This window comes from Amycolatopsis sp. DSM 110486 (genome assembly GCF_019468465.1).
Classification (GTDB): Bacteria; Actinomycetota; Actinomycetes; order Mycobacteriales; family Pseudonocardiaceae; genus Amycolatopsis.
In genome coordinates, this window is sequence record NZ_CP080519.1 from 7,014,061 (window position 1) to 7,071,731 (window position 57,671).

Consider the following 57,671-nt stretch of genomic DNA (forward strand, 5'->3'; position numbering starts at 1 on the left):
CGTAGTTGCCCTGTCCCGCGCCGCCCTGGACCCCGGAAAGGGACGAGAACAGCACGAACGCCGTGAGGTCGAGGTCGCGGGTCAGCTCGTGCAGCACCAGGGCTCCACCGGCCTTCGGCCGCAGCACCCGGGAGATCTGCTCCTCGGTGAGCGTCTCCACAAGCCCGTCGTCGAGCACCCCGGCCGTGTGGACCACCGCGGACAGCGGGTGCGCCGCGGGGATCGTCGCCAGTGCGGCAGCGACCCCGTCGCGGTCGGCGACGTCGGCCGCCGCGAACGTGACCGAACAGCCGAGCCCGGCCAGTTCCGCGGCCAGCTCGGCCGCGCCCGGCGCGTCGGCTCCGCGCCGGCTGAGCAGCAGCAGGTGCCGCACCCCGTGCCGGTCGGCGAGGTGCCGGGCGACCCGGGACCCGAGCATGCCGCTCGCGCCGGTGATCAGCACGGTCCCGCCGGCCGGCAGTGGCCGCGGCATCGTCAGCACCACCTTGCCGACCAACCGGGCCTGGCTCAGCGCGCGGAACGCCTCCCGCCCGCGGCGCACGTCCCACGTGGTGATCGGCGGCGGGGTCAGTACGCCTTGCTCGAAGAGCGCGAGGATCTCCCGCAGCATCTCCTGTGTGCGTTCCGGCCCCGCCTCCAGCACGTCGTAGGCCTGGTACCGCACGCCGGGATGCCGCTCGGCGACCTCGGCCGGGTCCCGCCGGTCGGTTTTGCCCATCTCCAGGAACCGTCCGCCCCGGGGCAGCAGGCGTAGCCCGGCGTCGACGAACTCGTCGGCCAGGCAGTCGAGCACCAGGTCGATCCCCTCGCCGCCGGTCACGGCGAGGAACTCGGGCTCGAAATCCAGGGTCCGGGAGTTGGCTATGTGCGTGTCGGCGAAGCCGTTGGCGCGCAGGGTGTCCCACTTGCCCGTGCTGGCGGTGCCGAACACCTCGGCCCCCAGGTGCCGGGCGAGCTGCGTCGCGGCGACACCGACGCCGCCGGCGGCCGCGTGCACCAGCACCGACTCGCCCGCGCGCAGTCCGCCGAGATCGACCAGGCCGTAGTAGGCCGTGAGGTAGATGACCGGCACGGCGGCGGCGAGCTCGAAACTCCATTCCTCGGGCATGCGGACCAGCCAGCGCTGGTCGGACGTGGCGATCGGGCCGAACGCACGGGCGCACAACCCCATCACGCGGTCTCCGGGGACGAGGTCGGTCACCTCGGAGCCGACGTCGAGGACCACGCCCGAGACCTCACCGCCCAGGTTCGCCATCCCGGGGACGAGGTCGAGGGCGACGACCACGTCGCGGAAATTCAGCCCGGCGGCGCGCACGGAGATCCGGACCTCGCCGGGTCCGAGCGGCTCGGTCGCTTCGGGGGTGGGGACCAGCTGCAGGTTCTCGAGGGTGCCGTGGCCGGTGCTGTCGAGGCGCCAGGCGGGTGCGTCCACGGGCGGGAGCAGGGCGCCGTGCCCGGACAGCGGTGCGAGCCGAGGAGTCAGCAGCTCGCCGGCGCGGATCGCGAGGGTCGGCTCGGCCGTGGCAACCGCGGCCGGGACGAGCGCGGCCGATCGTTCGTCGGCGTCGAGGTCCACCAGCACGAACCGGTCCGGGTTCTCGTTCTGGGCCGACCGCAGCAGGCCCAGCGCTGCCGCGGCGCCCAGGTCGGTGACGTCCTCGGAGTCCGAACAGGACAGTGCGCCGCGCGTGACGACGACCAGCCGGCGGCCCGCGGCCTCCGGGGCGATGAGCCACGCGCGCACCAGTTCCGCGGCTCGAGCCAACGCGCCGGCGAGATCCGGGTCATCGTCGGTGGTGAAGCAGCGCACCACCGCGGCGCCGTCGTCCGGCAGCGCCGCGAGGTCGGGGACAGCCGGCAGCCCGAGACCGAACGGGTCGGTGCCCCAGAGCGCACACCCGGCCCCGCCGGTGACCGGGACGGGCCGCCAGTCGAGGTGGAGGAGGTCATTGTCCGAAGTGGACGGTGGCGGCGGGACGGCAGCACCGCCGGCGGGCAGTGGCCGCAGCGTCAGCTCGGCGACGGACGCCACCGGTGCGCCGGCGTCGTCGAACACGTCGAGAGCCACGGCCTCTTCGCCGGTGCGCGTCAGCCGGACCCGGACGGAAGTCGCGCCGCTCGCGTGCAGCGTCGCCCCGGCCCAGCTGAAGGGCAGCCGGACCACGCGCTGCCCGCCCGCGGGTGCGCCGAGGGCCATGACGTGCAGGCCGGCGTCGAGCAGGGCCGGGTGGATGCCGAACCCGTCGGGCCGGGCGGGCTCGGGGAGGCGCACTTCGGCGAACAAGTCGGTCCCGAGCCGCCACGCGCGGTGCAGGCCCTGGAAAGCCGGCCCGTACCGCAGCCCGGATCCGGCGAGATCCGCGTACACGTCGGTTGTGCCGATCTCCTCGGCGCCCGGCGGCGGCCACGTGCCGAGGGCGGCGACGTGCTGCGCGGGCCGCTCGGCCAGCGTGCCGGTGGCGTGCAGGTCCCACGTGTGCCCGTCCCGCGACGAGTGCACGCCGAGGGGGCTGCGGCCGTCGGCACCAGCAGTGCCGACGCGGATCTGCACCTGCACCGGTGAGTCGTCGGCGGGCAGGACCAGCGGCCGGCGCAGCGTGAGCTCCTCGACGCAGGACCGGCCGACCTGGTCGCCCGCTCGCACTGCCAGCTCCACGAAAGCCGTGCCCGGCAGCAAAGTCGATCCGGCGACCTCGTGGTCGGCAAGCCAGGGCTGGTCTTTGCGCGAGAGCCGTCCGGTGAGCAAGAGGCCGTCTCCGTCGGCGAGCGTCACGCTCGCGCCGAGCAGCGGGTGCCCGGCCGGCAGAAGACCGGCCGAGGCCGGGTCGCCGGTCGTCGGCAGCTGCTCCAGCCAGTAGCGCGTGCGTTGGAACGCGTACGTCGGCAGCTGCACCATGGTGGTGCCGGAACCGGCGAACAGCGCGGGCCAGTCCACCGTCGCGCCGCGGACCCACATCTCGGCCACGGAACGGAGGAACCGTGCCGGACCGCCTTCGCCGCGGCGGAGCGTGCCGGTCACCGCGGCGTCCGCGTCGGCGGCGTCGAGGATCTGCTGCACCACCGGCACGAGCACGGGGTGGGGGCTGACCTCCACGAACACTCCGAGTCCCTGGTCGAGCGCGGCGGTCGTCGCCCGCGTGAACTCGACCGGCTCGTGCAGGTTGCGGTACCAATACTCGGCGTCGAGCCCGCTGGTGTCGAACACCGCTCCGGTGACCGCCGAGACGAACGGCAGCTCCGAGCGGCGGGGCGTGATTTCCGCCAGCTCCGCCAGAAGCCGTTCGCGGACCACGGAAACCTGCGGGCAGTGCGACGCGTAGCCGATGGCGAGGCGGCGAGCGCGCACCCCGGCCGCCTCGCAGGTCGCGACGATCGCGTCCAGCGCGTCGAGGTCACCCGACACCGCGGTGGACGACGGTCCGTTCACCACCGCGACCGCGAGCTTGTCCGGGTACTCCGCCACGAGCTCCCGCACCTGCTCCACCGGCAAGGGGATCGACACCATGTCACCGCGGCCGGCCATCAGCTCGCCGATGGCCTTGCTCCGCAGCGCGACGACCTTCGCCGCGTCGGCGAGGCTGAGCGCTCCGCACACGTACGCCGCGGCGATCTCGCCCTGCGAGTGTCCCACCACCATCGCCGGGTGCACGCCGGCCGCCTGCCACTGCGCCGCCAGCGCGACGATCACCGCGAACAGGAGCGGCTGCACCACGTCCACCCGGGTGAGTTCCGGGGCGCCCGGTTCCTCGCGCAGAACGGCGGTCGGCGACCAGTCGACGTACGGCGCCAAGGCCGCTTCGCAGTCGCGGAAAGCGGCGCGGAAGACCGGTGCCGAGTCGAGCAGCTCCACGGCCATCCCGGCCCACTGCGAGCCCTGGCCGGGGAAGACGAACACCACCCGGGGGTCGGGAACGACGCTCCCGGCGACCGTGCTCGCGGGGAGCCCGTCCGCGCCGCTCTCGGCGAGCGCGGCCAACGCGGGGTCGGCCGCGGCGGGATCGAGGACGACGGCCCGGTGGTCGAGGTGGGCGCGTCCGGTCGCGAGGGTGCGGGCGACGTCGCCGGGCGGGAGATCGGGGTGTCCGGCCAGGTGGTCGCGCAGCCTGGCGGCCTGGGCGCGCAGGGCGGTGCCGGTGTGGGCGGACAGGACCCACGGCAGGGTCGCCGCGCCGAGCGGCCGTTCGCGGTCGTCTGCGGCGGGTTCGGGCGTGGGTGGTTGTTCGAGGACGAGGTGGGCGTTGGTGCCGCTGACGCCGAAGCTGCTGATGGCGGCGCGTCTGGTCGTGGTGGTGGGCCACGGCCGGGGTTCGGTGAGCAGGGCGAGGTGGTGGTGGGGCCAGTTCTCGGTGGTGCTGGGTGTGGTGTGGAGGGTCGGCGGGAGAGTGTCCTGGTGGAGGGCGGCCGTCATCTTGATGAGGGCCGCGGCGCCGGCGGCGGCTTGGGTGTGCCCGATGTTGGATTTGAGCGTGCCGAGGTAGAGGGGAGTGGTGCGGTCGGGTCCGTAGGTGTTGTGCAGGGCTTGGGCTTCGATGGGGTCGCCGAGGGTGGTGCCAGTGCCGTGCGCTTCGACGACGTGGATGTCGTGGGGGGTGAGGTGGGCGTTGGCGAGGGCTTGGGTGATGACGCGTTGTTGGGAGGGGCCGTTGGGTGCGGTGAGTCCGTTGCTGGCGCCGTCTTGGTTGGTGGCGGTGGCTCGGATGAGGGAGTGGGTGGTGTGGTTGTGGTGGGTGGCGGTGGTGGTGCGGGTGAGGAGGATGAGTGCGGTGCCTTCGGCCCAGCCGGTGCCGTCGGCGTTGTCGGAGAAGGCTTTGCACCGCCCGTCGGGTGCCAGACCCCGTTGGCGTCCCTGTTCGACGAACGTCGTGGGCGTCGCCATCACGGTCGCGCCGCCTGCGATGGCGTAGTCGCATTCTCCGTTGCGCAGCGCCTGGATCGCCAGGTGGATCGCGACCAAGGAGGACGAGCAGGCGGTGTCGAGCGTGATCGCGGGGCCTTCCAACCCGAGCGTGTAGGCGATCCGTCCGGACGCGACACTGCCGGCCATGCCGGTGGCCAGGAACCCCTCGACCTCGTCCGGCAGCCGGGACCGCTCACCACCCGCGTAGTCGTGGTACATGACGCCGGTGAAGACGCCGGTGCGGGTGCCGCGGAGTGTGTTCGGGTCGATGTTGGCGTGTTCGAGGGTTTCCCAGGCGGTTTCGAGCAGAAGTCGTTGCTGGGGGTCCATGGCGAGGGCTTCGCGGGGGGAGATCCCGAAGAAGTCGTTGTCGAAGTAGGCGGCGTTGTGGAGGAAACCGCCGTGGCGGACGTAGGTCGTACGGGGGTTGTCGGGGTCGGGGTCATACAGCGCGTCGAGGTCCCAGCCGCGGTCGGTGGGGAAGGGGGTGATGGCGTCGACGCCTTGGGATACGAGGGTCCACAGTTCGTCCGGGTTGGACACTCCGCCGGGCAGGCGGCAGCCCATGCCGATGACCGCGATCGGCTCGACGGCGTCGTCCTCGAGCTTCTTGATCCTGCGGTTCGCCTGCCGCAAGTCCGAAGTCATCCGCCGGAGATAGTCGACGAGCTGCGATTCCTCGGTCAACTGCGTGCCCTTCACTGGCTGGGGTAACAGGGGAAGCGCTGCGCACAGGGCACGGCGCGTTCGGCTCACCGGGCCTTGACCGCCGGCGGGGCATCGGGCGCGTCAGCGCGCTCTGCCGCGGCCTTCAGTCAAGCGAGTCCGATCAGGCAGCTGGAACCCCTAACCGGTCCGGCGGGCCTTGCGCTCGCGGCGCGGGTGGTGGCCCGTGCACCGCGCCGGCCGGGGCCCGTCGGCGGGGTGCGTTAGGGGTGATCGCGGACGCGACGCACCGTCGTCGCTGTCGGGTCAGCGACCGGCGAACAGCAGGTACACGCTGGCGCCGCGGAACGCGGGTGCCTGGGACACGCGAACCTCGTAGCCCAGTGTTGCCAACCGGGCCACCACGACGCCGAGGCGCCCGTCGAGGTCGTGCACCTCGACGACGACCTGGCGCACGCGCGGCCACAGGTCCGCTCGCATGCCGTCCAGCACCGTGAGTTCGGCCCGTTCGACGTCGATCTTGAGCAGGCCGATGTCGGTGACACCCTGCTCCTCGATGACCGTCGTCAGCGTGCTTGTGCCGACGGTGTCGGACAGGGCGGCGCGCTTCTCGGTGACTGCCCGCACTTCCGCCGGCTTGATCTCGGGCACTCCCAGGTTCGTCAGGTAGGTGCCGAGGTTGTGCGCGTCGTCGTCGTGGTCTACGTACAACGTGGACATCGACGGGTTGTCCGGGTAATAGTGGAACTCCTGGTTGCCCGTGCGGTCGCTCAGCGCGGTGGCCGAGGCGATCCCGTTGGGCACGTGCGCGGCGAAGTTGCGCAGCAGGCAGGCGTGCGTCCGTGACGCGGGCTCGAAGGCCAGGATGCGGGTGTCGGGAAGCCGGTCGGCCAGGAACATCGACACCAGACCGATGTGCGCCCCGACGTCGATGATCGTGTCGCCGGGCCGGATGGCGTCGAGCGCGGCCGGGAACGGCGAGTTGCGGACGATCTCGTCCCACAGCGCCGGCACCTCTTCGGCGTGGTCGCAGGCCACCTCGCGGCCGTCGGGCAGGCGTACCTGCGTGGTGTGCTGCTGGTCCGTGGTCAAGGTGATCTCCTGGGCGCAATCGGGGACGAGTGGTTCGGTCGGTTCAGAGGACGGGATCGGCGACCACGTCGCGCGACTGGAACGCGCCCCGTTCCCCGACCATGCAGCTCAGCAGGCAGCGCGCGGCGACGTTGACGTGGTTGCCGTACCGGACGAATCCCGTGAGCTGCTCGGGGGTCGTCCAGCAGTAGTCGGGCGGCGCGTCGAGGTCGAACTCCTCGCCGACGTCGATGACCAGGTAGCGGTTCTCCGCGTGGTAGAACCGGCCACCCTCCTCGGAGTGCACCGCGTCGACCAGGATCCGATCGGGCGCCGCGCTCTGCACCAGGTCCAGGTAACGCGGACGGCGTTCGGGCGGCTCGTCGTGGAAGCTGTCCGGGATGCAGGAGACGGTCGGGGCCATCTCGACCAGGTCACTGGTTCCCGCCTCCGTCCGCGCGCACACGAGGACGTGGAAGACGCCGTCGATGAACCGGCCGAGGAAGGCGATGATGCCGCGGTTGACCGGTTTGATCATGGGCTGGGACCATTCCGCGACCTCGCGGCTGCTGGCCCTGACGTGCACCCCGAGCACGGTGAAGTGCTTGCCGTCCGGGCGGTTGATGATGCCGTCGCGCAGCTGCCAGCCGGGGATCTGCGCGAGGGGCAGCAACCGGCGGTCCAGGTGCGCGTTGGTCTTCACCTCGGTGAACCAGCTCAGCACTTCCTCGTCGGAGTACCGGCTGCCGCGCGCGCCGTCGCGACCGTTGCGGGTGGCGACGCCGATGAACGGCATGCCGGAAAGCACCGTCCGCGCGTCCATGTTCACCAGGTTCGGCTCGGCCAGGAGGTCCGCGATCTGGGGCAGGCTCAACCAGCAGAATTCCTCGCCGGGCGTGATGGGGCTTTCGATCTGCACGATCACGTTGCGATTGCGCTTGGCCAGGAACCAGGACCCCTGTTCCGACTGGAGCGCGTCGAACACCGTCCGGTCGGCGCGGGGGCGCATGAAGTAGTCGAGGTAAGGCACCCGGCTGCCACCGTGCACCTGCGTGTAGTTGCTGCGGGTCGCCTGGACGGTGGGGGAGAGCTGGAGCAGGTTGATGTTCCCCGGCTCCATCTTGGCCTGCATGAGGCAATGCACCTCACCGTCCACAACGGTCACCATGATCCCGAGCAGGCCGATTTCCGGCTGCAGGATGATCGGTTGCGACCAGCTGCCGATCGCTCGCCGGTTGGTTTCGACGTGGATACCGCGAACGGCGAAGAACTTCCCGGAACGGTGGGTGATGTCGCCGGTTTCGCCGTCGGCCGACCACCCGTCGAGCTGGTCGAGTGGCCGCGGTGTCACCTGGTACTCGTGTGCTCGCCTGCGTTCGAGAAACCAGTCGTGGAATTCCGTCAGATCCGCAAACATGCTCAGACCGCCTCGGGTTTGTCGCGCGGTGGCTGGACGCTCAGATGATCGCGCCAGCGACTGTCAATTCAGGATTCCCGGCGCCGGTGGGGCCCTCTACCCCTAATGGACCCTGCACCGACGGCGCCGAGGAGCTGCTGAGCGGGGTGCGGGCGCGCGCCCGTCCCGCCAGGGGTTGTCAAGACATCTGCGGCGTCGAAACCCCCGCGGCCCAGTCCTCGACGACCTGCGCGGCCAGCTCCACACCCGGATCCTGACCGGCAGCCTTTGCGAGTCGCTGCGCCCGCGCGGTGATCGACGGATCGGTCACCGCGGTTCGCACGGCCGCGGTGAGGAGGTCTCCGGTCAGCTTCGCGAACGGGACCGGACGCGGGGCGACGCCGAGAGCAGCCAGCTGCCGGGCCCACATCGGCTGGTCGGCGTAGCAGGGCACGACGACCTGTGGTCGTCCTGCCTTGGCCACTTCGGCCGTGGTGCCCTGGCCGCCGTGGTGCATCACGGCGGCCGCGGCCGGCAGCAGCCAGCCGTACTCGGCGGTCTCGACCCGGATCGCGTCGAGATCGCCGGGGAGTTCGCGGTCGGGTCCGCCGACGAACACCAGCCGCTTGCCCAGCCGGCGGCCCATGTCCACCGACGCTTCCCATAGTTCGTCTTTCCCGACCGACCAGGCGCTGCCGAACGCGGCGACCACCGGGCTGTCTCCGTCGGCGAGGAACCGGGCCAGGGCCGGTGGCCGGTTGCCGGCATCGTTGGTTCCCCAGTTGCCGGTGACGTAGCAGCGCTGCGGCCAGTCCGGAGGAGGCGGGAAGAGGCTCGGGCTGAACTGGTAGAGCAGCGGGCGCAGCACCCCGGATTCGCGCAGCCGCGACCGGAGACCGAGCCGCGTGAGGCCTCCGGCCCGGCGCCGGTTGTTGATGCTGACGCGGTAGATCAGCCATTCGAGGTAGTCGCGGTTGGCGTGCGTGACCCGGTTGTAGCGGCCGGCCAGCCGCCCGGGCCAGGGGAATTCGGGCGCGCCGAGCGCGGGCCACGCGGCAGTCGGTGTCGTGGGCCAGCCGTCCACCGAACACCAGGGCGTGTCTTCACGCACCAGCGCGCCGATGCGGGTCAACGTCGTGTTCACGATCACGTCCGCGCCGTCGGCGGCGGCGACCATCTCCTCGACGAACGCGTCCATGTCCGCGGCGCTGCGCCGGGGCGCGGCGAGGGACATCCGGAAGAGCGACGGTCCTTTGCGCAGCGCGGCCCTGACCTTCGGGCTGGCCAGCATGTCGGCGGTGGTGTCGGTGCCGAGGCTGGTGAACGGGACGAAGCCCAGCCCGGCCCCGATGACCATGGGCTCGAACTCGGCGCCGGTCGCCACCACGACGTCGTGGCCCCTGGCCAGCAGCGCCTTGCCGAGCACGACGAAGGGCTGGACGTCACCGCGGGTACCGATGCTCAGCAGTGCCACGCGCATCGGGGTCGCCTTCCTCTTCCTGGGGTGTGGTCGGCAACCCGGCCCGCACTCGCGTGCCTCGCGTTCATCCGGGCACCTCGGTCGCGACGGCACGCACCCGGTCGACGAGTGCCGCCTGCCTCAGTAGGTCCTCTGGGCCGAAGGGCGGGGCGACCCCGTCCAGGACGACCGCGGCGAACGCGCGCAGCGCGGCGGCGAAGTGGTCCTCGGCGGGACGGGTCAGCTCACGGACCTCGTCCTGCCGTTCGATGCGGTGCACCGGCTGCCAGGTGGCCGGCGGGGTGTAGGCGCGGTCGACGACGATGCGGCCCGCACTGCCCCACAGCGAGTACGTGCACCGGTAGGACAGCCCGAACCCGAAGGTCAGCTCGGCGCTGCGGCCCGAGGGTGAGCGCAGCAGCACGTGGCCTCGCACGTCGATCTCCCGGACCGGGTCGACGTGCAGGATCGAGGCGACGGGGACCAGTTCGGGCCCCAGGAACAGCTGGGCGGCCCGGAGCGGGTAGACGCCGACGTCGAGCAGCGCGCCTCCGCCGAGGTCCTTGCGGTAGCGCACGTCGGAATCGGGCAGCGAGGGGATGCCGAACGCGCTGGAGAACGTGTGCAGCTCGCCGATTTCGCCGTCGGCCACCAGCCTGCGCACGGATTCGTGCTGGCCGTGGTAGAGGAACATGAAGTTCTCCATGACCCGCAAGCCCCGTGCGCTCGCCAGGTCGAGGATGGCCGCGACCTCGGCTCGGCTGGTCGCGAACGGCTTTTCCACCAGCACGTGCTTGCCGGCGTCAAGGGCGCGCAGCACCCAGTGCGCGTGCAGCGCGGCCGGCAGCGGCACGTACACGGCGTCCACGTCGGAGCGGTCGAGCAGCCGCTGGTAGCCCTGCACCGGTTCACCGCCGAACCGCGCGGCGAACTCCGCGGCCCGCGCCGCGTCACGGCTTGCCACGGCGACGAGTGCCAGCCTCGGCTCCTCCGCCACCGCGGGCAAGGTGCGGCGCCAGGCGATACCGGAACAGCCGAGAACACCGAGCCGCAGGCGCCCTCCGCCGGGGTTCGCCATCACCGCGGCGGGCACACGCGGCCGGCGAACCGGTCAGGCTGCGTGGCGAGGTGACTGTCCGGCAACGTGGTGACCGAGTCGACGCCCATTCATTACCTCACGCTCATCTCGCGTCCTGTGTTCCCGGCGACGAACGGCCGGCGGTTCACCGCGCGGCTTCGACCGCCAGCGGCAGCCGCTTGACCGAGACCAGGCTCTTGGGGTTGTAGAACTCGATCCGGTCGGCCGGGTCGACGCGGATGGTGCTGTAGCGGTCCATCAGGGTGTTCAGCGCGACCTTGGCCTCGAGGCGGCTCAGTGGTGCGCCGAGGCAGAAGTGGATGCCGTAGCCGAACCCGAGGTGGCGGTTGGGTGTGCGGCCCAGCACGAACTCCGACGGGTCGGCGAACTCGCCGGGATCACGGTTGGCCGCCAGCACCCAGGCCGCGACGATACTGCCGGCGGGCACGACGACCCCGCCCAGTTCGACTTCGCGCTTGGCGATCCGCGGCAGCCGGACCACCGGAGGCCGCATCCGCATGGTCTCCTCGATGAACGACGGAACCAGTGCGCGGTCGGCCCTGATCGCGTCGGCCGCGGCGGGGTTCTCCTGCATGGCCAGCACGGCGTTGCCCAGCAGCGCGGTGGTGGTGATGTGCCCGGCGATGAGCAGCAGCGCGGCGAACCCGACGATCTCCTCGTCGGCCAGCCGGTCGCCTTCCTCCTCGACCAGGACCAGCTGGCTGATGAGGTCTTCGCGGGACTTCGCCCGGCGTTCGGCGATGTGGTCCAGCATGAACTGGTTCATCTGCTTGGCCATCGGCTTGAAGTCTTCGAGCTGTTCCTCGGTCGGCAGCGCGCCGTCCTGACCACCGGTCTGGATCAGCTTGTCCGCCCAGTCGCGGAACATGCCGCGCTTCTCCGGCGGGATGCCCAGCAGTTCGGCGATCACGGTGACGGGCAACGGATAGCTGAGGTTCCCGACCAGTTCGATGGTGTCGTGGTCGCGCACGGAATCCATCAGCTCCGCCGTCATCTCCTCGATCCGGGGCAGCAGCGAATGGGCCAGGCGCGGGGAGAACGCCTTGCCCGCCAACGTGCGCAGCCGCTTGTGCTCGGGGGGATCGACGCCGACGAAGTTGCCTTTGGTGAACAGCATCAGCTCGGGGTCCGACGACAGCAGCCCGGTGAAGTCGCTGGAGAACGTGGCCGGGTCCGACAGCACCCGCGTGGCTTCCGCGAACCCGAAGACGTTCCACTGGCCCGGCACGAGATCGGGGTTGACCGTGCCCGATGCCCGCTGCTGCGTGCACCAGTCCAACAGTTCGGCGAACTCCGGCGAATACGTGCTCGACGTGGGCGACTCGGTATTCATACGGGCCAGTGAAAATCACCGTCGCGGGGCCGGAGAACCCCTAACCGTGGCGCCCTCGGCACGCCGCCGGCGGCCTGCCCGCGTGCGCCGGACGCAGGGGTGCACCAGGGGTACGCGCCGGCCCGGCGCGGGAGCACGCTGACGGTTCGACGACCACGTGTTGATCAGCCTTGTCCTCCAGTGCAACCGCGATCCAGGAGAGTCGATGCGCGTCCTATTCGCAACCCACGCCGAGAGATCGCACTTCTACAGCATGGTTCCGCTGGCCTGGGCGCTGCGCGCGGCCGGACACGAGGTGCGTGTCGTGTCGCAGCCGGCGTTGTCCGGCGACATCACCGCGGCGGGCCTGACCGCCGTGCCGGTCGGGACCGACCACCGGATGGCGGAGATCCTCAAGGAGCTCAACACGGCCGACTGGTCCTCCGGGCTCACCGACAGCTCGTCGGCCCTCACCCACGACGGCCGGATCGAACCGGACGCGACCTGGGCGGGCCAGGGCGTGTTGTACCGGGCGTTCGTCGAGTACTACATGAGGGGCGTCAACAACGACTCCTACGTCGACGGGTTGGTCGACTTCGCCCGGTACTACCGGCCGGACCTGGTGATCTGGGAACCGTTCACCTTCGCCGGGCCGGTCGCGGCCAAGGCGGTCGGCGCCGCGCACGCGCGCCTGGTCTGGGGCCCCGATCTCCTGCTCCAGATGCGGCAGGTGTTCCTGCGCACCCGCGCGGACCAGCCGAGCGAGCTGGCCGCCGATCCGCTCGAGACCTGGCTGAAGCCGTTCCTCGAGCGCAGCGGCGCCGAGTTCGGCCCGGACGTGGCGACCGGCCAGTGGACGATCGACCCGTGCCCGGCCGGTGTGCGCGTCCCGCTCGGGCTCGACCTCCTGCCCATGCGCTACGTGCCCTACAACGGGCCCGCGGTCGTGCCGTCGTGGCTCAACGCCGACCCGGTCAAGCCGAGGGTCTGCCTGACGAGCGGGATGTCCTTGCGCGAGCAGACCGGCCGGGACGCGCTGGGGATCGCCGACCTGGCCGCGTTCGCCGAACTGGACATCGAACTCGTCGCGACGATCAAGCTCGGTGCCGACGTCGACCGGGCGTCCATTCCGGACAACGTCCGGGTCGTCGACTTCGTCCCCATGCACGCGCTTCTGCCCAGTTGCTCGGCCATCGTGCACTTCGGCAACGGCGGGACGTGGAGCACGGCGCTGCAAGCCGGCGTGCCCCAGCTCGTGATCGCGAGCAACTGGGAGGTGCTGCACAAGGCGAAGCACCTGGCCGCGACGGGCGCCGGCGCCTGTGTCTCCGACCTGTCAGAACTGCCTGCGGCCCTCGCCGGGATGCTCGCCGACCCGTCGGTCGCCGCGGCGGCGGCGCGCCTGCGCGACGAAGAGGTGTTGTCCCAGCCGAGCCCGGGTGAGGTCGTCGCGGAACTGGAGAAGCGCTGCGCGGCCCAGGCCGCCTAGCGCCGGTACCCGGCCGGCGCCGCCGAGCAACCCGGCACCGCCTCGGCGATGCCGGGGTCGGAGGCTGGTCTGAGGGGTGCGCTAGGGGTAGGTGCCGCCAGTGCGGTCGACCAACCTGAGCGTAGGAGTGGAAAGGACGTAACGCTCATGCAGTACGCCTACCTCGGGCGAAGTGGGCAGAAGGTCAGCAGGCTCAACCTCGGCACGCTCAACTTCGGCCACCGGACTCCGCAAGACGAGAGTTTCGCGATCATGGACGCCGCCCTGGAGCGCGGGATCAACTTCTTCGACACCGCGAACGATTACGGCTGGCAGGTTCACCGCGGGTTCACCGAGGAGCTGCTCGGCGAGTGGTTTTCACTGGGGAGCGGGCGTCGCGACAAGGTTGTGCTGGGCACGAAGGTGTTCAACCCGATGACGGACTGGCCCAATGACCAGGGACTGTCCGCTCGCAACATCATCGCCTCCTGCGAGCAGTCCCTGCGGCGCATGCGCACTGATTGGATCGACCTGTACCAGATGCACCACGTCGACGAGCACGCCACGTGGGACGAGATCTGGCAGGCGATGGAAACGTTGACCACGCAAGGAAAGATCCGCTACGCCGGCTCGTCCAACTTCGCCGGGTGGAACATCGCGGCGGCCCAGGAACGGGCCGATCGCCGGGGTTACTTCGGCCTGATCTCCGAGCAGTGCGTGTACAACCTCGTCTCGCGCGAGGCCGAGGCCGAGGTGCTGCCCGCCGCCAACGCCTACGGGGTTGCGGTACTCGCGTGGTCGCCACTGCACGGCGGGTTGCTCGGTGGCGCGCTGCGCAAGCTGGCCGAGGGCACCGCGGTCAAATCGGCACAGGGCCGGGCACAGGTCGCGCTGCCCCGGTTGCGCGCGCGGCTCACCGAATTCGAGTCCTACTGCGACGAGCTCGACGTCCCGCCCGCCGGGGTCGCGCTCGCCTGGGTGCTGTCCCGAGGCGTCACCGCGGCGGTGATCGGACCGCGCACCATGGCGCATCTGGATGACGCGGTGCGGGCCCTGGATCTCCACGTGTCCGACGAACTGTCGCAACGACTGGACAAGATCTTCGACGCCTCCGTCCGGGTCGCGGGCTGACGGGGCCGGCGATGGAGATCATCGGACGAGGATTCCTGGCCCAGAGCCACCTTCCGCTCGCGGCGAAGCACCCGGACGTGATCCTGGTCGCGGCCGGCCCCTCGAGTACGCAGAGTTGCGAACCCGCGGAGTTCGAGCGCGAGTTCGAGCTGATGGACGGAGTGCTGGCCCGGGCCAAACGTGATGACCGGCAGGTCGTCTTCTTCTCCACGGCCTCGCACGCGATGTACGGACACACCGACGCGCCCGCGACCGAGTCCGGCCCCTCGACACCGGCGAGCGTGTTCGGTGTGCACAAGAAGAAGCTGGAAGACACCGTCGCTGCCAGCGGGGTTCGTTGGCTGGGCATCCGGCTCAGCCACGCGGTCGGCGGCAACCAGCGTGCGCACCAGCTGTTCCCGTACCTGGTGCGGGCGGTGCGCTCAGGCAGCGTCCGCGTGTTCCGCGACAGCCACCGCGACCTGCTCGACATCGACGACGTGGTCGCGGCGGTGGACGCGCTGCTGGCCGCGCACTGCACCGACGAGGTGGTCAACGTGGCGTCCGGCTCCCCTTACCCGGTCGAGCGGCTCGCGGCGGCGATCGAGGCGGAGCTCGGCGTGCGCGCGCACCGCGAAACGGTCGACACGAAACCGATGAAAACGCTGGTGTCGAACGAAAAGCTCCGACGCCTCGCACCGGACTTGTCCTGGGTACGGGCCGACGAGGACTATCTGCGCCGGCTGGTCGCCAAGTACGTCAGCCACTACTGACCGGCCCTCAACCGCGTGGCCTCAGGGCTGGTCGGCGGGCGCTGAGCGCTCTCGGCAGCCCACTGTGACCGACATCACCTTCGCCTCGACCCGCGCCGGTCAGGGCGGGATTCCTGGCTCTCGGATTTCTAGGCTCGACTAGAAATTCCAGGATCCCCTGCGTAAAGTGACCTGCGTCTCAGCTGCTGTCCGTTCGCGGTGGAAGGAGGCGCGGATGTCGACGGTGACGCCGCGCGAAGAGCGCGCACGCGTCGGCAGGGTGCTGCGCGCCGTGCGGGCGCTCGGTCCCGTCGACATCGCGTTCGCGGCTTCCGTAGACCGCGCCACGGGCACGTTCGTGCTCGACCGGTTCGACGGCGCGCGCACCGACCTGCTGCGGGACCTGGTCATCCCCATGGGCGAGGGGGTCGGCGGCCGCTGCATCGCGCTGGAACGGCCGGTGTTCGTCCGCGACTACGTGGCGGCCAAGGGCATCACGCACCGCTTCGACGGCGCCGTGGCGGGCGAAGGCCTGAGCGCGATGTTCGCCGTGCCGGTGAAGACCGACGGCGTGGTGCGCGACGTCGTCTACGGCGCGGCGCGCACGTCGGTGGAGTTCGGTGAGGGCCTGATCGACCAGGCCGTGGACCTCGTGAACCGCCCGCCCGTGCCGGAGCCGCCGAGCCCGCCGCCGCGCTCGGCCGGCGACATCGCCGCGGAGCTGGCCGAGATCGCGGCCGCGGTGCCCGATCCCGCGGTGCGCCACCGGCTCACCGAACTGAGCGCGAGCCTGTCGAGCCTGACCGGGAAACCGGCGGAAGACGACCTGCCGATCCGGCTCTCGCCGCGTGAGCTGGACGTTCTCACGGCCGTCGCGATGGGCCACTCGAACGTGGACGTCGCCCGGCGGCTCGGCCTCACCGTGCAGACCGTGAAGTCGTACCTGAAGAGCGCGATGGCCAAATTGGACAGTCACACCCGCGGCGAAGCCGTGTACCGCGCCCGGAGGGCCGGCTTGCTACCGTGACCGCGGTGGGGAGCCTGACGGCCGGCGGGTCCGACGAGGCACCGGTGACTGCCGCACCGGTGACCCGGGCCCAGCGCAAGCGGGCCGAGCGGGTGGCGCGCATCGAACGCGCCGCGGCGCGCGTGTTCGCCGACCACGGCTACGAGGGCGCGAACTTCGACCTCATCGCGGCCGAGCTCGACCTGCGCGGCGCCAGCCTCTACTACTACGTCTCCTCGAAGGAAGAGCTGTTCCTGCGCTGCCTGCGCCAGTCGGCGGCCGACGTGTCCGCCCGGCTGCGGGCGATCGCCGAGGCCGAACCCGAGCCACGCGAACGGCTACGGCGACTCTTCCGCGAACAGGTGCTGATCGAGGTCCGCGACTACCCCGAGTACGTGCCGCTGTTCTTCAAGGCCCGGGTGAGCGTGCCCGCGCTGCAGGAAGCCGTGCTGGGGCTGCGACGCGAGCACGCGACCGTGTTCGAGGAGACTGCGCGCGAGCTCGGCACGGACCCACGCAAAGCCCGGCTGTGCCTGGAGATCGCCTACGGCACCCTGGCCTACCTGCCCGACTGGTACGACCCGGCCGGTGACGTGAGCCCTGACGAGCTGGCCGACGAGCTCGCCGAACTGCTCGTCGCGCCGTTCCTTCGCCAGGACGACTGACCACCCCCACTCGTGGGTATCTGCGCGACCCCGCCGCGCCTACCGTTGGTCCGGATGGCCCAGTCTCCGGCCGGGCCCGACGATCCCTTGCTCCCGCCGCCCCGAGGCGGGGAACCCCGAGAACAGGTGATGCACCATGACCGCGACCACCACGAACTCCGTGCGGGGTGGCCAGCACGCCGACCACGGGTACGAGCTGCCCTGGGCCTTCACCCCCGAGCACCTGCAGTGGCGCGACACCGTGCGGGAGTTCACCGCCGAGGTGGTGGCGCCCGAGGCCGGCCGGCGCAGCATCGAGTCGAGGTTCGACGCGGACCTGGTCCGCGCGGCGGGCCGGCTCGGGGTCTTCGGCCTGATGGTGCCGGCCGAGTTCGGCGGCGCCGGCGCGGACCTGCGCACGCTGTGCCTCACGATCGAGGAACTGGCCACAGTGGACTCTTCGCTGGCGGTCACGGTGCACGTCCAGGCGATCTGCGCCGCCCTGCTGGCCCACTTGGCCCAGGACCGGCCCGAGCTGTGCCACGAGATCCTGCCCTCGGCCGCCACCGGCGAGACGTTCATCTCCATCGGCCTCACCGAGCCGTCGGGCGGGTCGGACGCCGGCAACATCACCACCGTCGCGCGCCAGGACGGCGACGGCTGGATCATCAATGGCGCCAAGCAGTTCATCACCAACTCCGGCACCCCGTTCTCGCGCTACGTCATCCTGCTCGCCGCGGTCGGCGACGACGAGCGCGGCCGGCCGCCGGTCTCGGCGTTCCTCGTGCCGCTCGACGCGCCGGGCGTCACCGTCGGCAAGGGGTACCCGAAGCTGGGCTGGCGCTCCTCCGACACGCATCCGCTGTTCTTCGACGACGTCCGCGTGCCGGGCGACGCGTTGCTGTCCGAACCGGGCCGCGGCTACCGCGACGCGCTCGAGTTCCTCACGTGGGCGCGGCTGCCGATCGCCGCGATGAGCGCCGGGCTCGCCCGCGGCTGCCTGACCGACACGCTGCGCTTCGTCACCGAACGCTCGTCCTTCGGCAAGCCGCTGGGCCACCACCAGGCGGTGGCGTTCCAGACCGCGGACATCGCCGCGCTCGCCGCCACCGCCCGCACGCTGACGTACGACGGCGCGTGGAAGTACGATCACGGCTTGTCGATCAGGGAGGCCGCCGCCACGGCGAAGCTGGTCGCGTCGGAAGCCGCGAACAAGGCCGCCTACCTGGCGACCCAGCTGCAGGGAGGCTACGGCTTCATCGAAGAGACGGCCGCGACCCGCCACCACCAGGACGCCCGCATCCTCACCATCGGCGAGGGCACGTCCGAAGTGCAGCGGATGCTGATCGCGCGTTCACTGGGGCTGGCCGTCTGAGCAGGTGCCGATCGATCGAACACACAAGGGAGTGTGCCCGTGGCAGACAGTGTGGAACAGCTGATCTCCGTCCCGTTGCAGGAACTTCCGGAACGGTGGCGCTCGGCGAGCCGGGCCGAGGAGATCGCGGGCGCGCGGGCACTGCACGATCGCGACCCGGACGAGTACTGGGCGTGGGCCGCGGGCAAGCAGCGCTGGATGCGGCCGTGGGACGAGGTGCGCAGCGGTGACCTGCCCGAGTTCCGCTACTTCACGGGCGGCCTGCTCAACGTCGCCGACAACTGCGTCGACCGCTGGGCCGAGGACCCCGCGACGGCCGACCGCGCCGCCGTGGTGTGGGAGGGCGAGCCGGGGGACACCCGCACGGTGACCTACGCCGAGCTCGCCCGGGAGACCTCGGCGCTGGCGGCGGGGCTGCTGGAGCTGGGCGTCGGCAAGGGCGACGTGGTCGCGATCTACCTGCCGAACCTCGTCGAGGCGTTCACGGCCATCCACGCGTGCAACCGGATCGGCGCGATCTACACGGTGCTGTTCTCCGGCTTCGGCAAGGACGCCGTGGCCGCGCGGCTCAAGGTCTCCGGCGCGAAGGCCGTGGTGGTCGCCGACGCGTCCTACCGGCGCGGGAAGCTGGTGCCGCTGCTGGAGACCCTGCGCACCGCCCGGCCGGGCCTGCCCGACCTCGGCCACGTCGTGGTGCTCGACCGCACCGGCCGCGACCTGCCGCTCGAAGCGGGCGAGGTCTCCTACGCCGACCTCGTCGCCCGCCACCCCGAAGGCACGCCGGCCGTGCCGCTGGAGGCCAACGACCCGGCGTTTCTGATCTTCACCAGCGGCACGGAGTCGACGCCGAAGGGTGTGGTGCACTCGGTCGCCGGGTTCCTGGTCGGCACGTGGGCCAACGCCTACTGGCAGGCCGGCCTCGAGCAGGGCGACGTCTACTGGGTGGCCGCCGACGTCGGCTGGCTGACCTTCCCGATCCAGGCCGTGATCGGCGGGCTGGCGTGCGGGACCACGATCGCGTGTTACGAGGGCGCGCTCGACACCCCGACGAAGGAACGCTTCTACGAGTTCTGCGAACGCCACGAGGTCACGCAGGTGCTGGCCGCGCCGACCGTGCTGCGGATGCTGCGCTCGTTCGGCGAGGACCTGTGTGCCGCGCACCCGCTGCCGCACCTCAAGCTGATCACCGTGCAGGGCGAGCCGCTCGACGCCGAGACGTTCACGTGGGGCGGCGCGCACCTCGACGTCCCGATCGTGAACGCCTACGGCCAGACCGAGACCGGCTCGACCTGGACCTACCCGGTCACCGGCGTCGACGCGCTGAAGGCGGGCTCCGCCGGCCGCCCCCTGCCCGGCCACCACTGCGAGGTCGTGGACGACGACGGCGTGCCGGTTCCCGCCGGTACCAAGGGAAATCTGGTGATCACCCGCCCGTTTCCCACCCTGGCCCGCACGGTGTGGGGTGATCACGAGCGGTACCTGTCGGCGTACTTCAGCCAGTACCCCGGCAAATACAACACCAAGGACGAGGCCGTCCTCGACGCCGACGGCCACCTGTGGGTGCTCGGCCGCGCGGACGACGTCATCAACGTCGCCGCTCACCGCATCTCCACGATGGAGATCGAAGGCGTCGTGACCGCCCACGAGCGCGTCGCGGAGGCCGCCGTGGTCGGCGTGCCCGACCCGACGAAGGGCACGGTCCCGATCGCCTTCGTCACGCTCCTGGCCGGAGCCGACGCCGACTCGGTGTCGGCCGAGCTGATCCGCCGCGTGGGCGAGGAACTCGGCGGCTACGCGCGGCTGGCCAAGGTCTATCCCGTCACGGCGCTGCCCAAGACCCGCACGGGCAAGACCATGCGGCGCCTGCTGCGCGACGTCCTCGTCGAGGGCGCTCCGCGCGGCGACACCAGCGCCATGGAGGACCCCGGTGCCCTGGACGCGGTGCTGACGGCGGTGTCCGCGGCCCGCTGACCTTCCCCGCCTTTCGGAGCCGTCGGCCCGTACCGGTGGCGCGTCCGGTTCGCCGGCAGCGTGCGCCGGGCGGGGTGGCGTCGCTGCCCGATAAGCTGGCGCCGTGGCCGAGGGGCGAGAGGTGTCGACCGTGACGATCTGGAACGACGTGATCAGTTTCGTGCGCCTGCGTTACGAGGTGCTCGAGGACCACGACGGCTGGCTGCGCTTCCGCCTGCCCACCGAGGACGGCCGCAGCCAGCAGGCGACCGTCCACCTGCTGCCCGACCACGGTGGGGTGGCCTGGGCCGAGCTGTCCTCGCCCGTCGGCTGGGCCGACCGCGTCGATCTGCGCCGGCTGCTGGAGCTCGTCGGCGAGTCCGGCGTCGGCGGTGCGGCCGTGGTCGACGGCGTGGCGCTGATCAAGCACGCCGTGCCGCTCGCGTCGCTGGACATCGAGGACGAGCTGGACCGGCCGTTGCGCGCCCTGGTGGACCGCGCCGACCAGCTCGAACACGACCTCGGGCAGGGCGACGAGTTCTGATCGCAGGCCGGCAGCGCGCACTGAGCTTCAGCTCGAAACGCGGGCCCGTTTCTTCGCGCCCACCGGCGCCGCCAGCACTGCCAACGCGACCAGCTCCGTGAGCGCCATCCCGCGTTCGACGAGGCCGAGCGGGATGAGCAGCCACCAGCGTTCGTCGTTCACCGCGGCGACCGCCACGGCGCCGACGATGATCGCCAGCCAGCCCAGCGACAGCACGGCGAGCAGCCGCGCGGCGAACCGGCGGCGCGGCGAGTGCGGGAACGTCGTACGCGCGGCGACCAGGATCGCCAGCGGCAGGCAGACGAACGCGACCACGCTCGCGACCCGGTGCAGCGTGCCGCCCGCGGCACCACCGGTGGCGGTGGCCCAGTTGGTCTTCGGGAACGCCACGATCACGAGCAAGCCGATCGTCCACAGTGCACCGAACAAGGCGGAAACCACAGGCAGCCGCCGTTGCAGCCGCAGCACGGCGAGCGTCACGGCGGAGCCCACGGCCACGAGGACCACCGCGAGGTCGAACACCCACTTGTTGTCCGAGAGGCCGTACTCGCTGATGGTCCGGCTGGTCACGCTGATCTCGTCGGTGGGCGGCACCAGTTGGAGGAGCAGGACCAGTGCGGCGCCGATCGCGAACGCGGCGATGCCGGCGATCGACAGCAGAGCGGGGCGGCGGTCCACGGCGAGGGCGGTCATCCTTCGAGATTAGCCAGGACGGGTATGTGCCCGCTGTGAGCGGATGATCCCGTACTTCCGAAGGTTACCCGGGGCGTTTTGCATCGATATGGTCGTTCGCTGCCGAAGCGTCCCAGCTTCGGCTCGGCTCTGGGAGGTCCGGGAACGTGGGGAATTCACCTCTTTCACAACGACTGTCACTCAGAAGATCCAGACCATGGGTTCTGCTGGCCACGGCCGGCGTCCTGGCGGGGACGTTCGTCGCCCTGCCGACGTCGGCCACGGCCGCGCAGAACGTGGTGCACGCCGACCGCGCCGTGGTGCGGTCGTGTTTCGCCGCGCTCCAGCCGGCCGGTGCGCCCGGCACCGACCGTCGCGAGGTCGCCTCGACGGTCGATGGCCTGGTCCAGGCCCGCCTGACGCCGGGTGCCGGCGCCGAGGGCGACTGGGACCTCGCCGTTTTCGACAAGGCCACTGGGGCGCTCGTCGCGGCCTCGGCGGCCTTGCGCAGCCATGAGCTCGCCGAGAGCTTCGTGAAGAAGGGCCAGCAGCTCGTGATCCAGGGCTGCCGGTACGCGGGCAACGCGAAGGAGGCGAAGCTGGGTGTCGACTTCCTCGCGCTGACTCCGCAGGGCACCCCGACCGGATCCGCCGCGCCGGCCCAGCGTGCCGAGCTGGTGCGCGTGCACACGCCTTCGCGCGCGGACAAGAACAAGCTCCTCGGACTCGGCCTCGACGTCACCGAAAAGGGTGATGCGACCGGCGTCGAGGTCGTGCTCGCCGGCGACGCCGACCGCCGCACGCTCGCGGCGAGCGGGCTGAAATCCACCGTCGTCGAGCCGGATCTGTCGGCGAAGTCGATCCGCGACGCGAAAACCGACCGCGAGTACGCGGCGAAAACGACCTCCTCGGTGCTGCCGTCCGGCCGTACCAGCTACCGCCATCTGTACGACTACGAGTACGAGATGAAGGAGCTCGCGCGCAAGAACCCCAAGCTGGTCAAGGCGTTCACGCTGCCGGAGCCGACGTGGGAGGGTCGCGACGTCGTCGGGCTCGAGATCGCCACGGACGTCGCGAACACCGCCGACGGCAAGCCCGTCGACTTCACCATGGGCGTGCACCACGCGCGCGAATGGCCGGCCGGTGAGACCACGATGGAGTGGGCGTACCAGCTGATCAACGGCTACGCCCACGACACCACGATCCGGGGGCTGGTCGGCAAGACGCGCAACATCATCGTGCCGATCGTGAACCCCGACGGCTTCTCGATCTCCCGCGAAGCCGAACCCCGTGGGGATTTCACGAGGTTCGACTACGAGATGAAACGCAAGAACTGCAACTCCGCCGACTCGCCGCCGCAGTTCGCCACCGGCGTCTGCAAGGCGAACCCGGGCGGCGCGCAGCGCGGCACCGACCCGAACCGCAACTACGCCGGCTTCTGGGGCGGCGGGGGAGCGGGCCTGTCGTGGAGCAGTGAGACGTTCCGCGGTTCGGCGCCGTTCAGCGAGCCGGAGTCGCGCAACATCCGTTCGGTCGTGTCGTCGCGGCAGGTGACGAACCTGATCACCTTCCACACCAACGCGGCGCTCGTGCTGCGTCCGCCGGGCGTCGCCGACGTGCGCCCGCCGCTCGAGGACCCCGTGTACCGGGCGCTGGGCGACAAACTGGCCTCCCACAACGGTTACACGAACGAACCGAGCTGGGCGCTCTACGACACCACCGGCACCACGGAGGACTGGTCGTACTGGGCCACCGGCGGCTGGGGCTTCACGATCGAGATCGGCGGCGCCGGTTTCCACACTCCGTACGAAGTCGGGGTGGTCGCCGAGTACGCGGGCCTGGCCCCGTCGACCGGCGCGGGCAAGGGCGGCAACAGCGGCGCGCTGCTGGAGATGCTGCGCAACACCGCCGACCCGGCCGCGCACTCGACGCTCATCGGCACCGCGCCGAAGGGCTACCAGCTCAAGCTGCACAAGACGTTCCAGACCCCGACGTCCCCCGTGCTGCAGCCGGACGGCTCCACCAAGCCGCCCGTGTACGTGACCGACAACCTCAACTCCACCTACACCTCGACCGGTGGCCGGTTCGCGTGGTCGGTGAACCCGTCGACGCGGCCGTACGTCGCGGGCCGCTACGGGCGTGACCCGCAGGGGCCGGCGCAGGCCGGGTACGCCGTGACGAACCCGGCGGGCGTGCCGCCGGTGAACGAGTCGTACCCGGACAACCCGGCGTCGGAGAGCTTCACGTTCCACGTCGACGGGTTGCCGAAGGTGGACAACGGGAGGTTCAGCGTCGACGTCAACTGGGCCAACCCGGACACCGACTGGGACCTGTACGTGTACGACGCCGCGGGCAACGCCGTGACGTCGTCGGCCAACGGCGGCACCACCTCGGAGCACGCCGTGCTGTTCGACCCGCCCGCCGGTGACTACCGCGCGGTGCTGGTGAACTACGCCCAGGCCGACCCGGCGCAGGTGGACGACTGGACCGGTGGTGTGTCGTTCGCGTCGCCGGTGCCCCCGACGTACGGACCGAAGGAGGCCTACCAGCTGACCTGCACCAATGCGAAGGGCAAGCTGGCGGGCATCGCGGACGTGTACCTCGACCGCGGCCAGACCATCGACGTCGGCGAGATCTGCACCAACTCGGCGCGCGCGGCGAAGAACCGCTCGCACGGCTGAGGTTTCGGTCCGTGAAGGGCTCCGCCTCGGGGCCCTTCACGGACCTGCTCAGCCGGTCACGGCCAACGCGACGCCGAGCACGACAAGCACCGCCCCGACGACCCGGTTGAGCACCGGCCGCGCCCGGTCGTACCAGCGTTGCGTGGCGGGGGAGGAGAACAGCAGCGCCACGGACAGGTGCCACGTCGCCGACGCCAGGACGATGAGCGCGATCGCCGCCACCTTCGTCGCCGTGGGCTCCGTCGGCGGCAGCGTGGCCGTCAGCACGCTCCCGAAGAACACGGCGGCCTTGGGGTTGGTGACGTTGCTCAGCATCCCCTGCCCGAACGCACTCCTGCGCTCCGGCAGCGGCTCTTGGTCGGGTGCTCGTGCTTTCGACCAGAGCCTGATCCCCAGCCACGCCAGGTAGAGCCCGCAGACGATCCGCAACGCGGTCGCCAGCCACGGCGTCGCCGCGAGCAACGCCCCCAGCCCGAACACGGCGACCGCCGCCAGCAGCCCACCCGCTACCACCACCCCGGCCGCCACGGCCACCGCCGCCCTGCGCGACCCGGCCGCCGCGGTGTGCGCGATGAGCACGAAGTTCGGCCCTGGCGTCACCGCCGCGGGCGCGTAGACGAGCAGCACCGTGCCGAGAGTCGCTGCGGTATTCACACCGCCATCCTCTCGCGGACTGCCCTGGCTGCCGGAGGGCGGGGGACTGCCGTGCCGAGTTCGGCCGGGGCACTGGCCGGGGCTGAAGGCGGAGCGGGTCCGGGGCCGTCAGGTCGAGCTTTGCTGCTTCGCGCGTGCGTGCCGGGTGGCAGGGGCGCCCCGGTGGCGAATTTCGGCGGTGCCCGTGCCCGGGCACCGCCGCGCGACCCTGCGAGGAGCGGGCATGATCCCGCGTCACCCGCAACCGACGGCGCGGTCAGGCGGCCCGACCACTCCCCACGACCTGCCCCCGCAGCGTCCGCAGCGCGTTGTGGTCCACAGTAGACGGTTCGGCCGACAGCCAGCCGCCGATTTCGTGCAGGAACTGTTCCGGCGTCATGGGCGGGGCGCCGTCGGCGTAGTCGGCGTCGTCGGCGGTGGTGATGGCGCCCGCGTGGCTCGGGTAGACGATCATGGCGCCGCGCAGGGCGATGCCGGGCAGCAGGTCGCGGTAGGAGTCGAGGCTTTCGGCCAGGCGGGAGCCGCCGCCGCGGAAGGGGCGGCCGTTGCGGAGCAGGCGGCCGTCGTCGGCGGTTTCGTAGTGGCCGGGGAGCCATTGTTTCGACTCGATGAGCACGAGGCGTTTGCCGCACAGCACGGCGTGGTCGACGTCGGCGAAGACGGAGCCCGGCCAGGCGAGGCCGTGGAAGATGCGGGCGGCGGGCAGCTGCGTCAGGTAGCGCTCGAGGAGGTCGGCCGTGAGGCGTTCGGCGAGCTCGTCGGCCTCGACGCCGGGGCTGCCGAACACCGCGCCGCCGCCGAACTCCGCGGCGAACTCGCTGCGGGCGCGCCGCGCGGCAAGGTAGCCGCGGGCCAGGCGCTGCACCAGCAGTGCCGTGCCGGCCGTGAGCACCAGCCACACGATGAGCACCGGCGGCGTGAAGTCCACGCCCAGGACCAGCGGCGCCAGCACCAGCACCATCCCGGCGACGGCCGCGACCACGGGCGTGTGCCCGGGGCCGCGGCGCCGCCCGTGGCGTACGCGCGGGTCCTGCGCCGCGAACTCCCACCACTCGAGCTCGTCCGGCTCCAGGTCCAGCGGCTCGGGCACGAACCCGGGCTCCTCGCTGAACCGGCGGCGCTTCGGCTTCGCCGGCGGGCGCGCGTGCACGGTCGGGACGCCGGCGTCGTACGCAGCGCGAGCGCGGGGATCACTCAGCGTGTCGTAGGCCTCGCGCAGCAGCTGGAACGTGCCGACAGTGCCGCCCGCGTCGGGGTGCAGCGTCTTCGCCAGCCTGCGGTAGGCAGCCTTGATCTCCGTGGGCGACGCCGTCTTCCCCACGCCGAGCACCGCGTAGTAGTCGACTTCGGGCACGTTCGCGTTCCACCTCCGAATGGCTGCCGCGCAACGATATGGGGTCGGTGATCGCCCTCGGCAACCGCCTCCGCGGCACGCCGGGGTGAACCCCGTTCATCGCCGGGCGCCAGTGACCACAGTGGACAGTGCGGACCACGGCCTGGCTGCGCGGTGTCGCTCGATCGGGTTCCGCTGCGTGATCGATCGGGTGGCCCCGGTGTGATCTACGCCGTAGACTCGCGGGTCTACGGTGCAGACTCCGCGGGGTGCGCAGACTCAAGACCGCCCGGCGGTCCGAGATCGTGGGCGCGGCCTGGGAGCTGGCGGCCGAACGCGGTCTGCCCGCCCTGTCCATGCGCGGCGTCGCCGCCCGGCTCGGCCTCACGCCCATGGCGCTGTACGGCTACTTCCGCAGCAAGAACGACCTTCTCGACGGCATCGCCGCCCAGCTGCTCACCCTGCTGCCCGCGCCCGCCGCGGACCTCGACCCCTTCACCCGGTTGCGTGAACTGGCCGGGGGACTGCGGGCGGTCGCGCGCGAGCATCCCGCCGTGGCCGGTCTCCTGTTCACCCGTCCGGCGGCGAGCGAGCAGTCCCTCCTCCCGGCCGAACGCGTTTACCAAGCCCTGCTGGACGCGGGCGTGCCCGAGGCCGAAGTCCCGCGCCTGGAACGCCTGCTGTCCACGTTCGTCCTCGGCTACGTCCTCTCGGAGGTCGAAGGCCGCTTCGCCGCGAGCACCCGCCTCGCCCGCTCGCGCCGCGTCGGGCTCGGCCCCGCCGACCTGCCCGCCCACCACCGCCTCGACCCGCTGCCGCACCACGTCGACTGCGACGCCGAGTTCGCGAAAGACCTCGAAGACCTGCTGACGATCGTCGAGGCCGCCGCGAAGTGACGCTCAGGCTTGCGCGGCCGTCCGCCGCGGTTCGCGGCGCTCGAACACCAGCTCCCGCGCCGTGCCCAGGGCCGTCGTCACGGCGCCCGCCAGCACGGCGTCGGACCCCAGCTGCCCGGCGACGATCTCCGGGGCGAACGGTGTCGTCGCGGCCAGCGCGCGTCGCATCGGCCCGGCGAGCAGCGCCGCGTTGCTCCCGATGCCGCCGCCGAGAACGATGAGCCGGGGGTCGAGCACCGCCGTCACCGCGGCCACCACGTGCGCCAGGTGCGCGGCCTCCTCCTCGACCACGCGCAGCGCCCGCGGATCCCCGTCCGCGGCCGACAGGAAGACCTCCCGAGCGCTTCGAGCGGTCAAGCCCAGTGCCCGGGCGCGCGCGACGATCGCGTGCGCCGAAGCGACGTCCTCCATCGGCACGGGCCGGTGAGCACGCGCCCCGGAAACACGGGCGCCCGCGGGCAGGTCCGCGATCTCACCCGCCGCGCCGTGGGCGCCCCGGAACAGCCTCCCGCCGACCAGTACGCCCATCCCGATGCCGGTGCCCACCGTGAGGCACACCAGCACGTCCACGCCCAGCGCCGCCCCCAGCGCGTGCTCGCCGACCGCGCACAGGTTCGCGTCGTTCTCCACCACGAGGTCCGAACCGTGCGCGCACAGCCGTTCGGCCAGCGTGTGCAGCTGCCCCTTGCGCTCCCACCCCGGCAGGTTCGGCGCCCGGTGCACGGTTCCGGTGCGCGCGTCCGGAATGCCCTGCGTGCCGACCACGGTGGCCACGACGTCGGCCGGCTCGAGTCCGGCCGACGCGACCGCGCGGCCCACCGCGTCGCCGACCGTCTCGACGAGCGCACTGCCCGAACGGCACCGGTTCGGCTCGTCGAACCGCGCGACGACGCTCCCGTCCAGATCGGCGACGGCTACGCGGATCGAACGCCGGCCGATGTCCACGCCCACCACGTGTCCGGCCTCGGGCGCCACGCGGTAGACGACGGCGGCGCGCCCCGGCCCCTCCGGGCTGTGGCCGGTGGCCCGGACCAATCCGCACTGCTCCAGGTCGAGCAGTGCCTGGCCTACGGTCGGCTTCGAAAGCCCTGTGTCCGCGGCGATCCTGGGCCGGGTGGCCTCACCGCCGGTGCGCAACCGGTCCAGCACCAGCCGCTGGTTCAGCTCGCGCATGTTCGCCGGTGTGCCCACCCGCGGCCCTGCCATGCTCCCCGCCACCCCTCGCCGTTTCCACAACTTTACGAACGCGGCTCTTCCGACCCCGCAAATCTTATGTTAAGAAGCTTTACTAACTATTGGATGGAGGCACGACGTGAGCTCACCCACCCGTTCGGGGGGTTCCGGAACGGCGGATCTTCCACGGACCGGTCTCGAACGCAAGATCGGGCCGCTGCAGGCGACCGCGATCAACATGACGCAGATGTGCGGGATCGGCCCGTTCGTGACCATCCCGGCGATGGTCGCCACGATGGGTGGCCCGCAGGCGATGTTCGGCTGGATCATCGGCGCCATCATCGCGTTGGCCGACGGCCTAGTGTGGGCCGAGCTCGGCGCGGCGCTGCCCGGCGCCGGCGGCACCTACATCTACCTCCGCGAAGCTTTCCAGTACCGCACCGGGCGGCTGATGCCGTTCCTGTTCGCCTGGAGCGCCGTGCTGTTCATCCCGCTGATCATGTCCACGGGCATCATCGGCCTGGTCCAGTACCTCGGGTACCTCATCCCGGGCGTGGTCGACGACGGCGGCGTGACACCGCTCGGCAAGATCATCGGCATCGTGATCATCGCCGTGATCGTGCTGGCGCTGTTCCGGCGCATCGGCCAGATCAGCAAGCTCACCACCGTGCTGTTCGTGATCATGCTGTTCGCCGTGCTGACCGTGATCGTCGCGGCCTTCTCACACTTCAGCGGCGGCCAGGCGTTCGCCTTCACGCCCGGCGCGTTCGGCTCGGGCGGCGCGTTCTGGGGCGGCCTCGGCGCGGGCCTCGTGATCGCCATCTACGACTACCTCGGCTACAACACCAGCGCCTACCTCGGCGGTGAGGTCCGCAACCCGGGCCGCACGATCCCGCGGTCGATCATCTTCTCGATCCTCGGCATCATGGCGCTCTACTTCCTGCTGCAGGTCGGCGTGCTCGGCTCGATCCCGCTCGACGAGCTGAAGAACGCCACGTCGGTCGCCTCCACCGTGCTGGAGCAGGCGTGGGGCACGGTCACCGCGAAGGTGATCACCGTCTTCATCATCATCGCGGCCATCGGGTCGGTCTTCGCGGGCCTGCTCGGCGGCTCGCGCGTGCCGTTCGAAGCCGCGCGCGACAAGGTGTTCCTGCCGGTGTTCGCCAAGCTGCACCCGAAGCTGAACCTGCCCACCGCCGGCGTGCTGACGATGGGCGTGATCACCGCGATCGGTTCGCTGTTCACGCTGACCGACGTGATCAACGCTGCCGTGACCGTGCTCGTGATCATCCAGTCGCTGGCGCAGGTCGCCGCGATCTGGGTGCTGCGCCGGCGCCAGCCCGCGCTGAAGCGGCCGTACCGCCAGTTCCTCTACCCGATCCCGACGATCATCGCGCTCGCCGGCTGGGTGTACATCTACATCTCCGCCACGACGCTCTCGATCATCCTCTCGGTGGCGTGGATCGTGCTCGGCGTCGTCGCGTTCTTGATCTACGCGGCGGCGGAGAAGACGTGGCCGTTCGGCCCGAAGGAGATCCGCGAGGAGTTCGTCCTCGCGCAGCAGCAGCAGCCGACCGAAGAGGGGCTTGAGGCATGAGGAAACCGCTCGTCGCCGGGATCGCGGCGGCCGCCGCGCTGATCCTGGTCCCCGGGGTGGTGAGCGCGACGGCGTCGGCCCAGGCGCCCGCCGCGTCGCCCCAGCACCACGCTCCGCGTGAGCAGGGGCTGTCCACGATCGGCACCTCCGGCTGGCAGGTGCTCACCACCGCGAGCGTGAAGGACGGCGGTGACCGCGTCTCGCAGCCCGGGTACGCCACGAAGGGCTGGTTGCCGGTCAAGTCCGACGACGCGGGCGCGCCGGGCACCGAGATCAACGCGTTGGTGCAGAACGGCAAGTGCCCCGACGTCTTCTACTCCGACAACATGCGCAAGTGCTTCGGGTACGTCGACAAGCTCGGCCCCGTGACCACGAAGCCGTTCGCCGACCCGTGGTGGTACCGCACGGACTTCGACCCCGGTTTCGCCAAGGGCAAGAACGGCGAGCTCACGATCCCGGGCATCGTCGGCGAGGGCGACGTGTGGGTCAACGGCACGCTGGTGGCGGGCAAGGACGTGGTGAGTGGCGCGTTCGCCGGCCACACCTTCGACGTGACCAAGCTGCTGAAGCCGGGCAAGAACACGCTGGCGATCAAGGTCTATCCGAACAACCCGCTCACGATGTACACGCTCGACCAGGTCGACTGGGGCCAGATCCCGCCGGACAACAACACCGGCATCCAGTACCCGCCCACGCTGCAGCTGTCCGACGCGCTCACCGGCGACAACGCCCACGTGGTGCAGGACAACGCCGCCGACCTGTCCACCTCCTCGCTGACGGTGAAGGTCGACGTCACCAACAACGCCGACTCGGCGCAGACCGGTGACGTCACGGCCACGGTGAACCCGCCGTCGGGCGCGCCGATCGTGGTCAAGCAGAGCGTGAAGGTCCCGGCACACGCCAAGCAGACGGTGACGTTCACGCCGGCGAAGTTCGCCGCGCTGAAGATCCGCAAGCCGCAGGTGTGGTGGCCGTACTCGATGGGCGCGCAGCCGCTGTACACCTTGGACACCTCGGTGGCCCAGGGCGGCGTCGTGTCCACGTCCTCTTCGGACACTTTCGGCATCCGCACGGTGACCTCGAAGCTCGTCGGCAAATCGGCGCCGCTGCCGCAGGGCTCGCGGCTGTTCGCCGTGAACGGCAAGGACTTCGTGTTCCGCGGCGGCGGTTTCGCCCCGGACCTGTTCCTGCGCTACGACAAGGCCGACACCGCGCACCAGATCGCGCTGATCAAGAACATGGGTCTGTCCGGCGTGCGGCTCGAGGGCCACGACATGCCGCAGGACTTCTACGACCAGGCCGACCGCGCGGGCCTGCTGGTGATCGGCGGCTTCCTGTGCTGCGACGCGTGGCAGCCCGAGGACGCCTCGAAGCTCACCGACCGCGACTACCGGATCATGCACGACTCCGCGTACTCGATCGCGCAGCGCGAGCGCAACCACCCCAGCGTGTTCAACTACGGCTGGAGCGACAACGAACCCGTCGCACGTCAGGAGTCCGAGACGCTGAATGCGTTCAAGGAAGCCGATTTCCAGGTGCCGGTGATCGCCTCGGCGGAGTACAAGAGCACCCCGACGCTCGGTGTCTCCGGTGAGAAGGAAGGCCCGTACGACTGGGTCCCGCCGGCCTACTGGTACGACACGTCGCACTTCGACTCCGGTGACTCCAGCCGCACCAACGCCGGTGGCTCGTGGGGCTTCGCGAGCGAGCAGAGCGCCGGGCACACCGTGCCCACTTTGGACTCCATCAAGCGGTTCCTCTCGCCCGAGGAGCAGGCGAAGCTGTGGCAGGACCCGGCGTACAACCAGTACCACGCGAACTTCGAGCCCGACCACGGCGGTTACGCCTTCGGCACGCTGTACACGTTGGACAACTCCATCACCCAGCGCTACGGCAAGTGGGACTCGCTGGAGTCCTATGTGGAGTCCGCGCAGGTCGCGAACTACGAGAACACCCGTTCGCAGTTCGAGTCCTTCATCGCGCACTCGACCGACAAGGACAACCCGTCGACCGGTGTCGTGTACTGGCAGCTGAACAAGGGCTGGCCGACGCTGCTGTGGTCGCTCTACAACGACGACGGTGACCAGCCGGGCGCGTTCTTCGGGGCCAAGAAGGCCAACGAACCGCTGCACGCGATCTACGGGTACGACAACGGTTCCGTGACCGTGGCCAACCTCGGCGGCGGCACGCAGGCGGACGTTTCGGTGCAGGCCAAGGTCTACGACACGGCGGGCAAGGTGCTCGACGACCAGACGGCGAAGAACGTGTCGCTGAACTCGCAGGGCGTCGTCACCGGTCTGCTCAAGCCGAAGGTGCCGGCCGAGACGAAGGCGCCGGCCAAGGCGCAGGTGTACTTCGTGGAGCTGCAGGTGACCCAGGGCGGGAAGGTCGTGGACCGCAACGTCTACTGGCTCTCCACGCAGAAGGACGTCGTCGACTGGAACAAGACCCTGGGCGAGCCGCAGGCCACGCTCAGCCAGTACAGCGACATGTCCGCGCTGCGCGACCTGCCGAAGGCGCAGATCGGCGTCGAGAGCTCGACGAAGCACATGGCGGGTCCGGACGGGGCCGACACGGCGACCACGGTGACGGTGACCAACACGTCGAAGACGCCGTCCGTCGGGTTCTTCCTGCGCGCCGACGTCCGCCGCGGCAGCGTTTCCGGTGGCGTGGCGTCCGGTGACAGCCAGCTCGCCGCGGCGACGTGGGACGACAACGACATCACGCTGTGGCCCGGCGAGTCGCAGACGCTGACGGTGACCTACCGCTCCGCCGACCTGCACGGCGCTCCCGCCGTGATCAGCGTCGACGGGTTCAACACCGGCAGCGTGGTCGTGCCCGCCGCCCGCGGTTACGGCCACCACGGTGGCCACGCGGTCCGCCCGCCGGCGATCGAGGGGACTCGCGAGTGATCCTGGGTATCGACTTCGGCGGCACGAAAGTGGCGCTGGGGCTCGCCGACGACGCCGGAACCCTGCTGGCCACGCGTCGGCTGGACACCGACGCCGAGGCGGGGGCCGAGCAGGTGGTGACGCGCGCCCTCGCCGGGGCCAAGGCCCTGGTGGCGGACGAGGGCGCGCGCGTCGACTCGGTCGGTGTCGTCAGCCCCGGGATCGTCCTCGAGGACCGGATCCTGCTCGCGCCCAACGTGCCCGGGTGGGAACAGCTGCACCTGCGCTCGCTGGTCGCGGCCGAGTTCGGCGGCATCCCCATCGCCACCGGCACGGACGCCAAGGCGGCCGCCCTGGCGGAATGGGAGTTCGGCACCCTCGCCGGCGCCGACCCGGCGGTCTTCCTGTCCCTCGGCACCGGCATCGCCGCCGCGGTCCTCATCGGCGGTGTCGTGCTGTCGGGCGCAAACGGGGCCGCGGGCGAGATCGGCTACAACCTGCTCGCGCCCCAGGACACCGATGGCTTCGCCAGCGGCTCCGCGCCGCTGGAGGAAGCCGTGGGTGGGCGGGGGCTGGGCCGCCGGGCCGCGGAGCTGCTCGGTCGCCCGGTGACGGCTGCATCGCTGTTCGCGCTGGCTCGGGAGAACACGCAGGCGAAGGAACTGGTCACGTCGGCGCTGGACGAGTTGTCCATGCACGTCGCCAACCTGGCGATCGCGTTCGATCCCTCGCGGATCGCCGTGGGTGGCGGACTCGTCCGGTCGGCCGACGTGTTGCTGCCGGCTCTGCGCGATCGGCTGGCGGGCGCGGTGCCGTTCCCGCCGGAGCTGGTGGCGGCCCGGTTCGACCAGGACGCGTCGTTGCTCGGCGCGGTGGCTCTGGCCATGCGGCTGGGTACCGGGGGATAGCTGCCCGAAGGTGTGCCGGTGCCCCGACCCGGCACAGCTTCGGGTACCCACGTTCTGAGGGGCGGTGCCGTTTTCGGTGCCGCCCCTCAGACGTTTGTCCACAGCGGGCCCGAGTTGTGGACAGCTCGGCTCCTTTCCGGCTTGGGCCCCGTTTTTGTGGCTCTTCGTAGTGATGTGTGGGTGGGTTTGCCCAGGTAGCAGGAGGGCACGTCGTTGCTGGGTCTAGGTTTCTGAGCTGTCGAGGAACAGAAACCAGGTAGACGGAGAACGACGTGCCCTCAACCAGGGTATGGGGTCGGCTGCTGGGTGTGAACACAGCGGTCGTGGAGTCGGTCGAGTTCGACGAGACCGAGCAGGTGCTGGTGGCCGCGGTACGGGTCCGGCGGCGGGATCGTGACCGGTGTGGAGTGTGCTCGCGACGCTGCCCGCGCTATGACCCCGGCCGGGGCCGGCGGCGATGGCGTGCGCTGGACCTGGGAACCGTGCGGGCGCTCGTGGAAGCGGACGCGTCCCGGGTGCGGTGTCGCGAACATGGGGTCGTGGTCAGTGCGGTGCCCTGGGCGCGGCACGGCGCAGGGCATACCCGTGCGTTCGATGACACCGTCGCCTGGCTGGCGACCGCGACATCGAGGTCCGCGGTCGGGCAGCTCATGCGGATCGCCTGGCCCACCGTCGGCTCGATCATTACCCGGGTCCGAGCCGGCATCGACGCGCGAGTGGATCGGCTGGCCGGGTTGCGCAGGATCGGGATCGACGAAATCAGTTACAAGAAGAACCACAAATACCTCACCGTTGTTGTCGACCACGACACCGGCAGGCTGGTGTGGGCTGCGGCGGGCAACGACAAGCCAACACTGGCCGCATTCTTCGAGTTACTCGGACCCGGCCGATGTGCACGGATCACGCATGTCTCGGCGGACGCGGCTGCGTGGATCGCCCGCACTGTCGAGCGGTACTGCCCGGACGCGATCCGCTGCGCTGACCCGTTCCACGTGGTCAAATGGGCCACCGACGCACTGGACCAGGTCCGGCGCCAGACCTGGAACATCGCGCGCCGCCAACCGGGTGGCAGCCACAAAGACAGGCGTGGCCGTCGGGCCTCGGCCGGCGCCGCACAAGGCATGAAACGGGCGCGGTGGGCATTGTGGAAGAACCCGGAGAACCTCACCGAGCACCAGCGCCACAAGCTTGCCTGGATCGCTAAGACCGACCCCCGCCTCCACCGCGCCTACCTCCTCAAAGAAGGCCTTCGGCACGTCTTCGCCGTCGGTGGCGAGGCCGGAAAAGACGCCTTGCAACGATGGCTGTCCTGGGCCAGGCGGTGCCGAATACCGGAGTTCGTCAAACTCGCACGAACTATTCAGTCCGAACTGTCGGCCATCCACGCGACCCTCGATCATCGCCTGTCCAACGCACTGATCGAGTCGACCAACACCAAGATCCGGCTGCTGACACGTCTGGCGTTCGGGTTCAACCACCCCCACGCCCTGATCTCCCTCGCGCTCCTCGCCCTCGGCGGCTACCGCCCCGAACTACCCGACCGCACCCACACATAGATCAACAGAGCCGTTTTTGTCGGGGGTGGCCGATAGAATGGACAAGGGCACGCCCCCCAGGGAGGGCGGGGGCCTGTCTCCCGGCGGCTGGTGGCCCGCACATGGTTCTTGTGTTGTTACTCGGGAGCTTGTGGCTTGCGCAGCCGCACGGCGGTGATGAAAGGCAGCCCAGCCAAGCGGAAGACGGTGGCTTGGCCGGCGAAGTCGAGGCCCGCATTGCGAGCCATTGCGACTACTTCCTGCACAGTCTCCGTGCGGTTGCGGCGGGGCAGGACCCGGGAAGCAAAACGCAGCCACCCGCGGGTGAAGTGTTCGGCCACGACCGCGGTGCCACCCGGCGTGAGGACGCGGTGGATTTCCGCGAGGCCCCGGGCGGGATTGGCCCAGTGGTGGAACGACATCGTGGACAGCACCAGGTCGAAGTGCCCGGCAGGGTAGGGGAGAGACTCCACGGAACCGACGGAAAGCGCGGCAGGGAAAGGCTTTTCGCGCGCCCGCGCGAGCATGCGGGACGCGGGGTCCACACCGGACAAGGCGGCATCCGGGAAGCGGGCGTGGACCAGGGCGAGGAGCTCGCCGGTGCCGGCGCCCACGTCGAGGACCGAGTGGGGCGGGGCAGCGGCGGCGAAGGAGAGCGTCGCGCGGTGGACGGCGCCGAAGAAGCCCTGCAGGGTCGGCTTGTCGTACGTGTCGGCGCGGGCGTCGAAGCGGCCGACGTCGTGGTAGGTCATGGTGCTCCGATCGTCGCGATGAGGGCGGCGGAGGCGGCGTCGATGGCGGTGGCGACCGTCTCCTCGGAAGCGGGACGGCCGGCGTCGAGCCAGGTGAGGATCGTTTCCACCGAGAGGGTGGTCAGCAAAGTCGCGACCCAAGCCCGGCGCGCAGGATCGGGGATTTCCGCCGGCAGCGCCGAGTCGGCCACCAGGGAGCTCCGCGAGCGGAAGTCGGCCGCCCACGAGTCGAACTCCGGTTCACGCGCGACGTGGCGGAACAGCAGCCGGAAGCCGTCCGGATCGGAGGCCGCGGCGGCGACCGCCGCACGCACCAGGTCAGGACGGCCCGACGTGGCCACCCGCAGGCGGTCGCGGACGTCGTCGAGCACGGCGCGGTACAGGTCGGGCTTGCCGGCGAAGTGGCGGTAGATGATCGTCGCCGTCACGCCGGACTCGCGGGCGACCTGCTCGATCGTGGTGGCCGCGTAGCCGTCGCGGGCGAAGGCCGTCCGTGCCGCGGCGAGGATCTGCGCGCGGCGTTCGGCGCGGGGCAGGAGCTTGCGGCCGGTGTCCACGAAAGTGTTTATAGCGCTCTGTACACCCCGGTGTAAACAGTTACCGGCGAACGCGCGTCGACTCCCGCACCACCAGCTCCGGCGTGAAGACCTCTTCGCGGTGCGGCGGCGGGTTCTCCTCGGTTTCCGCGAGCAGCTGCTCGGCGGCCGTGCGCCCGAGCCGGAACGCGGGCTGGCGCACGGACGTGAGCGGGACGGCCGCCGCGCCCGCGAACTCGATGTCGTCGTAGCCGACGATGGCCATCTCGTCCGGCACGCGCACGCCGGCGCCGACCATCGCCTGCAGCACGCCGAGCGCGAGCAGGTCGTTGGCGCAGAACACGGCCGTCGGCCGGGGGCTCATGCCGAGCAGGCGCGCGCCCGCGTCGCGGCCCGACGCGACGTCGAGGCCGATCGCCTCCACCGCCGACAGCTGCGCTCGCGAGCCGGTGAGCACGGAGCGCACGCCGGCGTCGCGGTCGCGGCACTGCGTGAGGATGGTGGGACCGTTCACGAACCCGATGTGGCGGTGCCCGGTCTCCAGCAGGTGCCGGGCGGCGAGCGCACCGCCCGCGACGTCGTCGACCGACACGGAGCTCGCCTCGTCCGCCGGCACCTTGCGGTCCACGAACACGTACGGAATCCCACTACGGCGGAACGCCTGCATCGCGTCGCCGGCGGTGTCGACCGGGCTCAGCAGCACGCCGCGCACGCGCTGCTCGGCGAGCATCGCGAGGTACGACGCCTCGGTCTCCACCCGCTGCCCGCTGTTGCACGTGATGATGTTGATCCCCTGCGCGTGGGCGGCTTCCTCGGCGCCGCGAGCGACGTCGACGAAAAACGGGTTCCCGAGGTCGAGCACGAGCAGCGCCATGATCCGCGAACGCCCGGCGCGCAGCTGCCGCGCGGACTCGTCGCGCACGTACCCGAGCTCCTGGATGACCGACAGCACCCGGTTGCGCGTGGCCGTCGCGACGACGTGGGGTCGATTGACCACATTGGACACAGTGCCGATCGAAACGCCCGCGCGCTTCGCGACGTCCTTGATGCCGACCACGGCCCTCCCCTCGCCCTTGGGGCGGCCAGCCTAACACGGTGATGAAACGTTTCATCGGGCGCTGTCGGCATGGGGACCGGTCCCGGTGGGAGCACATTAGCGTCGGCGCCGTGAACGTCGTGTTGTGGTGCGTCCAGTGGGCGCTCGCGGTCGTGTTCCTCTTCTCGGCGTGTGTGCGCCTCCAGGATTCGCTCGCCCGGTACCGCCGGGGGAGCGTGCTGACGGGCAAGCCCTTGTTCACGCGCGGGGAGGGCTTCACCGCCGGCGTCGTGATGCTGGTCGGCGCCGCGGCGCTCGTTTCACCGGTGCTCGACGTGCTGCACGCGCGGTGGGTCGTGCCGGCGGCGGCCGTGGTCCTGCTCGTCACGACCGTCGTGCTCGACCGCGTTTTCAACTACGGCGGCGGGACCACCTGGGTGTTCGGGTTCCTGCTCGTGGCGCTCGCCGTGCTGCGGGCGTGGCCGTACCCGTTCTACGCCTGACGCGCGCCGCCAGATCGAATCTGGCGGCGGCTCGCGCGCATCTGGCGCCCTGAGGGTGTGCAGGAGAAGCTGCGGGTGGCCGTGGTCGTCGCCAGCACCCGGGAGGGCCGGGTGGGCGGCGGCGTCGGCCGGTGGTTCGTCGAGCGGGCCGGTGCGCGCACCGGGCTGGACCTCGACGTGGTCGACCTCGCCGACTTCGCGATCCCGGCGTGTTACCCCGCGCGGCCGACCCCGGCGATGGCCGGGTTCGCGCGGCGGATCGCGGCGGCCGAGGCGTACGTGGTCGTCACGCCGGAGTACAACCGCAGCTTCCCGGCGTCGCTCAAGCAGGCCATCGACTGCGCGTACGACGAGTGGCGGGCGAAACCGGTCGGGTTCGTCTCCTACGGCTACCGCGCCGCGGGCCGGTACGCGGTGGAGCAGCTTCGTGGGGTGTTCACCGAGCTGCACACGGCGACCTTGCGCGACGCGGTGTGCCTCGACCTGCTCGAAGCCCGTGTGGCTGACGGCGGTTTCCGCCCCGATCCGGAGCGCTACGCGCCCGCCGTGACGACGTTGCTCGACGAGCTCGTCTGGTGGGGGCTCGCCCTGCGCGACGGGCGGCGCGCGCGGCCCTACTGCGCGTGAACCGACTGTGGCCGACCGACTGTGGCCGAACAAGAACGGGGAAAGGACAGACATGAGCAGTGCCACCGCCGAGCCGGCGATCGTGACCGCCGGGCTCGTCAAGGTGTTCGGGGAGACCCGGGCGGTCGACGGCATCGATCTCGTGGTGCCCGCGGGCACCGTCTACGGCGTCCTCGGCCCCAACGGCGCGGGCAAGACCACGGTCGTGCGCATGCTGGCGACGCTGACCAGGCCCGACGGCGGTGAGGCGCGCGTGTTCGGCAAGGACGTGGTGCGCGAAGCCGACGCCGTGCGCAGCCGCGTGAGCCTCACGGGGCAGTACGCGTCGGTCGACGAGGACCTCACCGGCACCGAGAACCTCGTGATGCTTGCGCGGCTGCTCGGGCATCGCAAGCCCGCGGCCCGGTCGCGTGCGGCGCAGTTACTGGAGGCGTTCGGGTTGACCGACGCGGCGGCGCGGCAGGTGAAGAACTACTCGGGTGGCATGCGGCGGCGGTTGGACATCGCGGCCAGCATTCTCAACACGCCCGATCTGTTGTTCCTCGACGAGCCGACGACGGGGCTGGATCCCCGAAGCCGCAACCAGGTGTGGGACATCGTGCGGGCGATCGTCGCGCAGGGGACCACGGTGTTGCTGACTACGCAGTATCTCGACGAGGCGGATCAGTTGGCGTCGCGGATCGCGGTGATCGACCACGGAAAGGTGATCGCGGAGGGGACGAAAGGGGAGTTGAAGGCTTCCGTCGGCGTCGGGGCTGTGCATTTGCGGTTGCGTGATGCCGGCCAGCGCGAGGCTGCGGCGGAGGTACTGGGGCGGACGCTTGAAGCGACGGTGCAGTTGGAGCCGGATCCGGTGGCGTTGACGGCGCGGTTGTCGGCCGACGAGCACCTCGGCTCGGCCGATCGCGCCTCGCGGGCCCTCGCGGAGCTGGCGCGGGCCGGCATCACTGTTGACACGTTTTCGTTGGGTCAGCCGAGTCTTGACGAGGTGTTCTTGGCTCTGACTGATCGTCCGGCAAATGAGGAGGTGGCGGTGTGACGACTGTACGCGAGGCTGATGTCGAGCTGGCCGCGCCGAAGGTCGAGGATTTGGCCGCGTTGCTGGTGGCGGTGGAACGGCCGCCCAGGCCCAGTGCGCTGTCGACGTCGATCACGTTCGGCCGGCGGGCGGTGTTGAAGATCAAGCATGTGCCGGAGCAGTTGTTCGATGTCACGGCGTTTCCGATCATGATGACGTTGATGTTCACGTATTTGTTCGGCGGGGCGTTGGCGGGGTCGCCTTCGCAGTATTTGCAGTTTTTCTTGCCGGGTATTTTGGCGTCCAGCGTTGTGATGATCACGATGTACACGGGGTTGGCTGTCAATACGGATATCGAGAAGGGGGTGTTCGACCGGTTCAGGACGCTGCCGATTTGGCGGCCCTCGGCGATGGTGGGGTACTTGCTGGGGGACGCGTTGCGGTACGTGATCGCGTCTGTGGTGATCATGGTGGTGGGGTTGATTCTGGGGTTCCGGCCGCCGGGTGGTTTCGGGGGTGTGGTGGCTGGGGTCGTGCTGCTGCTGGTGTTCTCGTTCGGGCTGTCGTGGGTGTGGACGATGTTCGGGCTGCTGCTCAGGTCGGAGAAGTCGGTGATGGGGGTGAGCATGATGGTGATCATGCCCCTGACTTTTCTGTCGAACGTGTACGTGGATCCGTCGACGATGCCGGGGTGGTTGCAGGTGTTCGTCGAGTTGAACCCGATTACGCAGCTGGTGAGCGGGGTTCGGTCGATGATGGCCGGGGCATGGGACTTCGGAGCGATCATGTGGACGTTGATCGCGGCCGGCGTGCTGACGTTGGTGTTCGGGACGTGGACTATGAGGTTGTACAACAGGAAGTGAGTGCTCGGCTCGCTGGAGAGAATGCGGCGGGCCACTTCCCCCACCCGCCCATGGTGCGTGCGTTCTGTTGCCGGTTGCTGTGCGGTTACAGGCGCCAGGTAGTGGGGGTGGGTGGGTGGTAGGAGCAGCTCGACCCGGTGGTGATGGTCGCGTGGAGGTGGTCGGCCAGGGTGGGGTGGAGGTCGGCCAGTTTGCGGATGGCGTCGCGGATGCGGGCGGTGACGGCTTTGCGCGCGCGTTCGGATTCGTCGCCCAGGCGACGGGTGCGGCCGGCGAGGCCGGAGGAGGTGCGGAGCTCGGTGAGGAGCGCGGCGCGTTCCGTGTCGAGGGTGGCGGCGCGGGTGTCGTCGCCGAGGGTGGTGGCGTGGTCGATGGCGGCGTCGAGTTCGGTGAGGCGGTGACGGTAGGCGGCTTTGGCCGCGTCGTCGAGGATGGGGGTGCCGGTGAAGGTGGGGGCGACGTCGGCCTCGGGGGCGAGGAGGCGGACGGCGGGGACGTCGGTGCCGGGACGGCCGAGGAGGAAGTGGAGGTCGCGCAGGCCTTTGGAGTCGGGGACGCGGGTTTCGTGGCCGGCGTAGCGGAGGTACCAGACGGCGTCGGTGCGGCGGAACTCGTTGAGGGGCAACGGTTCTGTACGGGCCGCTCGGGCGCGGGCGGGGATGTGGTGCATGCCCAGTGACGTGGCTTCCGCGGTGACGGTGTCGAAGAGTTCCGCCGCGCGGCGGGTGTCGCCCAGGTTCTGGTAGGCGGTGGCGAGGTGGCTGCGGGCTTCGATCGACCACGGGCGTGCGCGCAGGCGGCCGGCGGAGCGGGCGGCGGAGGTGAAGAGGTCGACGGCGAGGTCGTGGTCGCCGAGGGTCGCGGCGAGCAGGCCGGTCCAGAGGTCGACGGGGCCGCTCAGATCGCAGCCGTACAAGGAAACCAGCCATTCGCCGGAGTACGGCGCGAGCTCGGCCAGGAGGCGTTCGGCGGCCGGGCGGTCGCCCAGTACGGCGGCGGCCTGGGACTGGCAGCGCAGCCACAGCGGGGTGAACTCGCGGGAGTACGGGGCTTCCGCGGTGGCCTCGGCGAGCAGCTCGCGGGTGGTGGCGGCGTCGCCGGCGTGGGCGGCGGCGAGGGCGCGCAGGAGGCCCGGGTGGGAGTGCCCCGCGTCGCTCATGCGGGCGGGCAGGTCGGCCAGCTCGGCGAAGCGGCCTTGCAGCAGCAGGGCGCTCCAGCGCAACTGGTCACCCATGAAGCCGAACTCGCGTTCGCTCAGGCCGAGGTGCGCGTCGAGCGCCTGCTGCAAGGCGACGTCCGAGTCGGCGAAGCGGCCGTGCAGCGCGCAGATGATGCTGCGGTCGATTTTCGCGGCCAGTTCGGCACCGCGCAGGCCGCTGTTTTCCGTCAAGCCCTGGAACGAGCGAAACTGGTCGAGGTAGCGCGGGTCGCCCTGTTCGAGGAGTGCGACCCATTTCAGCGACGACGCGAAGTATTCGTTCTCGCGGTCGCCGGTGCGCCGGGCGATGACCGCGAGTTCGTCCGTCAGCCGTTCGCGTTCGGCGCCGCTGCCGGGGCCCCAGATGGCGTCGTGGCGTGCCCAAAGGGAGAACGCGAGCGCGTGGTCGTCCTCGTCGTCGCGGGCGAGCATGGCGGCGCGGGCCGTGAGCTCGAGCGTGACGCGGTCGAGGGACAGCTGTTCGGCCGGCGTGCCCGCGCACAGGCGGCGGTGGGCTTCGAGCAGGAGGCCGGACACGAGCTCGTGGCGCGCGCCGCCTGGGTCGACGCGGGCGAGGGTGAGGCCGGCGCGCGCGAGCAGCTCGGCGTCGTCGAGTTCGCGCACGCTCGCGACGGCGCCTTCGAAGTGCGCCCAGGCCTCGTCCTTGTCGTCGACGCGCCAGAGCAGCGTGCCCAGTTCCAGCTCCACGACCGCACGCGTGCGGACGGTCGGTGCGCGTTCCAGCGCGCGCCGCAGGTGGCCGATGGACTCCTCGATGGCGAGGCGCGCACTGGCATCCCGGGCGGCCGCCAAGAGCAGCTCGACGGTGCGGGCCGGCTCGACGAGGGCGCCCGCCAGGTAGGCGTGCCGGGCGCGTTCGGCGGGGCCGACCAGGTCGGAGTCGGCGACGGCCGCGTGCCGGCGGGCCGCGCCTTCGGCACCGAGGCCGGCGTAGCGCGATTCGCGGACCAGGTCGTGGGCGAACGCGAAGCGGCCTTCGCCGAGCGCGACCACGAGCCGCGTCGCGACGGCCCGGCCGAGCAGGTGGTCGACCTGCGGCACGGGTGCGCCGGCGACCGCGGCGAGCAGGTGCAGCGAGAACTCCCGGCCGAGCACGGCGGCGTCGCTCAGCAGGTCCGCCACCTGGGCCGGCAGCAGCGAAAGCCGCCGCTGCAACGCGTCGGCCACGCCCGGCGCGACGGCCGAGACGGGGCTGCCGCTGCGCCAGAGCCGCGCGGTCTGCTCGACGAAAAACGGGTTGCCACCGGTGCGGCGGTGCACGTCGGCGGCCAGCTCGGCCCCGGGGTCCGTGCCCGTTGTGCGGCCCATCAGCTCGGCGACCTGCGTGGGGTCGAGGCCGGTGAGCGTGACCGTGGTGGCCTTCGCGACGAGCGGCAGCACGAGCTGGTGCAGCGGGTGGCCGGGCGCGTCGACCTCGACGTCCCGGTACGTGCCGATCAGCAGCAGCCGCTCGAACCACGTGTGGCGCGCCGCGAAGTCGAGCAGCCGCAGCGACGCGGGGTCGGCCCAGTGCAGGTCGTCGAGCACCACGACCACGGGCCGGTCGTGCGAGAGCGTGATGAGCGCGCTCGTGACGGCGTCGTGCAGGCGGAACGCGTCGCCGGGCTCGGGTGATTCGCCGAGCAGCGCCGACAGCGTCGCGGAATCCGCGGCAGCCCACTCGTGCGGTTCAGCGGCCCGGCGCAGCGCGCGCACGACCTGCACCCACGGCCAGTAACCGGGCGCGCTGCCCGACTCCCAGCACGTGCCGGCCAGCACGAGCGCCCCGCGTTCGCGGGCCTCGTCGGCCAGGCCCGTGACGAGCGTGGTCTTGCCGATGCCGGCCTCACCCGTGACCAGCACCAGGCCGCCGTGGCTCGCGGTCGCGCGCGCCAGCTCCGCGCGCAACACCGAGGCGGGGTGCTCCCGTCCGATGAGCGCCGCAGTCATGTCCGTTTCCTCCCGTTCCGGATCCGAGCCTCTCACGCCTCCCCACCGTCCGTCGCGCCCATTCCGGGCGGGCTTCGGTGTGACGACACGTGCACGCCGGGAGGAGAGCTCCTCGCCAGGGTCCTCTCCTCGGCCGACCCCATTCTGGATGACGACACCGACAATCCGGTCGCGCCCGCGTCGGCCCGACATCCGAACCTGCTTCGGGCAACCGGTGGTGCCGAACCGGCGCCCGGCACGGCCCGACTCTGACGATTTCGTGGTGAACCCGCTGTGCGACAGGCGAAAGCGGACCGACGCACTCGCCGTCGTGGTACTGCACCGAGGTTCCCGGTCTCCAACGTTCGGGGGAGACGAATACCCATGCTGGCGGTGTCGTCCGCGCGGCGCGGGTGGCAGGTTACGAGGCGGCTCCAACTCGCGAAACGGACAAGTCGTCCCCAAGCTGAGCAACTGGGGGAGCAGTCGTGCCGACGAACACGGCCACCGCCACCGGCGCCGACCGGGTCGCTGCGCTGCGCGCGGAAACGCGGCCGCCGCGGCGGGCCCGGCGTGGCCGACATCCGTGCGGCACGACGCGCCGATGGTGGAACCACCGCGTGGTCGACGCCGTTCGCGAGCTCGGCGGCACTTACCCGGCGCCCACCTACGTCACGGAAGGCGGTTCCTGATGGCGCTCGGCATCGACATCTACCGCAGGTTCCAGACCGTCACCAGCTGGCCCGCGGTCAAGCGGGCCGGCGTCACGTTCGTCTACGTCAAGCTCTCCGACGGTGGCGGTACCCCCGCCGGCGGCCGCGCCGACAACGAGGTGAACGGCGCCAGGTCCGTCGGCATCCCGGTCGGCGGCTACCACTTCGTCCAGGCGAGTCCCGGCGCCGCGGCGCAGGCCGACGTCCTCCTCGGCGAGGTGATCCGGCTCGGCGCCACCGGCTGCGTCCCGATGCTGGACCTGGAGGACAACCCGCCCGGTTCGGAGGCGCAGAACATCCCGGACAGCCAGAAAGCCGCGTTCGGCAGGGCGTTCTGCCAACGGATCGACGCTCGTGGGTTCCGGCCCGGCGTGTACATGAACAACGCGCTCGCGACGCTGCTGCGCCCGGACCGCTGGGGCATCCCCGGTCTCGTGATCTGGATCGCCCGCTACGGCGCACGGCCCGACGCCGCCGCCGGCCGCTACGACATCCACCAGTACAGCTCGTCCGGGACCATCCCGGGCATCTCGGCGGCCGGAGTCGATCTCGACGAGAGCTACACGACGGCGCACTTCGGCGCACTCAAGACCCCGGGAGAAGAGGAGGACGAGGACATGAGCAGTGACCGCGGAGAGGCGACCGAGCCGGGCGAGTGGGGCAAGCTCCACATTCCGGTGAACGGCGGCCGGTACCTGCGGCTGGCGTCGAGCTACGACCAGCCGATCACCCTCGACGGCATCTCGCTCGTGGGGGACACCCCCGGTGTCGCGGGCCGGGACGTGGTCACCGTCCAGGCCGGCGGAAAGGTCGACGCGGACCGGCCGGGGCCGTGGGATCTCGCCGGGGCCAGCGGGGCCTACGCCAGCAAGTCACACGTGGTCGTCCGCTACCAGTGCGCCGGCGCGGTGAAGGGCTGGGTGAACAACCGCGCCTGACTTCTTTTCGTGCGGGGCGTGCGAATCGTCACGTTCACCCGGAAGGGTCGGCGCGTCCGAAACACGCTCGGAGGCCCCGGCGACCTGAGAACGCCGGGGCTTTCCGCCCTCCGATGGAGACCGCGGTGTCCACTGTGGATGCGTCGGCGCAATCGGCGCTCGCCGGACCTGAGCCGGTGCCGCGTCCCCGCTCCCGCACCGCTGGTCACGGCCGGGTCACGGCGCATGTCATGATCCCGAACCGCAGGTGACGGCTGTCTCCGCGCCGATCACCCGAACGGCGGCGTGAGGTAGTGTCGCTGTCATGGGGAGTCTCCGCTCGCGAATCCTCGCCTGGGCCGGTCGCCGGTACATCGCGAGGCAGCAGAAGCGAGGTTTCGACCTCGAGAAGATGGCGTTCCTTCCCGACTCCGCGCTGGAACCGCTTCGGCGCGTGGGGCTGGACCCCGTGCCGTCGCTGGGGCAGCGCCGGGCCGAGGAGCCCATCAGCAAGATCGACCTGCCGTTCGGCATGAACGCGTGGCTTGTGACCGGCTACGAGGAGTCCAAGGCCGTTCTCGGCAAGGTCTCGGAGTTCAGCAACGACTTCACGAACCTCGTCGGCAACGCGGGCGTGACCGAGGACCAGAACCCGGGCGGGCTGGGCTTCGCCGACCCGCCGGTGCACTCGCGGCTGCGCAAGCTGCTCACGCCGGAGTTCACCATGCGTCGGCTCAACCGCCTCACGCCGCGGATCGACGAGATCGTGAACGAGCAGCTCGACGCGATGGCCGCCGCCGAGGGGCCCGTGGACCTGTGGGAGGCGTTCGCGCTCCCGATCCCGTCGCTCACGATCTGCGAGCTGCTCGGGGTGTCCTATGAGGACCGCGCCGACTTCCAGCGCCTGAGCACCGCGCGCTTCGACCTGTTCGGCGGCGCGGGCGCGTCGCTGGGCGCGATCTCGGAGTCGCTGACCTACCTGCTCGACATCGTCAAGAAGCAGCGCGAAGAACCGGGCGATGGCCTGCTCGGCATGCTCATCAAGGAACACGGCGACGAGATCGACGACCTCGAGCTCGCGGGCCTCGCCGACGGCGTGCTCACCGGTGGCCTCGAAACCACCGCCAGCATGCTCGCCCTCGGCGCCCTGGTGCTGCTCCGCGACCCCGCCGCGTTCGACGCGGTCCGCGGCGACGACGACTCCGTGCACCGGTTCGTGGAGGAGCTGCTGCGCTACCTCACCGTGGTGCAGATGGCGTTCCCGCGCTTCGCCAAGGAAGACATCGACATCGCGGGCGTCCACATCGGCGAGGGCGACATCGTGCTGGTGTCCCTCTCCGTCGCCAACCGCGACGCGGTGCTGGGCACCGACATGGAGCGCTTCGACCCCCAACGCGACCCGTCTTCCCACCTGGCCTTCGGGTACGGCATCCACCGCTGCATCGGCGCGGAGCTCGCGCGCATGGAGCTGCGCACGGCCTACCCGGCTCTGGTGAAGCGGTTCCCGGACCTGCGGCTGGCCGTCGAGCCGGACGAACTGGCGTTCCGCAAGGTCTCGATCGTCTACGGCCTCGACTCACTGCCGGTGCTGGTCCGCTGACGCCGGGCTCACGAGACGGAGGATTCGGCGAAGAACGGCTCCGGGCGGGACTTTTCCGCCGCCTCGGCTGACCGGCGACCGTTTCACGCGCACGAGTTCGCCGGACTCTGCGCGGCAGCAGGGCTACCGACCTCCGCGACGCCCGGTGCCTCCGGGCTTCTGGCCGCCGGCTTCACCGGACCTCTCGCGCAGGGTCGGTGTCGTCGGCGGACCGTTCGCGGCGATCGACATCGCCGGGAACTCCCGTGGCGCGCTTCGTCGTGGCTTTCCCCGACGCCGACCGGCTAACGCACCCCTTTCGGCCGGAACTGGATGCTGATCCGCGGTCCCACCCCCTTGCCCGTCTTGGGGATCGCGTGTTCCCACGTGCGCTGGCAGGAACCGCCCATCACGATCAGGTCGCCGTGGCCCAGCGGGTAGCGGTGGGACTCCCCGCCGCCGCGGGGGCGGAGGGCGAGGTGGCGCGCGGTGCCCACCGAGAGGATCGCGACCATCGTGTCTTCGGAGCTGCCGCGGCCGATGGTGTCGCCGTGCCAGGCGACGCTGTCGCGGCCGTCGCGGTAGTAACACAGGCCGGAGGTGCGGAAGGGCTCGCCGAGTTCGGCCGCGTAGTGCGCGGAGAGCGCGTCGCGCGCCGAGGTCAGCAACGGGTGCGGCAGCGTCTCGTCTTCGCGGTAGAAGCAGAGCAGGCGCGGCACAGCGACGACACGGTCGTACATCTGCCGCTGCTCGGCGTGCCACGGGACGTCGGCGACCAGGCGCGTGAAAATCTCGTCGGACCCCGACAGCCAGCCCGGCAGCACGTCGACCCACGCGCCGCGGCCGAGGTCGGTGCGCCGGATCCCGTTGAGGGAACCCAAAGCAGCGCCTTCGAAGCCGGACCCGAAGAGCGATCCCTGAAGTGCGTGACTCATGCCCCCACCGTACACGAGGATCGAACACCTGTTCGGGTGTCTGATTTTGAGACCGGCGACGCCGCGGACCCGTCGTAGCGTCGAGAGTCGGTCCCGACCCGGAGGTGGCGATGAAGGCACTGGTGTACCACGGACCCGGAAACAAGGCGTGGGAAGACGTTCCCGACGCGACGATCCAAGAGGTGACCGACGTCGTGGTGAAAGTCGACACCACCACGATCTGCGGCACCGATCTCCACATCCTCCACGGCGACGTCGCCGCGGTCACCGACGGCCGCATCCTCGGCCACGAAGCCGTCGGCACGGTCACGGCGGTGGGCGACGCCGTCGGCAGCTTCAAAGTCGGCGACCGGGTGCTCGTGCCGGCCGTCACGCGCTGCGGCCGCTGTGACTACTGCCAGCGGGGCATGCCCTCGCACTGCCGCACGGTCGGTGGCGTCGGCTGGATTTTCGGGCACCTCATCGACGGCACCCAGGCCGAGTACGTCCGCGTGCCCTTCGCGGACACCTCGCTCTACCACGTGCCCGCCGAAGTCACCGACGAGCAGGCCATCTTCCTCGCCGACTCCCTGCCCACCGGCTACGAGGTCGGCGTGCTCGCCGGCGAGGTGCGGCCGGGCGACACGGTCGCCGTCGTCGGTTCCGGCGCGGTCGGGCTCGCCGCGATCCTGACCACGGGCCTGTGGGGCGCGTCGAAGGTGATCGCCATCGACGCCAACAAGTTCCGGCTCGAGAAGGCTCTCGAGTTCGGCGCGACGGACACGGTCGCCGCCGGGCCCGACACCGTCGCGGAGGTCCTCGCGCACACCGACGGGCTCGGTGTCGACGTCGCCATCGAAGCCGTCGGCTACCCCGAGACCCTGCAGACCGCCGCCGCGCTAGTGCGGCCCGGCGGGCACGTCGCGAACATCGGCGTGCACGGCGTGGGCGTGGAACTCCCCATGCAGGACCTGTGGATCCGCAACATCACGCTCACGATGGGGCTTGTCGACACCGTGTCGATCCCGACGCTGCTGAAGATGGTCGCGAGCGGCCGCATCCCCGCGGAGAAGATGGGCACGCACACGTTCACCTTCGACCAGCTCGACCAGGCCTACGACGTGTTCGGCAACGCCGCCGACCACCAGGCGCTGAAGGTGATCATCCAGCCGGCGTAGGCGGATCGGCCGGCTTCGGGTGCGCGGTGACCACCAGCCGGTGCGTTCGCGCACCCGGAGCCGATTCGTCGTGGTAGCGCGAGACGAGCCCGGCCACGAGCGTGGTCAGCTCGTCGGTGAACGCCGCCCGCTCGCGCGCCGAGCGGAACGCGATTTCCGTGTCCAGCGCCAGAGTCGGCAGCGGTTTGCCGGCGCGCGCCGCTCGACGCACGAGACCGGCGACCTCGCGCACGGTCCGGCCGGCGACCGCCAGCAGGTACGCCGAGGAGAGCCGGTCTGGCTGCATCGCCGACGTGCCGGCGTCGCCGAGCGCGGCGGGGGAGACCTGGTACGACGCGGCCGTGGCGGCGAAGAGGCGTTCGGTCAGCCCGCCCCACTGGCGCTCGCCCGCGGGCTCGACGAGACCGTGGGACTCCAGCGCGCGCAGGTGGTAGTTCACCTTCTGGCGCGTGAGTCCGACGCGCGTGGCGAGCGAGGCCGCCGACGCGGGTTCGGCCAGCGCCGCCAGCAGGCGCGCACGGACCGGGTCCAGCGCGGCTGCCGCGGCAGCCGGGTCCTCGATCACCTCGACGTCCCGCACGGTCCGAGCCAAGCATTGACAAACAAAGCTGTCAAGAGTCGTGAATCCGGCTCTTGTCTGTTTTCGTCCGTGCTCGTACAGTGATCATCCAGGTTCGACGTAGTGGTCTGGACCTGTCCCCCTACCGCCGCCCTGAGTTGTACGGAGGTTGGCAAGTGCGAGGAAGACTACGCCTCGGCGGGGTGCTCGCGGGGGTCGTGTGCGGGCTCGCGGTGGTGGCTCCGGTGGCCGATGCTCAGGTCGGTACCGGTCCGTGGAAGTCGTGGTCGCCGGGGTTCTCCGAGCAGGAGCGCGGGTGCGGGCAGATCAACGGGCTCACGTTCCAGCTCACCTGCTCCACGGGCAGCGGTGACCAGCGCGCCGAGCGCCGGTACGACACTTACACCGGCGGCACGCACCAGTTCGAGGGCTCCTTCAAGGTCACCAGCATGAGCGGCACGCGCATCAGCGTGAAGCAGACCTTCCGCGACGGGTCGAACGCCGGACCGTACTTCCTGCTGGCGGTGGAAAAGGGCGGCCGGATGTACGCGGTGGAGGGCGGTCAGACGCTCGCCAGCGGCGCCACCGTGGGCACTTCCGTGCGGGTCAACACCATCAACCAGGTGGGCAGCACGCACAAGGTGTACATCAACGGTTCGCTCAAGCAGACCATCGACAGCCCGAGCGGTAGTTATTACGACAAGTTCGGTTCGTACCGCACCAGCAGTGGTGCGGGACCGATCACCGTGCAGTGGAGCGGTGTGAAGTTCTGGACGAAGTGAGTTCGGCGCGGCGTCCTCGGGCTCAGTGCGCCGGGGGCGCCGCCCACTCGTCCGGTGAGTCCCACGCCGTCAAGCGCAGGGAACTCGTGAACCGGCGGTGCTCGCCGCTCACGGGATCGTCGAACTCCAGCACCTTGGCCAGCAGCTGCAACGGTTTCGTGAAATCGTCGAGCGGTTTTTCCGTCAGCACGGGGTAGAAGTCGTCGCCGAGGATCGGGATGCCGAGGCCGGACAGGTGCACGCGCAGCTGGTGTGTGCGGCCGGTGGCGGGCAGCAGGCGGTAGCGGCCGAGCCCGTCGCGGTGTTCGATCAGTTCCACGCGGGTCTCGGCGTTCACCGGACCCTCGATCTCCTGTGCCGCAAGCACTCCGCGTTCCTTGACGATGTGGCTGCGGACTGTGCGCGGCAGCTCCAGTGAAGGATCGTACGGTGCGATCGCTTCGTATTCTTTCTTCACGCGTCGGTCGCGGAACATCGTTTGGTACTTTCCGCGCACTTCGGGTGTGATCACGAACATCACCAGCCCCGCGGTCACGCGGTCGAGGCGGTGCGCGGGTGACAACGCCGGCAGGTCCAGGTCGCGCCGCAATCGCACCAACGCGGTTTCGAGGATGTGCTTGCCCCGCGGTATCGTGGCGAGAAAGTGGGGTTTGTCGACCACCAGCAGGTGTTCGTCGCGGTGCACGACCGTGATGTCGAACGGCACCGCCACCTCGTCGGGCAGGTCGCGGTGGAACCAGATGAACGAGCCGGGCACGAACGCCGCGTCGACCCCGAGCGGCCCGTCGAGGCCGAAGATGCGCTCCTCGCGCAGCATCTGTTCGATCCGCGCCGGGTCCACCCGCGGCAGCCGCTCCACGAGGTGCTCCAGCAACGTGCCCCACGGGCCCTCGTCGGGCATCCTCAGCCGCGCCGGGTCCAGCCCGTGGCGCGGCGGCAGCGGGCCGCGAAGCTTGCGTCTCATCGGACGCCGACTCTAGTCGTGGCCGGCGGCACCGCTGCCGGGAGCGGTCACTCGCCGGTGTTCTGGCGGTAGATCGCGATGTAGCGGGCCTTCGCGTCGGCGTCTGCGGCTTCGGCGGCCTCGCGGCGGAGGCGCTTGCCCGTGCCGGGAGGGAAGCCGTTGCGCGAGAGGCGGTGCTCGATGCTTTCCTCCATGTACACCGACGAGTAGAAGTACGCGACCAGCGCCGCCATGAGCACGATCGCGAGCCGCAGCGCCAGCGGGCCCGGCAACAGCAGCCACACGAGGCACAGCGGGATGAGGCCCACGGAACTGCGCAGCACGTGCCGCGCCTTCCAGTGCTTCGACGTCGTGTCGTGCAGGATCCAGTCCCGGTAGCGTTCGGGCAGACGCCCGCCTACTGCGTACCAGAACCAGAGGAAGACTCCCGGACGGTCCATCACGCCTCCTTGTCGGCTGTCCTCAGGGTACACTAATCATTAGTGCGCTAATCGATAAGGTAGCCGAGGCCACACCCGAAGCCGTTAAGGTGGCCCGGACCAGGAGGAGGACCCCGTGGCAGAGATCGACTTGGGCGACGACCCGCTGAAGCTCGACCGCCAGGTGTGCTTCGCGCTGTCAGTCGCCTCGCGCAGCGTCATCGCGGTCTACCGGCCCCTGCTGGAGCCGTACGGGCTGACGCACCCGCAGTACCTCGTGATGCTCGCGTTGTGGGAGAAAGCCCCGAGGTCGGTGAAGGACCTCGGGGCCGCGCTGCGGCACGAACCCGCGACGCTGTCTCCGTTGCTGAAGCGGCTCGAAGCGATGGGCTACGTCACCCGCGGCCGCAAGGCTTCCGACGAGCGGCAGCTCACCGTCGAGCTCACGGAGAAGGGCCTCGCGCTGCGGGCCGAGGCCGAGAAGATCCCGTACCGCGTGGTCGAGACGCTCGGCATGGAGGTCTCCGAGTTGGAGGCCCTCCATGCCGTCTTGAGCCGCGTGATCGAGGCGACCGCCTGAGTGCTCAGCGCGGCGCCACGAGCACCGCGTCGATGCCGATTTCCAGGTAGCGCCCCACGATCGCGCGCGGCGCGCTCATGCCGAGCGGTGCCCGGTCGAGCGTCGCGCGGGCCTGGAGGCGCACCGAGCCGCGGCCGGTGTCGGCGGGCCGTTCGACGGTGAGCGTGAGCGGGCACGTGGTTCCGCGCAGGCTCAGGAACCCTTGCGCCGCCCAGCCTTCCGGGCAGGTGGTGATGTCGCCGGACGCGAAGGTCATCGTCGGTTCAGTGCCGCAGTCGAGCCACTGGGACTTCTGCAGGTCGCGGTCGCGGCGGCGGTTGCCCGTGTCGATCGCGGACAGGTCGAGCTCCGCGCGCAGGGCGGTCGGCGTGCCGGCGGTGTTCACGTGCACCGTCGCGGACCGGACGGGGATCGAGCCGTGCACGAGGTGGAAACCGAGCTTGCGCACGGTGAACGTGGCCGACGTCCGTCCGGTGTGGACGGTCCAGGTGCCGGGACGCAGACGGGTGGTGGTGGGGGTGCTCATCGGGTACCTCCGGTGGTGACGGATGCGGGCAGGGTGTGGTGGAAAACGCGGTGCAGGTCGATCCGCTCGGGACCGGTGAGCAGGGCCGGGTCCTCGTCCGGCAGCAGCTCGGTGCTCAGCACCGCCTTCTGGACGGCTTCGATCGCGGCGACGGACTCGGCGAACCCGAGCACGAGCCCGGCGCCGTCTTCGGCGCGCAGTACGAACACTGGGCCGATGCCCGGCACCTGCCGGGCCGCGGGCCAGATGCGCTCGCGGCCCGCGAAGTCCTCGGCGCGGACCTGCGCCTCGTCGCGCGGCCCGGCGAACCGGCTGGCCTGGGCGTAGTTCGGCGCACCCGGGGCGAACTCGGCGGAGACGACCTCGTAGACGTCGGTGTCGAGCCACGTGGTGCCGGGATGGGTGTGCGCGGCGGCTTCGTCCGCCGACGCGGCGTCGGGCCAGAACGCGACGGCCGCGCCGAGCACGCCGGCGACCTGGCCGAGCACGCACCCGCCGAGGGGCGCCGGGCCGGGGTGCAGCTCCGCGGCGAGGGCCCGGCCCCAGTCGCCGCTCTCGGTGGCGGTGTTCCGCCGGAACTGGTGGACGGTGGCGTACATGCTGCTCCTTCGGCCTGGGGTGGGAAGTTCGACGAGGTCCACCTTCGGCCGCGCGGACGTTGCGGACATCAGTGCCAGTACGCAGACGGACCACTGAAACCGGGCGCATACTTGCCTGCGTGACAGGCTCCGTGCCGTTCGTCGGCCGGGCCGGGGTGCTCGCCGACCTGCGCGGCCGGTTCGCCGCCGGCGCGGCGGGCACGGGTGCCCTGGTGCTGCTCGGCGGGCCCGCCGGCATCGGCAAGACCACGCTCGCCGAGGCCGCCACCGTCGGCCTCACCACGGTGTGGGGCCGCTGCGTGGACGATCCCGGCGCGCCACCACTATGGCCGTGGCGTCGTGTGCTGTCGGCCCTGCCCACGGCCGGTGCCGAGGTCGCCCGCGCCGTCGCCGACCTGGACGGACGCGCTGGTACGGACCTCGTCGCGGCGCGGTTCCGGCTCGTCGCCACCGCGGCCGACGCCCTCGTCGCCGCGGCCGAGCCCGGCGGTCTCGTGGTGGTGCTGGAGGACCTGCACTGGGCCGACGAAGCGTCGCTGCGGCTGCTGCGCCACCTCGCCGGCGAGCTGCGCCGCTCGCGGCTGGTGGTGCTCGCGACCTACCGCGACACCGGCCCCACGCTCGACGAAACACTGCCCGAGCTGCTCGGCGGCCCCGCGACGCACGCGGTCACGGTCGCGCCGCTGGCCGAGCCCGACGTGCGGAGGTACCTCACCGAGGTCGCGGGCGCGGCCGTCGGCGACGCCGAGGTGCGCGACGCGCTGCGCCGCTCCGGCGGCAACCCCCTGTACCTGCGGGCGGTCGCGCGCTCGGCCGGGTCCGGCGGCGGGCGCGCCGAGCTGCGCCACCTCGTGCGGACGTCGGTGGCCGGGCTCGCGCCGGAGGTGCGCGAGCTGGTCGCGGTGGCGGCGGTGCTGGGGGAGGAGGTGGACTGCGGCGTGGTCGCCGACGTCGCGGGCCGGCCGGTCGCCGAGGTCGTGCCGTTGCTGGACGAGGTCGTGCGCGCGGGTGTGCTCGTGCCCGTCGCGGCCGGGCGGCGCCGGTTCGCGCACGCCGTGGTGCGCGACGGCGTATACGAGGACCTCGACCAGGGCGTGCGCGAGGCCCTGCACGCCCAGGCGGCGCTGGCGCTGACCCCGCGAGCCGAAGCCGATCCCGCCCACGCCGGGGTCGTCGCGGTGCACTGGCTGCGGTCGGCCGCCGACCCGGCGACGCTGGGCCGCGCCGCCGGCTGGGCCGTGGTCGCCGCGCGCGAGGCGACGCGGACGCTGGCTTTCGCCGAGGCAGCAAGGTTTCTGACCTTCGCCGTGGACGCGCGACGGCGAGCGGGCCGGACCGACGGGCTCGCCGAGCTGCTCGTGGACCTCGCCACGGCCGAGTACCGCTCGGGCCGCTTCGGCCCGGCCCTCGACCACGCGGAACAGGCGGCCGAACGCGCGGAAACTCCCGAGACGCTCGCCGCCGCGGCACTCGTCGTGCGAGACCTGTCCGCACCGGAACTGTTGCCCCGGCTGGGCAAACTCGCCGACACGGCGCTCGGCGCGCAAGTGCCCGATGCCCTGCGCGCCCGGCTGCTCGCGCAGGCCGCGTCGGTCGCCGCCGACGTCGGGCACACCGAGGAGGCCCGCCGGCTGGCCGACGAAGCGCGCGCGCTCGCCGAACGCGGCACCGACGACGAGGCCCTGCTCGACGCCGTGCGTGCGCGGTTCAAGGTCCTCCCGATCGAGCTGCCGCTCGACGACCGCCTTCGGCTCGGCTCCCTGGCCGTGCGCTTCGGCAACCGGCAGCCGCTTTCCGCGCTGTGGGGCCACAAGTGGCGCATCGACGCCGCGTTCGAGACCGGGGCGATGGCCGTGGTCGACCACGAGATCACGGCCGTGACGGCACTCGCGGCGACGAGCCGGCTGCCCCTGGTGCGCTGGCACGACCTGCGGCTGCGCACGTCGCTGCTCGCGTTCCGCGGCGCGTTCGCCGAGGCGCGTGAGCTGAACCGGCAGGCCAGGGAGCTGGCGGTGGCCGAGCTGGCGGACGACCGCTCGGCGCTCGGCATGTCGTCCGCGTTCAGCCTGCAGCTCGCGCTCGTGACCGGCGACGTCTCCGAGATCGACGAGCACTACGACGAGGTGCTCGCCACCGTGCCGACCCTGCCCATTGCCGTGGTGTCCCGGCCGCTCGTGCACGTCGTCCTCGGGGAGGACGAGGCGGCGCTCGCGGGGTACGAGGCCGTGCGCCACCTCGCGCGGCAAGAAGGCTTCGACCTGCGGTCCAGCGGGGTGGCGCCGAACCTGATGGTGCTGGTGGAGGCCTTCGGCGACATCGAGACGGCCCACTTGCTCGAGCCCGTGCTGCGGGCCGCCGAGCGGGTGCTGTCAAGCGGCGCGGGCGTGTACTGCAGCGACTGCGGCACGAGCTGGCTGGCGCGCCTCGCCGTGGTGCTCGGCCGGGCCGAGGAGGCCGCGCGGCTGTTCGAGGCCACGATCGCGGCGAACGTGCGGGTCGGCGCGCGGCCGTTCGTCGCGCAGAACCGCCTGCGGCTGGCCGCGGTGCTCGCGACCCTCGGCGACACCGGCAAGGCCCGCTCCCTGGCGCGTCAGGCCCTCGACGAAGCGCGCCGGCTCGTGATGCCGGGCGCCGCGGCCGAGGCCCAGGCGCTGCTGGGCCGGCTGAGCACGACCGGACCGCTGACGCCGCGCGAACGCGAGATCGCCGGCCTCGTCGCCGACGGGCTGGCGAACCGCGCGATCGCCGAGCGGCTCGTGGTCTCCGAACGCACAGTGGAGAGCCACGTCCGCAGCATCCTGGCCAAGCTGGACCTGGCCAACCGCACCGAGATCGCCGCCTGGTCCCACCGCGGCGGCGGGTAACCACCCGGCCCGGCTACTTCGCCCACCTGCTGCTCGCCGCTTGCTGGCCTCGCTGGACCTGGCCGTCCGCGCCGAGATCGCCGCCTGGTCGCATCGCGGTGGCGGATAACCCACCGCCCGGACACTTCGCCCACCTGCTGCTCGCCGCTTGCCGGCCTCGCTGGACCTGGCCGACCGCGCCGAGATCGGCGCCTGGTCGCATCGCGGCGGCGGATAACCCACCGCCCGGCTACTTCGCCTATCCCTCGCTCACCCCCTCCTGCTCGCCACCTCCTGGTCACTCACCTTTGCTCGCCCCCGACCCAACTGCGCGTCCCCTCCCAACTCAACCTGCCGAGGCGACCACAGCGCGAGATCGCGCCGGCTTCCGGATGGGGCGGTGCGATCGGCCCCCGGCCGATCCGACCGCCCCATCCGGAAGCCGGCTCAAAGGCGATCTCGCACGCCCCGGCGGAGCCGGGGCAATATATACGGCTCTTGTACGTCCCTCTTCCACGATGAGCGGGCTCGGAACGCGGCCGGCGTGGACACCGGCCCGACCGGGCAGAAGGCCTCCTTCCGGCCCCCATCCGGGAGGGGGCCTTCTTCCTGCGGGCATACCGGGCGGGCCTTCGCGTGTTGGCCATGGGGACGACTGCGGAAGGAGCACGGGTGGGCGAGGAACTGAAGATCCGGGTGGGGGTGGCGCCGGCGCCGGGGACCGGGCCCGCGGAGTTCGCGGGGTTGGCGGAGACGCTGGAGGCGGCCGGAATCGACTCGCTGTGGCTTTCGGAGCTGGTCTACGCGCCGGAGGTCGACCCGCTGATCGGGATGGCGCACGCGCTCGCGCGCACCACGAGCCTCAAGGTGGGCACGGGCGTCGCGATCTTGCCCGGCCGTCACCCGGTGCTCGTCGCGAAGCAGCTGGTGACGCTGGCCGGGCTGGCACCGAAGCGCGTGCTGCCGGTGTTCGGGTTGCGGCCGGCGAACGCGGCCGAACACGCGTTGTTCCCCGTGCCCGGCCCGCGCGCGGCGGTCTTCGACGAGGCCCTCACTCTGCTGCGACTGCTGCTGGAGCAGGACGACGTGCACTTCGCCGGCGAGTTCTACCAGGTCGACGGCGTGACGATCGGGCCGCGCCCGGCCAAACGCCTCGACGTGTGGCTCGGCGGCAGCGCGCCCGCGGCGTTGCGCCGCGCCGGGCGCTTGTCCGATGGCTGGCTCGGCAGCTTCCACTCACCTGAGCAGGCGCGGGCAGCGCGCATCGCGATCCAGGACGCCGCCGCCGAGGCCGGGCGCGAGATCGAGCCCGACCACTTCGGCCTGAGCCTGCTGGTGGCGAGTGAGGGGATGCCCGACCGGATGCTGGAGGTCGCCGCGAAGCGCCGGCCCGGCACGCCCGTGACCGAGCTCGTGGCCACGAGCTGGGCCGAGGCGCGGCGCCTGCTGGAGCAGCACATCGACGCGGGGCTGTCGAAGTTCGTGATCCGGCCCGGGCATTCGGGCGACTACCGGCGGTTCCTCGACGGCCTGCACCGCGAGCTGTT

Annotated in this window: 46 protein-coding genes (2 of these 46 only partly in view); 26 read left to right on the plus strand and 20 right to left on the minus strand. The window is 71.1% G+C overall.

Translation table 11 applies throughout. The features are described 5' to 3' along the window. The 6 genes from K1T34_RS34115 to K1T34_RS34140 all read right to left on the minus strand — a co-directional run. A protein-coding gene (locus K1T34_RS34115) for a type I polyketide synthase (RefSeq protein WP_220238840.1) crosses the window boundary here: on the minus strand, positions 1 to 5,584 show its start. Its footprint begins 7,025 nt before the window's first position; 5,584 of the gene's 12,609 nt are visible here — the first part of the coding sequence; it begins with the start codon at positions 5,582 to 5,584; the stop codon falls past the left edge of the window. A gap of 285 nt (positions 5,585 to 5,869) precedes the next feature. Beyond that, a complete protein-coding gene (locus K1T34_RS34120) occupies positions 5,870 to 6,655 on the minus strand; it encodes an FkbM family methyltransferase (RefSeq protein WP_220238841.1) in 786 nt (261 codons plus the stop codon). Between the two features lie 43 nt (positions 6,656 to 6,698). Then, on the minus strand, positions 6,699 to 8,051 hold the full coding sequence (locus K1T34_RS34125) for an NDP-hexose 2,3-dehydratase family protein (protein WP_220238842.1): 1,353 nt from the start codon (positions 8,049 to 8,051) through the stop codon (positions 6,699 to 6,701). 178 nt (positions 8,052 to 8,229) lie between these two features. Continuing rightward, entirely contained in the window at positions 8,230 to 9,510 is a 1,281-nt protein-coding gene (locus tag K1T34_RS34130) for a glycosyltransferase (RefSeq protein ID WP_220238843.1), read from the minus strand. A gap of 64 nt (positions 9,511 to 9,574) precedes the next feature. After that, positions 9,575 to 10,567 (minus strand): Gfo/Idh/MocA family protein, encoded by a 993-nt coding sequence (locus K1T34_RS34135; RefSeq protein WP_220238844.1) that lies wholly within the window; start codon positions 10,565 to 10,567, stop codon positions 9,575 to 9,577. Positions 10,568 to 10,712: 145 nt separating this feature from the next. Beyond that, positions 10,713 to 11,921: a cytochrome P450 gene (locus K1T34_RS34140; protein ID WP_220238845.1), complete on the minus strand. Its 1,209-nt coding sequence runs from the start codon at positions 11,919 to 11,921 to the stop codon at positions 10,713 to 10,715. A 205-nt stretch (positions 11,922 to 12,126) separates the two neighbouring features. Here K1T34_RS34140 and K1T34_RS34145 point away from each other — a divergent pair, with 205 nt between their 5' ends. The 8 genes from K1T34_RS34145 to K1T34_RS34180 all read left to right on the plus strand — a co-directional run bounded on the left by K1T34_RS34145 (position 12,127) and on the right by K1T34_RS34180 (position 20,749). Next, positions 12,127 to 13,389 (plus strand): activator-dependent family glycosyltransferase, encoded by a 1,263-nt coding sequence (locus tag K1T34_RS34145; protein ID WP_220238846.1) that lies wholly within the window; start codon positions 12,127 to 12,129, stop codon positions 13,387 to 13,389. Between the two features lie 147 nt (positions 13,390 to 13,536). Continuing rightward, on the plus strand, positions 13,537 to 14,499 hold the full coding sequence (locus K1T34_RS34150) for an aldo/keto reductase (RefSeq protein WP_220238847.1): 963 nt from the start codon (positions 13,537 to 13,539) through the stop codon (positions 14,497 to 14,499). 11 nt (positions 14,500 to 14,510) lie between these two features. Then, positions 14,511 to 15,251, plus strand: coding sequence for an NAD(P)-dependent oxidoreductase (locus K1T34_RS34155; protein ID WP_220238848.1), 741 nt, complete (start codon positions 14,511 to 14,513; stop codon positions 15,249 to 15,251). A 214-nt stretch (positions 15,252 to 15,465) separates the two neighbouring features. Continuing rightward, the gene (locus K1T34_RS34160) at positions 15,466 to 16,257 is read left to right on the plus strand and encodes a LuxR C-terminal-related transcriptional regulator (protein ID WP_220238849.1); all 792 of its coding nucleotides are present in this window, start codon (positions 15,466 to 15,468) and stop codon (positions 16,255 to 16,257) included. 5 nt (positions 16,258 to 16,262) lie between these two features. Continuing rightward, positions 16,263 to 16,901, plus strand: a complete 639-nt coding sequence (locus K1T34_RS34165; RefSeq protein ID WP_220238850.1) for a TetR/AcrR family transcriptional regulator — start codon at positions 16,263 to 16,265, stop codon at positions 16,899 to 16,901. A 136-nt stretch (positions 16,902 to 17,037) separates the two neighbouring features. Beyond that, on the plus strand, positions 17,038 to 18,255 hold the full coding sequence (locus tag K1T34_RS34170; RefSeq protein ID WP_220238851.1) for an acyl-CoA dehydrogenase family protein: 1,218 nt from the start codon (positions 17,038 to 17,040) through the stop codon (positions 18,253 to 18,255). A gap of 39 nt (positions 18,256 to 18,294) precedes the next feature. After that, positions 18,295 to 20,226 carry an AMP-binding protein gene (locus K1T34_RS34175; RefSeq protein WP_220238852.1) on the plus strand — a complete coding sequence of 644 codons (1,932 nt, stop codon included), beginning with the start codon at positions 18,295 to 18,297 and terminating at the stop codon, positions 20,224 to 20,226. 130 nt (positions 20,227 to 20,356) lie between these two features. Next, positions 20,357 to 20,749 carry a hypothetical protein gene (locus K1T34_RS34180; protein WP_220238853.1) on the plus strand — a complete coding sequence of 131 codons (393 nt, stop codon included), beginning with the start codon at positions 20,357 to 20,359 and terminating at the stop codon, positions 20,747 to 20,749. A gap of 27 nt (positions 20,750 to 20,776) precedes the next feature. On the opposite strand, the gene K1T34_RS34185 is transcribed toward K1T34_RS34180, so the two are convergent. Further along, complete coding sequence (locus tag K1T34_RS34185) at positions 20,777 to 21,442, minus strand: DUF998 domain-containing protein (protein ID WP_220238854.1); 666 nt, start codon at positions 21,440 to 21,442, stop codon at positions 20,777 to 20,779. Positions 21,443 to 21,645: 203 nt separating this feature from the next. Between K1T34_RS34185 and K1T34_RS34190 the strand changes: the two genes are divergently transcribed. Further along, positions 21,646 to 24,102: a M14 family zinc carboxypeptidase gene (locus K1T34_RS34190; protein ID WP_220247547.1), complete on the plus strand. Its 2,457-nt coding sequence runs from the start codon at positions 21,646 to 21,648 to the stop codon at positions 24,100 to 24,102. Positions 24,103 to 24,150: 48 nt separating this feature from the next. Here K1T34_RS34190 and K1T34_RS34195 read toward each other — a convergent pair whose 3' ends face one another. Beyond that, positions 24,151 to 24,756: a LysE family translocator gene (locus K1T34_RS34195; RefSeq protein ID WP_220238855.1), complete on the minus strand. Its 606-nt coding sequence runs from the start codon at positions 24,754 to 24,756 to the stop codon at positions 24,151 to 24,153. Between the two features lie 256 nt (positions 24,757 to 25,012). After that, positions 25,013 to 26,110, minus strand: a complete 1,098-nt coding sequence (locus tag K1T34_RS34200; RefSeq protein WP_220238856.1) for a DnaJ domain-containing protein — start codon at positions 26,108 to 26,110, stop codon at positions 25,013 to 25,015. A gap of 248 nt (positions 26,111 to 26,358) precedes the next feature. On the opposite strand from K1T34_RS34200, the gene K1T34_RS53670 reads away from it, so the two are divergent. Beyond that, positions 26,359 to 26,985 carry a TetR/AcrR family transcriptional regulator gene (locus K1T34_RS53670; RefSeq protein ID WP_255637751.1) on the plus strand — a complete coding sequence of 209 codons (627 nt, stop codon included), beginning with the start codon at positions 26,359 to 26,361 and terminating at the stop codon, positions 26,983 to 26,985. A 3-nt stretch (positions 26,986 to 26,988) separates the two neighbouring features. Here the strand turns inward: K1T34_RS53670 and K1T34_RS34210 are convergent, their stop codons facing one another. Further along, complete coding sequence (locus K1T34_RS34210) at positions 26,989 to 28,191, minus strand: ROK family protein (RefSeq protein ID WP_220238857.1); 1,203 nt, start codon at positions 28,189 to 28,191, stop codon at positions 26,989 to 26,991. A gap of 106 nt (positions 28,192 to 28,297) precedes the next feature. On the opposite strand from K1T34_RS34210, the gene K1T34_RS34215 reads away from it, so the two are divergent. The 4 genes from K1T34_RS34215 (at position 28,298) to K1T34_RS34230 (ending at position 35,110) form a co-directional block, all read left to right on the plus strand. Then, complete coding sequence (locus K1T34_RS34215) at positions 28,298 to 29,755, plus strand: APC family permease (protein ID WP_220238858.1); 1,458 nt, start codon at positions 28,298 to 28,300, stop codon at positions 29,753 to 29,755. Then, positions 29,752 to 32,667: a glycoside hydrolase family 2 TIM barrel-domain containing protein gene (locus tag K1T34_RS34220; RefSeq protein WP_220238859.1), complete on the plus strand. Its 2,916-nt coding sequence runs from the start codon at positions 29,752 to 29,754 to the stop codon at positions 32,665 to 32,667. Before K1T34_RS34215 ends, K1T34_RS34220 begins: the two co-directional genes overlap by 4 nt. Then, positions 32,664 to 33,554 carry an ROK family protein gene (locus K1T34_RS34225; protein ID WP_220238860.1) on the plus strand — a complete coding sequence of 297 codons (891 nt, stop codon included), beginning with the start codon at positions 32,664 to 32,666 and terminating at the stop codon, positions 33,552 to 33,554. The genes K1T34_RS34220 and K1T34_RS34225 overlap by 4 nt, the downstream gene beginning before the upstream one ends. Before the next feature lie 272 nt (positions 33,555 to 33,826). Next, the gene (locus K1T34_RS34230) at positions 33,827 to 35,110 is read left to right on the plus strand and encodes an ISL3 family transposase (protein WP_220238861.1); all 1,284 of its coding nucleotides are present in this window, start codon (positions 33,827 to 33,829) and stop codon (positions 35,108 to 35,110) included. A 116-nt stretch (positions 35,111 to 35,226) separates the two neighbouring features. On the opposite strand, the gene K1T34_RS34235 is transcribed toward K1T34_RS34230, so the two are convergent. Genes K1T34_RS34235 through K1T34_RS34245 form a run of 3 tightly spaced genes read right to left on the minus strand, consistent with a single transcriptional unit; the run spans position 35,227 to position 37,434 of the window. After that, positions 35,227 to 35,841: a class I SAM-dependent methyltransferase gene (locus K1T34_RS34235; protein WP_220238862.1), complete on the minus strand. Its 615-nt coding sequence runs from the start codon at positions 35,839 to 35,841 to the stop codon at positions 35,227 to 35,229. Next, positions 35,838 to 36,398 (minus strand): TetR/AcrR family transcriptional regulator, encoded by a 561-nt coding sequence (locus K1T34_RS34240; RefSeq protein ID WP_255637752.1) that lies wholly within the window; start codon positions 36,396 to 36,398, stop codon positions 35,838 to 35,840. The genes K1T34_RS34235 and K1T34_RS34240 overlap by 4 nt, the downstream gene beginning before the upstream one ends. A 40-nt stretch (positions 36,399 to 36,438) precedes the next feature. Beyond that, positions 36,439 to 37,434 carry a LacI family DNA-binding transcriptional regulator gene (locus tag K1T34_RS34245; protein ID WP_220238863.1) on the minus strand — a complete coding sequence of 332 codons (996 nt, stop codon included), beginning with the start codon at positions 37,432 to 37,434 and terminating at the stop codon, positions 36,439 to 36,441. Between the two features lie 110 nt (positions 37,435 to 37,544). On the opposite strand from K1T34_RS34245, the gene K1T34_RS34250 reads away from it, so the two are divergent. The 4 genes from K1T34_RS34250 to K1T34_RS34265 are packed head-to-tail and all read left to right on the plus strand — an operon-like array spanning position 37,545 to position 40,424. Next, positions 37,545 to 37,916 (plus strand): hypothetical protein, encoded by a 372-nt coding sequence (locus K1T34_RS34250; RefSeq protein ID WP_220238864.1) that lies wholly within the window; start codon positions 37,545 to 37,547, stop codon positions 37,914 to 37,916. Positions 37,917 to 37,973: 57 nt separating this feature from the next. After that, entirely contained in the window at positions 37,974 to 38,543 is a 570-nt protein-coding gene (locus K1T34_RS34255; protein WP_220238865.1) for an NADPH-dependent FMN reductase, read from the plus strand. 52 nt (positions 38,544 to 38,595) lie between these two features. Beyond that, entirely contained in the window at positions 38,596 to 39,582 is a 987-nt protein-coding gene (locus K1T34_RS34260; RefSeq protein ID WP_220247549.1) for an ATP-binding cassette domain-containing protein, read from the plus strand. After that, complete coding sequence (locus K1T34_RS34265; protein ID WP_220238866.1) at positions 39,579 to 40,424, plus strand: ABC transporter permease; 846 nt, start codon at positions 39,579 to 39,581, stop codon at positions 40,422 to 40,424. Before K1T34_RS34260 ends, K1T34_RS34265 begins: the two co-directional genes overlap by 4 nt. 85 nt (positions 40,425 to 40,509) lie before the next feature. Here K1T34_RS34265 and K1T34_RS34270 read toward each other — a convergent pair whose 3' ends face one another. Next, complete coding sequence (locus K1T34_RS34270; RefSeq protein WP_220238867.1) at positions 40,510 to 43,572, minus strand: AAA family ATPase; 3,063 nt, start codon at positions 43,570 to 43,572, stop codon at positions 40,510 to 40,512. 467 nt (positions 43,573 to 44,039) lie between these two features. Here K1T34_RS34270 and K1T34_RS34275 point away from each other — a divergent pair, with 467 nt between their 5' ends. The 3 genes from K1T34_RS34275 (at position 44,040) to K1T34_RS34285 (ending at position 46,781) form a co-directional block, all read left to right on the plus strand. Beyond that, a complete protein-coding gene (locus tag K1T34_RS34275) occupies positions 44,040 to 44,243 on the plus strand; it encodes a hypothetical protein (protein WP_220238868.1) in 204 nt (67 codons plus the stop codon). Next, the gene (locus K1T34_RS34280) at positions 44,243 to 45,202 is read left to right on the plus strand and encodes a glycoside hydrolase family 25 protein (RefSeq protein WP_220238869.1); all 960 of its coding nucleotides are present in this window, start codon (positions 44,243 to 44,245) and stop codon (positions 45,200 to 45,202) included. Before K1T34_RS34275 ends, K1T34_RS34280 begins: the two co-directional genes overlap by 1 nt. A gap of 304 nt (positions 45,203 to 45,506) precedes the next feature. Continuing rightward, positions 45,507 to 46,781: a cytochrome P450 gene (locus K1T34_RS34285; protein ID WP_220238870.1), complete on the plus strand. Its 1,275-nt coding sequence runs from the start codon at positions 45,507 to 45,509 to the stop codon at positions 46,779 to 46,781. Between the two features lie 284 nt (positions 46,782 to 47,065). On the opposite strand, the gene K1T34_RS34290 is transcribed toward K1T34_RS34285, so the two are convergent. Beyond that, positions 47,066 to 47,695: an alpha-ketoglutarate-dependent dioxygenase AlkB gene (locus K1T34_RS34290; RefSeq protein WP_220238871.1), complete on the minus strand. Its 630-nt coding sequence runs from the start codon at positions 47,693 to 47,695 to the stop codon at positions 47,066 to 47,068. A gap of 110 nt (positions 47,696 to 47,805) precedes the next feature. Here K1T34_RS34290 and K1T34_RS34295 point away from each other — a divergent pair, with 110 nt between their 5' ends. Beyond that, positions 47,806 to 48,852 (plus strand): alcohol dehydrogenase catalytic domain-containing protein, encoded by a 1,047-nt coding sequence (locus K1T34_RS34295; protein ID WP_220238872.1) that lies wholly within the window; start codon positions 47,806 to 47,808, stop codon positions 48,850 to 48,852. On the opposite strand, the gene K1T34_RS34300 is transcribed toward K1T34_RS34295, so the two are convergent. After that, complete coding sequence (locus K1T34_RS34300) at positions 48,836 to 49,432, minus strand: helix-turn-helix domain-containing protein (protein WP_220238873.1); 597 nt, start codon at positions 49,430 to 49,432, stop codon at positions 48,836 to 48,838. The two genes, K1T34_RS34295 and K1T34_RS34300, sit on opposite strands and share 17 nt — an antisense overlap. Positions 49,433 to 49,587: 155 nt before the next feature. Here K1T34_RS34300 and K1T34_RS34305 point away from each other — a divergent pair, with 155 nt between their 5' ends. Beyond that, positions 49,588 to 50,193 (plus strand): hypothetical protein, encoded by a 606-nt coding sequence (locus K1T34_RS34305; protein ID WP_266118377.1) that lies wholly within the window; start codon positions 49,588 to 49,590, stop codon positions 50,191 to 50,193. Positions 50,194 to 50,215: 22 nt separating this feature from the next. Here the strand turns inward: K1T34_RS34305 and K1T34_RS34310 are convergent, their stop codons facing one another. Together K1T34_RS34310 and K1T34_RS34315 are read right to left on the minus strand one after the other, a co-directional pair. Further along, positions 50,216 to 51,157 (minus strand): RluA family pseudouridine synthase, encoded by a 942-nt coding sequence (locus tag K1T34_RS34310; RefSeq protein ID WP_220238875.1) that lies wholly within the window; start codon positions 51,155 to 51,157, stop codon positions 50,216 to 50,218. Positions 51,158 to 51,204: 47 nt separating this feature from the next. Continuing rightward, positions 51,205 to 51,597, minus strand: coding sequence for a DUF5313 domain-containing protein (locus K1T34_RS34315; RefSeq protein WP_220238876.1), 393 nt, complete (start codon positions 51,595 to 51,597; stop codon positions 51,205 to 51,207). Between the two features lie 115 nt (positions 51,598 to 51,712). Between K1T34_RS34315 and K1T34_RS34320 the strand changes: the two genes are divergently transcribed. Beyond that, entirely contained in the window at positions 51,713 to 52,156 is a 444-nt protein-coding gene (locus K1T34_RS34320) for a MarR family winged helix-turn-helix transcriptional regulator (protein WP_220238877.1), read from the plus strand. Positions 52,157 to 52,160: 4 nt separating this feature from the next. On the opposite strand, the gene K1T34_RS34325 is transcribed toward K1T34_RS34320, so the two are convergent. After that, positions 52,161 to 52,682, minus strand: coding sequence for a YceI family protein (locus K1T34_RS34325; RefSeq protein WP_220238878.1), 522 nt, complete (start codon positions 52,680 to 52,682; stop codon positions 52,161 to 52,163). Then, positions 52,679 to 53,281 (minus strand): hypothetical protein, encoded by a 603-nt coding sequence (locus K1T34_RS34330; protein WP_220238879.1) that lies wholly within the window; start codon positions 53,279 to 53,281, stop codon positions 52,679 to 52,681. Before K1T34_RS34330 ends, K1T34_RS34325 begins: the two co-directional genes overlap by 4 nt. A 119-nt stretch (positions 53,282 to 53,400) precedes the next feature. Here K1T34_RS34330 and K1T34_RS34335 point away from each other — a divergent pair, with 119 nt between their 5' ends. After that, positions 53,401 to 56,145: an AAA family ATPase gene (locus K1T34_RS34335; protein ID WP_220238880.1), complete on the plus strand. Its 2,745-nt coding sequence runs from the start codon at positions 53,401 to 53,403 to the stop codon at positions 56,143 to 56,145. A 624-nt stretch (positions 56,146 to 56,769) separates the two neighbouring features. Next, a protein-coding gene (locus K1T34_RS34340; RefSeq protein WP_220238881.1) for a TIGR03854 family LLM class F420-dependent oxidoreductase crosses the window boundary here: on the plus strand, positions 56,770 to 57,671 show its 5' portion. 16 nt of this gene lie beyond the right edge of the window; 902 of the gene's 918 nt are visible here — the first part of the coding sequence; it begins with the start codon at positions 56,770 to 56,772; its stop codon lies beyond the right edge, outside the window.

What these genes read in the sequence shown, in the direction of transcription:
- K1T34_RS34125 (WP_220238842.1), bottom strand. Translation starts at nt 8,051, where the DNA reads ATGTTTGCGGATCTGACGGAATTCCACGACTGGTTTCTCGAACGCAGG.
- K1T34_RS34130 (WP_220238843.1), bottom strand. Translation starts at nt 9,510, where the DNA reads ATGCGCGTGGCACTGCTGAGCATCGGTACCCGCGGTGACGTCCAGCCC.
- K1T34_RS34135 (WP_220238844.1), bottom strand. Translation starts at nt 10,567, where the DNA reads ATGGCGAACCCCGGCGGAGGGCGCCTGCGGCTCGGTGTTCTCGGCTGT.
- K1T34_RS34140 (WP_220238845.1), bottom strand. Translation starts at nt 11,921, where the DNA reads ATGAATACCGAGTCGCCCACGTCGAGCACGTATTCGCCGGAGTTCGCC.
- K1T34_RS34145 (WP_220238846.1), top strand. Translation starts at nt 12,127, where the DNA reads ATGCGCGTCCTATTCGCAACCCACGCCGAGAGATCGCACTTCTACAGC.
- K1T34_RS34150 (WP_220238847.1), top strand. Translation starts at nt 13,537, where the DNA reads ATGCAGTACGCCTACCTCGGGCGAAGTGGGCAGAAGGTCAGCAGGCTC.
- K1T34_RS34155 (WP_220238848.1), top strand. Translation starts at nt 14,511, where the DNA reads ATGGAGATCATCGGACGAGGATTCCTGGCCCAGAGCCACCTTCCGCTC.
- K1T34_RS34160 (WP_220238849.1), top strand. Translation starts at nt 15,466, where the DNA reads ATGTCGACGGTGACGCCGCGCGAAGAGCGCGCACGCGTCGGCAGGGTG.
- K1T34_RS34170 (WP_220238851.1), top strand. Translation starts at nt 17,038, where the DNA reads ATGACCGCGACCACCACGAACTCCGTGCGGGGTGGCCAGCACGCCGAC.
- K1T34_RS34185 (WP_220238854.1), bottom strand. Translation starts at nt 21,442, where the DNA reads ATGACCGCCCTCGCCGTGGACCGCCGCCCCGCTCTGCTGTCGATCGCC.
- K1T34_RS34210 (WP_220238857.1), bottom strand. Translation starts at nt 28,191, where the DNA reads ATGGCAGGGCCGCGGGTGGGCACACCGGCGAACATGCGCGAGCTGAAC.
- K1T34_RS34220 (WP_220238859.1), top strand. Translation starts at nt 29,752, where the DNA reads ATGAGGAAACCGCTCGTCGCCGGGATCGCGGCGGCCGCCGCGCTGATC.
- K1T34_RS34235 (WP_220238862.1), bottom strand. Translation starts at nt 35,841, where the DNA reads ATGACCTACCACGACGTCGGCCGCTTCGACGCCCGCGCCGACACGTAC.
- K1T34_RS34260 (WP_220247549.1), top strand. Translation starts at nt 38,596, where the DNA reads ATGAGCAGTGCCACCGCCGAGCCGGCGATCGTGACCGCCGGGCTCGTC.
- K1T34_RS34270 (WP_220238867.1), bottom strand. Translation starts at nt 43,572, where the DNA reads ATGACTGCGGCGCTCATCGGACGGGAGCACCCCGCCTCGGTGTTGCGC.
- K1T34_RS34280 (WP_220238869.1), top strand. Translation starts at nt 44,243, where the DNA reads ATGGCGCTCGGCATCGACATCTACCGCAGGTTCCAGACCGTCACCAGC.
- K1T34_RS34285 (WP_220238870.1), top strand. Translation starts at nt 45,507, where the DNA reads ATGGGGAGTCTCCGCTCGCGAATCCTCGCCTGGGCCGGTCGCCGGTAC.
- K1T34_RS34290 (WP_220238871.1), bottom strand. Translation starts at nt 47,695, where the DNA reads ATGAGTCACGCACTTCAGGGATCGCTCTTCGGGTCCGGCTTCGAAGGC.
- K1T34_RS34295 (WP_220238872.1), top strand. Translation starts at nt 47,806, where the DNA reads ATGAAGGCACTGGTGTACCACGGACCCGGAAACAAGGCGTGGGAAGAC.
- K1T34_RS34310 (WP_220238875.1), bottom strand. Translation starts at nt 51,157, where the DNA reads ATGAGACGCAAGCTTCGCGGCCCGCTGCCGCCGCGCCACGGGCTGGAC.
- K1T34_RS34315 (WP_220238876.1), bottom strand. Translation starts at nt 51,597, where the DNA reads ATGGACCGTCCGGGAGTCTTCCTCTGGTTCTGGTACGCAGTAGGCGGG.
- K1T34_RS34325 (WP_220238878.1), bottom strand. Translation starts at nt 52,682, where the DNA reads ATGAGCACCCCCACCACCACCCGTCTGCGTCCCGGCACCTGGACCGTC.
- K1T34_RS34330 (WP_220238879.1), bottom strand. Translation starts at nt 53,281, where the DNA reads ATGTACGCCACCGTCCACCAGTTCCGGCGGAACACCGCCACCGAGAGC.